At 65.6% G+C, this 56,406-nt stretch carries 52 protein-coding genes (1 of these 52 only partly in view); 35 read left to right on the plus strand and 17 right to left on the minus strand.

The genetic code is table 11. The features are described 5' to 3' along the window. Positions 1–154 precede the first annotated feature (154 nt). From LI953_RS07750 to LI953_RS07760, 3 genes are all read right to left on the minus strand, one after another. Complete coding sequence (locus LI953_RS07750; protein WP_227075472.1) at positions 155–568, minus strand: biopolymer transporter ExbD; 414 nt, start codon at positions 566–568, stop codon at positions 155–157. 7 nt (positions 569–575) lie between these two features. After that, a complete protein-coding gene (locus tag LI953_RS07755; RefSeq protein ID WP_227075473.1) occupies positions 576–1,250 on the minus strand; it encodes a MotA/TolQ/ExbB proton channel family protein in 675 nt (224 codons plus the stop codon). Positions 1,251–1,343: 93 nt separating this feature from the next. Then, the gene (locus tag LI953_RS07760) at positions 1,344–3,659 is read right to left on the minus strand and encodes a TonB-dependent receptor (RefSeq protein WP_227075474.1); all 2,316 of its coding nucleotides are present in this window, start codon (positions 3,657–3,659) and stop codon (positions 1,344–1,346) included. 290 nt (positions 3,660–3,949) lie between these two features. Between LI953_RS07760 and LI953_RS07765 the strand changes: the two genes are divergently transcribed. The 3 genes from LI953_RS07765 to LI953_RS07775 all read left to right on the plus strand — a co-directional run bounded on the left by LI953_RS07765 (position 3,950) and on the right by LI953_RS07775 (position 6,293). Beyond that, positions 3,950–4,888, plus strand: a complete 939-nt coding sequence (locus LI953_RS07765; RefSeq protein ID WP_227075475.1) for a MurR/RpiR family transcriptional regulator — start codon at positions 3,950–3,952, stop codon at positions 4,886–4,888. A 135-nt stretch (positions 4,889–5,023) separates the two neighbouring features. Continuing rightward, positions 5,024–5,725, plus strand: a complete 702-nt coding sequence (locus tag LI953_RS07770) for a VIT family protein (RefSeq protein WP_227075476.1) — start codon at positions 5,024–5,026, stop codon at positions 5,723–5,725. Positions 5,726–5,729: 4 nt separating this feature from the next. Further along, the gene (locus tag LI953_RS07775) at positions 5,730–6,293 is read left to right on the plus strand and encodes a cytochrome b (protein WP_227075477.1); all 564 of its coding nucleotides are present in this window, start codon (positions 5,730–5,732) and stop codon (positions 6,291–6,293) included. Between the two features lie 79 nt (positions 6,294–6,372). Here LI953_RS07775 and LI953_RS07780 read toward each other — a convergent pair whose 3' ends face one another. Next, complete coding sequence (locus tag LI953_RS07780) at positions 6,373–7,257, minus strand: LysR substrate-binding domain-containing protein (protein ID WP_227075478.1); 885 nt, start codon at positions 7,255–7,257, stop codon at positions 6,373–6,375. A 492-nt stretch (positions 7,258–7,749) separates the two neighbouring features. Between LI953_RS07780 and LI953_RS07785 the strand changes: the two genes are divergently transcribed. From LI953_RS07785 to LI953_RS07840, 12 genes are all read left to right on the plus strand, one after another. Then, the gene (locus LI953_RS07785; protein ID WP_227075479.1) at positions 7,750–8,520 is read left to right on the plus strand and encodes a creatininase; all 771 of its coding nucleotides are present in this window, start codon (positions 7,750–7,752) and stop codon (positions 8,518–8,520) included. 35 nt (positions 8,521–8,555) lie between these two features. Next, the gene (locus LI953_RS07790) at positions 8,556–9,977 is read left to right on the plus strand and encodes a cytosine permease (RefSeq protein WP_227075480.1); all 1,422 of its coding nucleotides are present in this window, start codon (positions 8,556–8,558) and stop codon (positions 9,975–9,977) included. Positions 9,978–10,461: 484 nt separating this feature from the next. Next, on the plus strand, positions 10,462–11,670 hold the full coding sequence (locus LI953_RS07795; protein WP_227075481.1) for an aminopeptidase P family protein: 1,209 nt from the start codon (positions 10,462–10,464) through the stop codon (positions 11,668–11,670). Positions 11,671–11,754: 84 nt separating this feature from the next. After that, positions 11,755–13,077 carry a serine hydroxymethyltransferase gene (glyA, locus tag LI953_RS07800; RefSeq protein ID WP_227075482.1) on the plus strand — a complete coding sequence of 441 codons (1,323 nt, stop codon included), beginning with the start codon at positions 11,755–11,757 and terminating at the stop codon, positions 13,075–13,077. Between the two features lie 70 nt (positions 13,078–13,147). Continuing rightward, on the plus strand, positions 13,148–14,401 hold the full coding sequence (locus LI953_RS07805) for a sarcosine oxidase subunit beta family protein (RefSeq protein ID WP_227075483.1): 1,254 nt from the start codon (positions 13,148–13,150) through the stop codon (positions 14,399–14,401). Between the two features lie 13 nt (positions 14,402–14,414). Next, positions 14,415–14,684 (plus strand): sarcosine oxidase subunit delta, encoded by a 270-nt coding sequence (locus LI953_RS07810; RefSeq protein ID WP_227075484.1) that lies wholly within the window; start codon positions 14,415–14,417, stop codon positions 14,682–14,684. Continuing rightward, positions 14,681–17,659: a sarcosine oxidase subunit alpha family protein gene (locus LI953_RS07815; protein WP_227075485.1), complete on the plus strand. Its 2,979-nt coding sequence runs from the start codon at positions 14,681–14,683 to the stop codon at positions 17,657–17,659. Before LI953_RS07810 ends, LI953_RS07815 begins: the two co-directional genes overlap by 4 nt. Then, positions 17,652–18,218 (plus strand): sarcosine oxidase subunit gamma, encoded by a 567-nt coding sequence (locus tag LI953_RS07820; RefSeq protein WP_227075486.1) that lies wholly within the window; start codon positions 17,652–17,654, stop codon positions 18,216–18,218. The genes LI953_RS07815 and LI953_RS07820 overlap by 8 nt, the downstream gene beginning before the upstream one ends. A gap of 3 nt (positions 18,219–18,221) precedes the next feature. Then, on the plus strand, positions 18,222–19,589 hold the full coding sequence (locus LI953_RS07825; RefSeq protein ID WP_227075487.1) for an L-serine ammonia-lyase: 1,368 nt from the start codon (positions 18,222–18,224) through the stop codon (positions 19,587–19,589). Between the two features lie 41 nt (positions 19,590–19,630). Continuing rightward, positions 19,631–20,518 carry a methylenetetrahydrofolate reductase gene (locus LI953_RS07830; protein ID WP_227075574.1) on the plus strand — a complete coding sequence of 296 codons (888 nt, stop codon included), beginning with the start codon at positions 19,631–19,633 and terminating at the stop codon, positions 20,516–20,518. Beyond that, on the plus strand, positions 20,515–21,366 hold the full coding sequence (gene purU, locus LI953_RS07835; protein WP_227075488.1) for a formyltetrahydrofolate deformylase: 852 nt from the start codon (positions 20,515–20,517) through the stop codon (positions 21,364–21,366). The genes LI953_RS07830 and purU overlap by 4 nt, the downstream gene beginning before the upstream one ends. Positions 21,367–21,398: 32 nt before the next feature. Then, positions 21,399–22,595, plus strand: coding sequence for a YbfB/YjiJ family MFS transporter (locus LI953_RS07840; RefSeq protein WP_227075489.1), 1,197 nt, complete (start codon positions 21,399–21,401; stop codon positions 22,593–22,595). Here LI953_RS07840 and LI953_RS07845 read toward each other — a convergent pair. Continuing rightward, positions 22,561–22,977: a DUF488 domain-containing protein gene (locus tag LI953_RS07845; protein ID WP_227075490.1), complete on the minus strand. Its 417-nt coding sequence runs from the start codon at positions 22,975–22,977 to the stop codon at positions 22,561–22,563. The genes LI953_RS07840 and LI953_RS07845 overlap by 35 nt on opposite strands. A gap of 190 nt (positions 22,978–23,167) precedes the next feature. Here LI953_RS07845 and LI953_RS07855 point away from each other — a divergent pair, with 190 nt between their 5' ends. Next, positions 23,168–24,013, plus strand: coding sequence for a LysR family transcriptional regulator (locus LI953_RS07855; RefSeq protein WP_255643107.1), 846 nt, complete (start codon positions 23,168–23,170; stop codon positions 24,011–24,013). Here LI953_RS07855 and LI953_RS07860 read toward each other — a convergent pair. From LI953_RS07860 to LI953_RS07875, 4 genes are read right to left on the minus strand one after another with little or no spacing between them, the layout of a single operon-like run. Further along, positions 24,000–25,421 carry an efflux transporter outer membrane subunit gene (locus tag LI953_RS07860; RefSeq protein WP_227075491.1) on the minus strand — a complete coding sequence of 474 codons (1,422 nt, stop codon included), beginning with the start codon at positions 25,419–25,421 and terminating at the stop codon, positions 24,000–24,002. The genes LI953_RS07855 and LI953_RS07860 overlap by 14 nt on opposite strands. Continuing rightward, positions 25,415–26,314, minus strand: a complete 900-nt coding sequence (locus LI953_RS07865; RefSeq protein ID WP_227075492.1) for an HlyD family secretion protein — start codon at positions 26,312–26,314, stop codon at positions 25,415–25,417. Before LI953_RS07865 ends, LI953_RS07860 begins: the two co-directional genes overlap by 7 nt. Continuing rightward, on the minus strand, positions 26,311–26,535 hold the full coding sequence (locus LI953_RS07870) for a DUF1656 domain-containing protein (RefSeq protein ID WP_227075493.1): 225 nt from the start codon (positions 26,533–26,535) through the stop codon (positions 26,311–26,313). The genes LI953_RS07865 and LI953_RS07870 overlap by 4 nt, the downstream gene beginning before the upstream one ends. After that, positions 26,532–28,604, minus strand: a complete 2,073-nt coding sequence (locus tag LI953_RS07875) for an FUSC family protein (protein WP_227075494.1) — start codon at positions 28,602–28,604, stop codon at positions 26,532–26,534. The genes LI953_RS07870 and LI953_RS07875 overlap by 4 nt, the downstream gene beginning before the upstream one ends. 416 nt (positions 28,605–29,020) lie before the next feature. Between LI953_RS07875 and LI953_RS07880 the strand changes: the two genes are divergently transcribed. Beyond that, positions 29,021–29,434 (plus strand): group III truncated hemoglobin, encoded by a 414-nt coding sequence (locus LI953_RS07880; protein ID WP_227075495.1) that lies wholly within the window; start codon positions 29,021–29,023, stop codon positions 29,432–29,434. Between the two features lie 88 nt (positions 29,435–29,522). Continuing rightward, positions 29,523–30,701, plus strand: a complete 1,179-nt coding sequence (gene hmpA / locus LI953_RS07885) for an NO-inducible flavohemoprotein (RefSeq protein WP_227075496.1) — start codon at positions 29,523–29,525, stop codon at positions 30,699–30,701. A gap of 129 nt (positions 30,702–30,830) precedes the next feature. On the opposite strand, the gene LI953_RS07890 is transcribed toward hmpA, so the two are convergent. The 4 genes from LI953_RS07890 to LI953_RS07905 all read right to left on the minus strand — a co-directional run bounded on the left by LI953_RS07890 (position 30,831) and on the right by LI953_RS07905 (position 32,999). Next, positions 30,831–31,478, minus strand: a complete 648-nt coding sequence (locus LI953_RS07890; RefSeq protein ID WP_227075497.1) for an NrsF family protein — start codon at positions 31,476–31,478, stop codon at positions 30,831–30,833. After that, a complete protein-coding gene (locus LI953_RS07895; protein WP_227075498.1) occupies positions 31,468–32,037 on the minus strand; it encodes an RNA polymerase sigma factor in 570 nt (189 codons plus the stop codon). The genes LI953_RS07890 and LI953_RS07895 overlap by 11 nt, the downstream gene beginning before the upstream one ends. A 61-nt stretch (positions 32,038–32,098) precedes the next feature. Continuing rightward, complete coding sequence (locus LI953_RS07900; protein ID WP_227075499.1) at positions 32,099–32,740, minus strand: DUF6969 family protein; 642 nt, start codon at positions 32,738–32,740, stop codon at positions 32,099–32,101. Positions 32,741–32,798: 58 nt separating this feature from the next. Next, positions 32,799–32,999 (minus strand): hypothetical protein, encoded by a 201-nt coding sequence (locus LI953_RS07905; protein WP_227075500.1) that lies wholly within the window; start codon positions 32,997–32,999, stop codon positions 32,799–32,801. 126 nt (positions 33,000–33,125) lie between these two features. Between LI953_RS07905 and LI953_RS07910 the strand changes: the two genes are divergently transcribed. The 13 genes from LI953_RS07910 (at position 33,126) to LI953_RS07970 (ending at position 44,373) form a co-directional block, all read left to right on the plus strand. Further along, positions 33,126–33,941: a sterol desaturase family protein gene (locus LI953_RS07910; protein ID WP_227075501.1), complete on the plus strand. Its 816-nt coding sequence runs from the start codon at positions 33,126–33,128 to the stop codon at positions 33,939–33,941. A gap of 93 nt (positions 33,942–34,034) precedes the next feature. After that, positions 34,035–34,370, plus strand: a complete 336-nt coding sequence (locus LI953_RS07915) for a hypothetical protein (protein WP_227075502.1) — start codon at positions 34,035–34,037, stop codon at positions 34,368–34,370. 163 nt (positions 34,371–34,533) lie between these two features. Then, a complete protein-coding gene (locus LI953_RS07920; protein ID WP_227075503.1) occupies positions 34,534–34,809 on the plus strand; it encodes a DUF2282 domain-containing protein in 276 nt (91 codons plus the stop codon). 9 nt (positions 34,810–34,818) lie between these two features. Continuing rightward, positions 34,819–35,658, plus strand: coding sequence for a DUF692 domain-containing protein (locus tag LI953_RS07925; protein WP_227075504.1), 840 nt, complete (start codon positions 34,819–34,821; stop codon positions 35,656–35,658). Continuing rightward, entirely contained in the window at positions 35,642–36,385 is a 744-nt protein-coding gene (locus LI953_RS07930; RefSeq protein WP_227075505.1) for a DNA-binding domain-containing protein, read from the plus strand. The genes LI953_RS07925 and LI953_RS07930 overlap by 17 nt, the downstream gene beginning before the upstream one ends. Beyond that, complete coding sequence (locus LI953_RS07935) at positions 36,376–36,846, plus strand: DoxX family protein (RefSeq protein WP_227075506.1); 471 nt, start codon at positions 36,376–36,378, stop codon at positions 36,844–36,846. The genes LI953_RS07930 and LI953_RS07935 overlap by 10 nt, the downstream gene beginning before the upstream one ends. 21 nt (positions 36,847–36,867) lie before the next feature. Further along, entirely contained in the window at positions 36,868–38,241 is a 1,374-nt protein-coding gene (locus LI953_RS07940) for an MFS transporter (protein WP_227075507.1), read from the plus strand. Continuing rightward, positions 38,234–39,931: a radical SAM protein gene (locus LI953_RS07945; protein ID WP_227075508.1), complete on the plus strand. Its 1,698-nt coding sequence runs from the start codon at positions 38,234–38,236 to the stop codon at positions 39,929–39,931. The genes LI953_RS07940 and LI953_RS07945 overlap by 8 nt, the downstream gene beginning before the upstream one ends. Beyond that, positions 39,928–41,976, plus strand: coding sequence for an FAD-dependent oxidoreductase (locus LI953_RS07950; RefSeq protein ID WP_227075509.1), 2,049 nt, complete (start codon positions 39,928–39,930; stop codon positions 41,974–41,976). The genes LI953_RS07945 and LI953_RS07950 overlap by 4 nt, the downstream gene beginning before the upstream one ends. Beyond that, positions 41,973–42,635 (plus strand): glycosyltransferase, encoded by a 663-nt coding sequence (locus LI953_RS07955; protein ID WP_227075510.1) that lies wholly within the window; start codon positions 41,973–41,975, stop codon positions 42,633–42,635. The genes LI953_RS07950 and LI953_RS07955 overlap by 4 nt, the downstream gene beginning before the upstream one ends. Further along, complete coding sequence (locus tag LI953_RS07960; protein WP_227075511.1) at positions 42,632–43,225, plus strand: DUF2064 domain-containing protein; 594 nt, start codon at positions 42,632–42,634, stop codon at positions 43,223–43,225. Before LI953_RS07955 ends, LI953_RS07960 begins: the two co-directional genes overlap by 4 nt. Before the next feature lie 58 nt (positions 43,226–43,283). Next, entirely contained in the window at positions 43,284–43,901 is a 618-nt protein-coding gene (locus LI953_RS07965; protein WP_227075512.1) for a TetR/AcrR family transcriptional regulator, read from the plus strand. A gap of 19 nt (positions 43,902–43,920) precedes the next feature. Further along, a complete protein-coding gene (locus LI953_RS07970) occupies positions 43,921–44,373 on the plus strand; it encodes a MaoC family dehydratase (protein ID WP_227075513.1) in 453 nt (150 codons plus the stop codon). 2 nt (positions 44,374–44,375) lie between these two features. Here LI953_RS07970 and paaG read toward each other — a convergent pair whose 3' ends face one another. Then, positions 44,376–45,194, minus strand: coding sequence for a 2-(1,2-epoxy-1,2-dihydrophenyl)acetyl-CoA isomerase PaaG (gene paaG, locus LI953_RS07975; protein ID WP_227075514.1), 819 nt, complete (start codon positions 45,192–45,194; stop codon positions 44,376–44,378). A 150-nt stretch (positions 45,195–45,344) separates the two neighbouring features. On the opposite strand from paaG, the gene LI953_RS07980 reads away from it, so the two are divergent. The 4 genes from LI953_RS07980 to LI953_RS07995 all read left to right on the plus strand — a co-directional run bounded on the left by LI953_RS07980 (position 45,345) and on the right by LI953_RS07995 (position 52,453). Then, the gene (locus tag LI953_RS07980; protein ID WP_227075515.1) at positions 45,345–46,409 is read left to right on the plus strand and encodes a sensor domain-containing diguanylate cyclase; all 1,065 of its coding nucleotides are present in this window, start codon (positions 45,345–45,347) and stop codon (positions 46,407–46,409) included. Between the two features lie 107 nt (positions 46,410–46,516). Then, positions 46,517–48,028, plus strand: a complete 1,512-nt coding sequence (locus LI953_RS07985; RefSeq protein ID WP_227075516.1) for a class I adenylate-forming enzyme family protein — start codon at positions 46,517–46,519, stop codon at positions 48,026–48,028. A 102-nt stretch (positions 48,029–48,130) separates the two neighbouring features. Further along, entirely contained in the window at positions 48,131–48,730 is a 600-nt protein-coding gene (locus LI953_RS07990; protein ID WP_227075517.1) for a DNA-3-methyladenine glycosylase I, read from the plus strand. A gap of 219 nt (positions 48,731–48,949) precedes the next feature. Beyond that, a complete protein-coding gene (locus tag LI953_RS07995) occupies positions 48,950–52,453 on the plus strand; it encodes an indolepyruvate ferredoxin oxidoreductase family protein (RefSeq protein WP_227075518.1) in 3,504 nt (1,167 codons plus the stop codon). Between the two features lie 62 nt (positions 52,454–52,515). Here LI953_RS07995 and hutU read toward each other — a convergent pair whose 3' ends face one another. The 3 genes in view from hutU to hutH are tightly spaced (each overlapping or abutting the next) and all read right to left on the minus strand, a layout consistent with a single transcriptional unit that may run on beyond the window. Continuing rightward, a complete protein-coding gene (gene hutU, locus LI953_RS08000; protein WP_227075519.1) occupies positions 52,516–54,177 on the minus strand; it encodes a urocanate hydratase in 1,662 nt (553 codons plus the stop codon). Then, positions 54,174–54,956 carry an N-formylglutamate deformylase gene (hutG, locus tag LI953_RS08005; protein WP_227075520.1) on the minus strand — a complete coding sequence of 261 codons (783 nt, stop codon included), beginning with the start codon at positions 54,954–54,956 and terminating at the stop codon, positions 54,174–54,176. Before hutG ends, hutU begins: the two co-directional genes overlap by 4 nt. After that, on the minus strand, positions 54,953–56,406 hold the 3' portion of the coding sequence (gene hutH / locus LI953_RS08010; protein WP_227075521.1) for a histidine ammonia-lyase. Its footprint extends 55 nt past the window's final position; only the last 1,454 of its 1,509 coding nucleotides appear in the window; its start codon lies beyond the right edge, outside the window — the gene reads right to left on this strand; its stop codon occupies positions 54,953–54,955. The genes hutG and hutH overlap by 4 nt, the downstream gene beginning before the upstream one ends.

Below are 56,406 nucleotides of genomic sequence, written 5' to 3' on the forward strand. Positions count from 1 at the left end.
ACCACCGCAGGCTGGCGCGCGGGAGGCTCTTGCTTGGCCAGCGCTGGCAGCAGCACGCCTAGCGCCGCGGCCTCCAGCAGCAGCCCCACGCCCAGGGCCGCCATGAAGCGGCGGCCATCGCCTTCCGGTTTCAGCCAGATTCCGTCATCCGACGTCATGGCTGACCATCCGGCACAGGCTGCGCGGCGATCCCGATATCGGTGACGTTGGCTTTGCGCGCGGCGTCGATCACGCTCATGAAGTTCTGAAACGCCGTTGTCTTGTCAGCGGCGATCGTCACTTCTGTCTGCGCCGGGTTGCCGTCGGCGGCGAACATGGCGGTAAGCTGAGCGGGCGTTACCACCTGGTCCTTCACCTTCATCGTACCGTCAGGCAGCACGTTGACGATGAATTTCGGATGCGGCAGCTGGTCGGTCTGGCTCGCCGTGGGCAGTTGCAGGCTGACCCCGGCATTCGGGATCATCTGCAACGTGACGATGATGAAGAACACCAGCAGGAACAGCATCACGTCGATCATCGGGATGATCTCGATGCGCGCCTTGCGGCGCTCGAAATAGCGCATATTCATGGCGGGTTCAGACCGTGGCGTAAGCGGGCGCGCTGTGCGGCGCGGCGGCATGGCTGACGGCGGCTACCGGTGTGGTGCCGAGGCGGTTGACGATCATCGTCTTCAGCGAGTCCAGCTGATGCACGATCAGCCGCACCTGGTTGGAGAGCGCGTTGAAGCCGGTGAGGCCGAGCATGGCGATGAACAGGCCGAAGGCGGTGGCGACCAGCGCGTCGGCGACGCCGCCCGTGACCTCGGCCGGAGCGTGGCCGGGCTGGGCAAGCACGTTGAAGGCATGGAACATGCCGATGATGGTGCCGAACAGGCCGAGCAGCGGCGCGAGGGTGACGACGGTGTCGAGCACCCAGAGGCGGCGGTCGAGTGAGGGGGCGATGAGCATGATCGCCTCATCGAGATGCCCGGCGATGGTCGCGGCATCGGCGCCGAGATGGCGGGCGGCGGTGTCGAGCAGCGCGGCCTCGGGGAGCTTGCCGGCGGTGTCGCGCAGCGCCGCAAGTTCGCCCTGGCGTAGCGTGGAAAGCTCAGCCGTGGCGCGGATCACCGATTGGCCGAACACGATCGTGCGGCGCAGGGACCAGAAGCGGTCGAGGATTACGGCCAGCGCCACCAGCAGCAGCGCGGCGAGAATATACAAAACCCCGTCCGAATAATTCGCGAGGTAAACGATATAAGAAAGCGTCATATCCGGTCTCCTGTCGCCGGGCGGGGATTTGCCCCGCCTGCGAAAAATAAATGGCGGAGCCTGGCGGTCGCCAGACTCCGCGGGGTGGGACGTTTAGAAGTTGATGGGCACAGAGAGGCTGACGAAGGCCGACACGCCGGGCAGCGTGTAGTACCAGAGCTGGCCCGCGGCATCGGTGCCGTTGTCGAAGATCACCCTCTGATTGTTGGTGATATTGTCGACGTTCACTTTCAGCTTCACCTGGTTCAGGTTGGGGCTGAGGTGGTTGAACGTGTACCCGGCGGCGAGGTTAACGACGTTGTACGGATCATACCACCCGCCCGGAGACTTGCCGCCGGCAGGGCTGCTGGCATAGGCGCCGATCCCGGTGTTGCCGGAGTACTCGCCACCCGTCCACTGGTCGATGACGGAGGCGTAGATGCCGTCGCGGTCGTAGATCAGGCCGAAATTGGCCGTGCCCTGCGGGGCTTGGGTGATTTGGATGTTGGTGGAGGTGCGGAAGGCTTGGTTATAGCCGGCATTGGCGAAAGCGGTCAGGCCGAAATCAAAGGTGTAAGCCGCTTCACCCTCGATGCCACGATAGATCGTGCCACCGACGTTCGTGTAATATTTGTTGGCCCCAGATCCGACCTTCTCCAAGAAGTTTTCGAAGTGGATGGTGTAGATGTCGCCTGACAGCGCAAGGTGCTGATCCTGGTAAGCCATCCCCCCCTGGAAGTTGATCGTGGTCTCAGGCTTGAAGGTGGTGGAACTCAGGTTCTCAATGTAAAGCGTGTTCAGATTAGGCGCGAGGAAGCCCTCCGCCCCTTGCACATAAGCCGAGAGGTTCGGATTGAAGCTGTACTTCAATTCCACCGACGGCAGTGCCTTACCCCAGGTATGGTCGAAGCCCTGGGCCAAGCCGGTCCCCTGGTTCACGGGGGCGTTCAGCGCGCGGCGGAACATCGCGTATTTCACGCCCGCCGTCACCGTCAGCCCGTCGATCGGCTTCCAGTCAAACTGGCCGTAAGGCTGGAAGGTGTAGAGCTGATTATGCTGCAGACGGTCGATCGGGTTGGTGCCATTGGAATAGTTGGGCACGTTGCCCGCATTCAGGATCACTTCCTGCTGGAAGCGGGTGTTCACCTGATGGTCGAACCAGAACCCGGCCATCAGGTCGCCCCAGGCGAAATCCTTTTCCAGACGCTGGATGGTGCCGACCGAGCGGTAGTCCATCATCATTTGCTGCCCGGGAACGCCGGTCACCAAGGCGCCGCCCGGCGTGTAGGCAACCAGATTGGGAACAGCGCCAGCGGGCAGCGGCTGGCCGGGCAGGCCCTGGCCGTTGGCATCGGCGCCGTTCAGGCCGTGATGGTAATAGCCGTAGGTGTAGATCTTGCCGTCATACAGAAAGCCATTTCCGAAATTCGACTGGACGTCGATATATTCCATATCATTGGTGATATGGTCGGTGTTGTACCTGTAATAGGCTTGGCTGGTGGGGTCGGTGTTGTTGCCGTAATCCGGGCCGAACAGCGCGATCTGGTCTGAGGTTGCGCCGGTATCGAAGCTCTGGAACAGCCGGTTGTAATCGGCCAGCAGCGTTACCGTGGTGCTGGTACCCACGGGGATCACGACCTTGCCGAAGAAGTTGGTGCGCTCCTGCGGCGTGTTGGTCTTGCCGCCATTGCTGGCGATGTGCTCGGCATCGACCACGGCGGAGGCGCCATTGGCGCTCTGGATGGCGCCAGTGTTCAGCGTGGCGCCGCCGATGTTGGTGCCCCAGCTGCCCCATTCGCCATAGGGCGTGATGCTGCGCTGCGCGGTGGGGTCGATGGTGCGGATCGACATGGTGCCGCCAAAGGTGGCGTCACCCACGGTCGAAGCCGTGCCGGGCCCGCGGTCCACGATCACCTGGCCGATCTGCTGATTGGTGAAGAACGAGGTGGAGTGATGCGTGAAGTCGTTGGAGTCGCCAACGGGAATGCCGTCGAACGTAACGTTGTACTGGCCATCTTGGAAGCCGCGCATGACCGGGCCGTTGGCCTCCTGCAGGCCGGGGCCGTTGGGGCTGATGGCGGAGACCGACGGGGTGAGCGTGGCGATGGTCACGTAGCTCTCAGTGCCGGTGGTCATGTTGGAGATGGTGTTCTTGGTCACCTGCGATGTCGGCTGCGAGGCGTTCAGCGGCGCTTTCGACGGCGCCTCATAAGGCGCGGTGCCGGGGGTGTTGACGAGATCGGCGGCGCTGCCCGTGCCCACGGAGAGAACGGAGCCGAGGTCGAGATTGACCGGCGCGTTGCTGGCGGTCTGCGCCATGGCGGGTGCGGCGGCGATGCCGATGGCGCCGCCAAGCCCCAAATACAGACAGCGCAGCGAGCAGACGCTGCGCAGAGCGGCGCGGCGCCGGGTTCCCCAGAGACCAGACATGTTTATCTTCCTTCCTGTTGTGCGTAAGCGTAGCGGCTGCTACCAAACTTTCTGCCGTGTGAAATTTACGACTTGGTGATTCTTTTGTTGCGGCCGTGTGACACAGTAGCGAAGGTCTTGGATTAGGTCGGGCGGCGGCGCGGTCTTTCGCGCTGGAACCGGCGGGGATATTGACGTAGTATGTGCTACAGAAATCCGCGGTGCCGGCTTGGCATGGGGAAAAATGCCAGCCGCCCCGACGGTCGTGGCAGAGAGGGATGGATCATGCGCATGTCCAGGACACGAAAATAATGACGCAAAAGGCCAAGCCAGCCCTGCCGGTTCCGTCCACGTCCGGTGGGGACGAGCAGCCACCCGACCGTCTTGCCGCGCAGCTGGGCGCGCTGGAGGCCGGCATGCCGCCCGCCATGTTGCGCGTGGCGCATTTTCTCAACCGCAACCGGGTTGCCGTTCTCGCTCATTCGGCAGCGGAACTGGCGGGCATGATCGGCACATCCGATGCGTCGGTCGTGCGCGCCGTGCAGGCCCTGGGATTTCGCGGCTTGGCCGAACTGCGCCAGTCCATTGCGGCGTCCATCGCCAGCCATTCGGCGCCGGTGAGCCAAATGCGCCAGACCTTGGCGGAGGTGGATGGCGAGACGGGCGGCGAGGAGGTGGCTGATCTCGTCATCGACACGCACGCGGAATCGTTGGCGAAGTTGCGGACAAAGCAGGCGCGCGCGCAGATTCATGCCGCCATCCGCGTGCTGCACCCGGCCGAGCGGATCGTCATCTATGCCGCGGGGCCATCGCGCCCGCTGGCTGAATATTTGCGGATCCTGTTGGGCCGGCACGGGCGGGCAGCCAAGGTGATCGGCCAGGGGGGGCTCGCTCTGGCCGATGAGTTGCTCGACCTCTCGGCGCGCGACGGCCTGCTGATTTTGTCGTATGGCGAGCCATACCGGGAGGTGCTGCGGGTGGTGACCGAGGCGCAGCAAGCCCTGATCCCTATCGTTTTGGTTACGGATACGCCAGATTCGAAAATTGCCACCGCGGCACAGGCCGTTATCGCCGCCCGGCGTGGCCGCGCCGAGCGTGTGGCCCTGCACGGCGCGACACTGGTGGCGCTGGAGGCGCTGGTGATGGGGCTGGCGGCGGCGAGCCGCGAGCGCACCATGCGCACGCTCGCGCGGCTCGGCACCTTGCGCGCGGCGCTCGGCCGTCCGGGCTCGCGGGGGGGCGCGGACTGAACGCCGCCGCCGGGGGCAATAAGGCGCAACATTTCGTATCTCGCTGTTGCCTCTCCATTGTGGCTATGGCGTGGCGCGACATGGTTCATTGTGCTTATAACGATGCCGCCGGCAGGCCGGCTTCCAGGAGTGACGATGAGACGCACGCATATCGAGACCCATCTGATGGAACGCACTGGCTGGTTGCGCGCCGCCGTGCTCGGCGCCAATGATGGCATCATTTCCACCTCCAGCCTAATTCTCGGCGTCGTCTCGGCTGGCGGCGTTCGGCATGATGCGCTGGTGGCCGGTGTGGCGGGGTTGGTGGCGGGGGCGATGGCCATGGCGGCGGGGGAATATGTCTCCGTCAGCTCACAGGCCGATACCGAAGGCGCGGCCCTGGCCAAGGAGCGGCACGAACTGGCCACGGAGCATGCCTTAGAGGTCGCGGAGCTGGCGCATATCTATGAACAGCGCGGCGTTGAGCCCGGGATGGCGCGGGAGGTCGCGCTGCAGTTGATGGCGCATGATGCGCTGGCCGCCCATGCGCGCGATGAGCTCGGCATTTCCGAATTGACGACAGCGAATCCGATTCAGGCGGCGATGGCATCGGCGGCCACCTTCTCCATCGGGGCGGCCGCGCCGCTGATTCTCGTGGTGGTGTTGTCCATGCCCTGGCTAATGCCGGGCATTGGCTTCGGCGCGCTACTGTTTCTGGCGCTGCTGGGGGCGGTGGGTGCCAGGGCGGGCGGCGCGCCCATGGCCAAGCCGGCTCTTCGCGTCGCCTTCTGGGGCGCGCTGGCGATGGCCGCAACCACAGGGATCGGCCATTTGTTTGGTGTGGCAACACAAGGTTGAGAACATGACGATGATGAAGATAACACCGAGTGCCGCCAGCTTGTCCGCCACGCGCCATGACGGCCTCACCATCGCTCTGCATTGGCTTACCGCGGCGTTGGTGGTGCTACAGTTTTTGCTCGCGGAAACCTGGGATTTCTTCCCCAAACCGGCCCGGCACTTGATGATCGTGGGGCATATTTCCTTTGGGTTGGTGCTGGCGGCGGTGTTTGGAGCGCGTCTGCTGTGGCGCGCCACGCCAGGGCGGCGGCATTTCAACGATGGGCCGGATCTCGCCAGCCGCGCGGCACGCTTGATGCACCGCTTGCTTTACCTCCTGCTGGGGGCTGAAATCATCCTGGGGGTGTTCACGCGCTGGACCGACAATCATCCGCTAACCCTGTTCGGGCTGCTGATTCCATCGCCCTTTGGCACTTTCTCGAAGGTTACCGGCGAATGGGTTGATCAGATCCATGACATCACGGCGTGGAGCATCATCATCCTCGCAGGCGCACATGCCGCCATGGCGCTGGTGCATCATTATCTGATGCGTGATGACGTGCTGCGGCGGATGATGCCGGGACGCTAACCTGGCGCGATGGAGGGGAGACATGAATGCCCGGCTCGGCGTACGCGGCGACAGCCGCGCGGGGCCGTGAGATCGGGCATTATGCCGATCCTGTCGCGCCACTTAACCACTCGAAGAAAATACTGACAGGGCCGATATCGAGTGACTCCCGGCAGACCGCAAAATAATTATACTCATTGTTGATCGTACGATCGGATAATTTAACGAGGCGGCCGGTCTCCAGATCGTCCTGGATGATGGCTGTGGGGCAAAGCGCAATCCCTTGGCCCGCAAGCACAGCGGCCCGCAGCAGGTTGAAATCCTCGAAGATGATGTCTGCGGCCGCGCCGGTCTTCACCGGGTAGGCATCGCCAAGCCAGGCGCGCCAGCCTCCCGTATCTGTATCATGTAGCAGATTGCAGCGGGCAACATCGCCGGCGTCGTTCAATCTTGGGTGGCTGTCGACAAAACTTTGGCTGCAAACTGGCGCGCTCGCGCCGGACAGGATTTGTATCGCATGCATCTTCGGCACAACGGGCATGTCTCTCGCATAAATAATCGCGATATCAACGTCCTCAAAGTTAATCTCATGGCCAAAAATGGCGTAAATAATCTTCAGGTCGATTTTTGGCTCAAGCTCGCGAAAGAGCGGGAGCCTGGGGATCAGCCAGCAAATCGCAACCGAGGGAATAACCGCAACCGTTAGTTGCTGGTTTTTGTTTTTTCGGCGCACCTCCTGGCAAGCGCGGTCAATGTCGGAAAACGCGAGGCGCAGCGCGCTGGCCAACGAAACCGCGTGAGCGTCAAACTTAAGCTGCTTTCCACGCCGCTCGAACAGACTTATCCCGAGCCATTCTTCAAGATGTCGCATCTGATGACTGATCGCTGATGGCGTGACGCTCAACTCTTCGGCAGCGCCGTAGAACGTTCCATGCCGGAACACCGCGTCAAATACCTTTAGAGCGTTTAACGGCGCATACCCCACCCTCGGCCCCTTTTTCTTGAGATTTTCTCACTATACGGTGAGATTTTCTCCTTTGACAAGCGGTTTATATTGAATAAAACTAAATATAGCAGCTCCTGAACGCCTTGGGAATATCCGCAGCGCCAACGCTAACGACGGTTTTCCGATGTCTCCGGTGGATGTTGCGGCCGGGGGGGGGCCGGATTTTCCGGTGCAAGAGTTAAGCAAGCAAGGATTAAACGGGAAATGGAAAAGTCTACAAACAAAAGAAAATATCTATTGCTAACAAGTGGTCGTGAGCCAGCTCCCGCTCTCCCAGAGCAAGCCTGAACGAATCGCTTCAGCCTTATCGTTGTGTGCTGGGGGCGGGGTTTTCAGGCGTGACAACGTTTTGCGTCTTTTATGGCAACGCGTAGCAGAAAGCCGGGCCAATAACCGGTCAATTAAGATAAAACGCGCGACACGGCGGATTGCCGTTTTCAATACGAGGAACATGTTCTTATGGTTAACGTGATGATCGATGAATTGGCGTGGACCGAATACCGCCGCCGCGTGGTTGACGAGCGCCAGCCCGTGTTGATTCCGTTGGGGGCGTTAGAGCAACACGGGCCGCATATGTCGATGAACCCGGATGTGGTCATCCCCTCTGCCATTTCTGGCGCCGTGGCAAGGAATATTGGCGCTCTCGTCGCGCCGGCCTTCGCATATGGCGCCAAGTCACAGCAGAAGAGTGGTGGTGGCAATCATATGTGTGGCACCACCAGTCTGGACGGGCACACGCTGAGCCTCGCGCTGAAGGATGTCCTGAAGGAGTTTGGCCGCCATGGCGTGCGCCGGATTGCTGTGATCAACGGTCATTACGAAAATCTTCCCTTCGCTACCGAGGGGGTTGAGCTCGCAATTCAGGAACTCAAATGGAGCGGCATAGATGATTTTCGGGTGATCATCATCTCCTACTGGGACTTCGTGACGCAGGAGACGATCAAGAAGGTTTTTCCTGACGATTTCACGGGATGGGATGTCGAGCATGGCGGCATACTCGAAACATCGCTGATGCTGCATCTGAAGCCGGAAATGGTCGATATGTCGCTGGCGCCCATTCAGGCACCGGCAAAATTCCCGCCCTATACCGTGTTCCCGCCAATTCCGGAGTGGACCCCAGAATCGGGTTGCCTTTCTTCGCCCGCGGCGGCGACCGCGGAAAAAGGTCAGATCCTTTTCGACGTGACGGTGGCGGGGATATCGGAGGCTCTCAAGCACGAGCCGTGGTGGCAGCCGTCATAAAGCGACAAAACACAAAAAAATCGGAGGAAAACGTAATGAGTTATACGATAAAGTCAGACAAGGTTGGCGCGATAGAGCAGCACGGCATCGACCCGATACCGACCACGGATCGTCACGGATCACCGTTTGAACTTTTTAAATTATGGGTCGGCGCCAACGTCAACTACGTCGTCATCGTCACAGGCGCGTTCGCATTGTCGGTGGGGGTGACATTCGTTCAAGCCGTGACCGCGATCTTGCTTGGCAATCTGATTGGCTGCCTGATGGTTGGTCTCACCTCGATCCAAGGCCCGAGAACGGGCACCTCGGGGATGATGACATCGCGGGTCAGCTTCGGGCAGTTGGGCTCTATGCTGCCAAAGATCGTCAACGTCGTATCAGCTCTGAGTTGGTTCTCAATCAACTCCATTGTCGCGACGCAAGCGCTTAATGAGCTATTTAATATCGCCGGATATACCGGGCATAGCGCCGTGTGGGTCGCACTTGGTATCGTTCTCGCGGCAGAGATCATTGTTGCCGTCTACGGTCACGCCACGATTATCGCGGCTGAGGGTCTCATTGCCGTGGTCCTGGCGGTGCTGTTCCTGGGCCTGGCATACTTCGTTGTGCCGCACGTGCCGATGCAGCAGATGCTGACGTTCAACTCTCATCAAGGCACGTTCAGCGCATGGCTTGTGGCGCTGGGGATCATCGTATCCTACCCGATTGGCTGGACGAATTTTGCCTCCGATTACAGCCGGTATTTCCCGCCCACAATGAGCTGGCAGAAGATTGCCCTCTCCGCTGGTCTCGGCCAGTTTGTTTCCCTTACGCTGTGTGAGATCATTGGCGTGGTGTTTGCGATTGCCGTCGGTGGTAACCTTGGCAATGATCCTGTCAGCCAGCTTGGACATTTTCTGCCGACCTGGTTCATGGTGCCGTTGCTGATCGCCGTGATATTTGGCGGTGTCGCGGCCAATGTTCCCAACGGTTACACTGCCAGCCTTGGGCTGCTTGCTCTGCGCCTGCCCATGACGCGTGTTGTCTCTCTGGCCGTCATTGCCTTGTTTACCGTGTGTGTTCGTGTCGCGGTTGTGTATTATGGCGAGTTTTTCGATGTCTATCAGAACTTCTTAAATTACATGGTGTTCTGGACCGGCCCCTGGGCGGCAATTGTGATTGTCGACTACTTCATGCGTGACGGAAATTACAGTTCGGTCGATATGATGAAATGGGGTAGCGGGCGTTATTGGTATCGCAATGGCATATTCTGGCCCGGTGTTACCGCTTTCGCGGCGGGCATCATCATGTCGCTCGTTTTTTCTAATTCAGAAACATACGCAAGCCCGCTGATGACGAATGTGTTGGGGTGGGGAGATCTGAGCTTCGAAGCCGGTATACTTTCCGCTGCCCTGGTTTATTGGGCGTTGGCGAAATCTAAATATAAGGCTGGAGCGTTTGCGGAGGTTCGTGGATGATGCATGGAAACACCGAGTTGGTTTAGTCGACTGTTTTTGGTGGAGATGGATAGATCTGCGAATGATCGTTCGTCTTCCACGACAGAGATCGGCTGACTATAGACGATAATCAATCGTGCCCTGACACGGGATATGAAAAAGCGATCGAGCAGTCGAGTCGTCGATATCAGTTTGATTTTTTGCAGCCGGACACGACGTGTCCGGCTGCTCTTTATTTGATCGCGGTAAAATGATCCGAAGATTAAACGCGAAAATTGCATGAGTTTGATCGCCTGGCGATGTAAAAACAAATCGAAATATTCTGAATTTCATTGGTATTTACTTGTGATTTCAGTGTTGAGCGTCGCAGCGATTGATGTGTTCTCAAAAGAGAAAAACTCATCTTGTCGATGAAAACTTATCATTTGACGTTTTCCAGAATACTTAACAATTTAAGCCCAGGCGGATGCGCCGGCGATGAAAAAATCTAACGGAGAAAATGGTTATGGAACGGGAGCGTTTACAGGATTTCACGAATAATGGCGTGAAGGTACAGCCGACCTTCTCGGCGGGTGAGATGACCCGGCGTCTGACCTCGATTCGCAACCATATGGCGGCGAATAAGATTGATGCGGCTTTGTTCACGTCGTATCACAATATCTGCTATTATTCCGATTTCACGTATTGTTATTTTGGCCGCCGTTATGGCTTGCTCGTCGATCACAACAACTCGACCAGCATCTCGGCAGGCATTGATGGTGGCCAGCCCTGGCGCCGCACCTTTGGCGGTAATGTCACCTATACGGACTGGCAGAAGGATAATTATTTCCACGCCGTCCGCCAGTTGGTTGGTGGTGTCAAGCGTCTGGGCATTGAATTCGACCACGTCAACATTGACCTGCTCAACCTGCTCAAGGCCGAGTTCCCGACCATCGAATTTGTTGACATTGCCTATCCTGCACAGCGTCTGCGTATGATCAAGTCGGCTGAGGAAATCGAGCACATCACCAAGATGGCGAAGATTGCCGATATCGGCGGTGCGGCTTGCGTTGAGGCGACCAAGGTTGGTGTGCCGGAGCATGAGGTGGCGCTGCACTCGACCGCGACGATGGTGCGTGAAATCGCGAATACCTGGCCGCATGCGGAATTGATGGACACCTGGACTTGGTTCCAGTCCGGCATCAACACCGACGGCGCGCATAATCCGGTCACGAGCCGTAAGATCGAGCGCGGCGACATCCTCAGCCTGAACTGTTTCCCGATGGTGGCTGGCTACTACGTAGCTCTGGAGCGCACGCTGTTCGCGGAGACCGCGACCGACGAGCATATCCGTCTGTGGGACTTCAATTGCCGTGTGCATGATCGCGGCAAAGACCTGCTGGTGCCGGGCAATAAATGCTCCGACGTGGCGAAGGAACTGAATGAGATGTACGCCACCGAGGGGCTGCTGCAATACCGCTCCTTCGGCTATGGCCACTCCTTCGGCGTGCTTTGCCACTACTACGGCCGCGAGGGCGCGCTCGAGCTGCGCGAAGATTGCGACACCGTGCTGGAGCCGGGTATGGTCGTATCGATGGAGCCGATGATCACCATCCCCGAGGACAAGCCGGGTGCCGGTGGTTATCGCGAGCACGACATTCTCGTGATCACCGAGGGCGGCAACCGTAACATCACCGGTTTCCCCTACGGTCCTGAGCACCTGATCGTGAAGTAATGTCCCGCGGCGTGGCGGGTTCAAGGCTCCGCCACGCCGCAATGCTTTAAATTTTGAAAACGACGGATGGGGAGGGGCAAGCTCATGGATGTTATTGCAAACATCAAGACCGAGCAGGTTGTCGCATCACAGGATGTGCGCGAATTTTTTGACCTTGATTTGGCGCGTAGCGATGCAGCGATCGCGGATGCCCTTCGGCACGAGCTTGGCCGCCAGCGCCACGGGCTTGAGCTGATCGCCAGCGAAAACATCGTCTCGCGTGCGGTTTTGCAAGCGCAAGGCAGCATTCTGACGAACAAATACGCCGAGGGTTATCCGGGCAAGCGCTATTATGGTGGCTGCGAGCATGTCGATGTCATCGAGCAGCTCGCGATTGACCGTGCCAAGCAACTGTTCGGTTGTGAGTTCGCCAACGTGCAGCCGCATTCGGGGGCGCAGGCCAATGGCGCGGTGCTGTTCGCGCTGTTGCAGCCGGGCGACACCATCATGGGCATGAGCCTGGCCCATGGCGGGCATTTGACGCATGGCGCCGCCCCGACGCTTTCCGGCAAATGGCTGCATGCCGTGCAGTACGGGGTCAGCGCCGAGACGCAGACCATCGACTACGACCAGGTGGCGGCGCTGGCGCGTGAGCACCGCCCGAAGCTGATCATTGCCGGTGGCTCGGCCATTCCCCGCGTCATCGATTTCGCCCGCTTCCGGGCGATTGCCGATGAGGTGGGCGCGTATCTGATGGTCGATATCGCCCATATCGCCGGCCTGGTGGCGGCGGGTGTGCATCCCAGCCCGTTCCCGCACGCGCATGTGGCCACCAGCACCACGCATAAAACATTGCGCGGCCCCCGTGGCGGCCTCATCCTCACCAACGACGAGGCGCTGGCCAAGAAGTTCAACTCGGCGGTGTTCCCTGGCCTGCAGGGCGGCCCGTTGGAGCACGTGATCGCGGCCAAGGCGGTGGCCTTTGGCGAGGCGCTGAGCCCCAAATTCAAGACCTACGCGCAGGCGGTGGTCGCCAACGCTGCCGTGCTGGCCGAGCGTCTGGCCGGCAATGGCTGCGGCATCGTCTCCGGCGGCACCGACACGCATCTCGTGCTGGTGGATTTGCGGCCCAAGGGGCTGACCGGCAAGGCGGTTGAACAGGCGCTCGACCGCGCTGGCATCACCTGCAACAAGAACGGCATCCCGTTCGATCCGGAGAAGCCGATGATCACCTCCGGCATCCGCCTGGGCACGCCGGCCTGCACCACGCGCGGCTTCGGCACCGCCGAGTTCGTGCAGGTGGCGGACCTGATCGTGGAAATGCTCGACGTCATCGGCAAGCCTGCCGAGGAGGCCGTAACCGCGGCGGTGCGGCAGAAGGTCAACACGCTGTGTGAAGCCTTCCCGCTTTATCCGTCGCTCAGCTGAGAGATCCCCGCGGCAGCGGGATTTCCAAAACCAACACAAACCAACCCGAAGCTTAAGGCGTCACCATCTCATGCAACGCTACTCCGCTCTCGCGCTGATCAAGCAGTCGCTGAACGGCCACAAAGGCTGGAAGCCTCAATGGCGCGATCCCGAACCCAAATCGTCTTACGACGTGATCATCATCGGTGGTGGTGGTCACGGCCTCGGCGCCGCCTATTACCTGGCCAAGAAGCATGGCATCCGCAATGTCGCGGTGCTGGAGAAGGGCTGGATCGGCGGCGGCAATACCGGCCGCAACACCACCATCATCCGCTCGAATTACCTGTTCGATGAGAGCGCCGCGCTCTACGATCACGCGCTGCAGATGTGGGAGGGCCTGTCGCAGGACCTCAACTACAACGTCATGTTCTCGCAGCGCGGCGTGCTGATGGTGGCGCATAACGTACACGACGAGCAGAGCTTCAAGCGCCACGTTTATGCCAACCGCCTGAACGGCGTTGACAATGAGTGGCTGACGCCGGAACAGGCGAAGGCCTTCTGCCCGCCGTTGAACATCGCGCCAGGCATGCGCCATGCCGTCACCGGCGCGGCGCTGCAGCGCCGGGCGGGCACGGCCCGCCACGATGCCGTGGCCTGGGGTTACGCCCGCGGCGCCGACGCGCTGGGGGTCGATATCATCCAGAATTGCGAGGTCACCGGCATTGAGCGCGACGCCACCGGCCGCGTGACGGGTGTGCAAACCACGCGCGGGCGCATCGGCGCGCGCAAGATCGGCGTCAGCGCCGCGGGCAGCACCTCGCTGGTGATGGAGATGGCCGGGCTGCGCATGCCGCTGGAGAGTTATCCGCTGCAGGCGCTGGTGTCGGAGCCGGTGAAGCCGATCTTCCCCTGCGTGGTGATGTCCAACACCATCCACGCCTATATCAGTCAGTCCGACAAGGGCGAGCTGGTGATCGGCGCGGGCACGGATTCCTATGTCTCCTACAGCCAGCGCGGCGCGCTGCATATTCCGATGCACACGCTGGAGGCGATCTGCGAGCTGTTCCCGATCTTCCGCCGTATGCGGATGATGCGCAACTGGGGCGGCATTGTCGATGTCACGCCGGACCGCTCGCCGATTTTGGGCAAGACCCCGGTGCCTGGTTTGTACGTGAATTGCGGCTGGGGCACGGGCGGCTTCAAAGCCACCCCAGGCTCGGCGGATCTGCTCGCCTACACCATCGCCAAGGACGAGCCGCACCCGATCAACGCCCCATTCAACCTCGAGCGCTTTGGCGCCGGCCGGCTGATCGACGAAGCCGCCGCCGCCGCGGTCGCCCATTGAAGGACGCCAAGCAATGCTCCTAATTCCCTGCCCCTATTGCGGCAACCGGCCCGAGATCGAGTTCGCCTATGGCGGCGAGGCGCACGTCGTGCGCGCCGCCGATCCTCGCAAGGAGGACGACGCGGCCTGGACCGAGTTCCTCTATTTCCGGAAGAACCCGCGCGGCGACCATGCCGAGCGCTGGCGCCACGCGTTTGGCTGTGGCCGGTTCTTCAACGTCAAGCGCAACACCTACACTGACCATATCGAGGCGAGTTATCGCATCGGGGAGACGCTCCCATGACGCAGCCCTATCGGCTTTCCGCAGGCGGCCGGATCGACCGCGCCCGCACGCTCACCTTCAGCTTCGACGGCAAGCGCTACACCGGCCATCCCGGTGACACGCTCGCCTCGGCCCTGCTCGCCAATGGCGTGCATCTCGTTGGCCGTTCGTTCAAATATCACCGCCCCCGCGGCATCCTCACCGCTGGCGGCGAGGAACCCAACGCGCTGGTCGGCGTCGGGCGCGATGATGCGCATTTCACGCCCAATCTGCGCGCCACCCAGGTCGAGCTCTATGATGGCCTGACCTCCGAGAGCCAGAACCGCGCGCCCTCGCTGGAGCGTGATTACGGCGCGATCAACGATGTATTCTGGCGCTTCTTCCCGGCCGGGTTCTACTACAAGACCTTCATGTGGCCGCGGAAGGCGTGGACGAAGTTCTTCGAGCCGCGCATCCGCGAGATGGCCGGCCTCGGCCGCTCGCCCCAAACCCCGGATGCCGCCCGCTACGCCCAGCGCTTCGCGCATTGCGACGTGCTGGTGGTCGGCGCGGGCCCGGCGGGCCTCGCCGCCGCCCTGGCCGCCGCCAAGACCGGCGCGCGGGTGATCCTGTGCGATGAGCAATCCGAGGCAGGCGGATCGCTGCTGGCCGAGCCCGACGCGCAGATCGACGGCCTGCCCGCCGCCGAATGGCTGAAGACCGCGCTGGCCCAGCTCGCCGCCTATCCGCAGGTGAAGCTGCTCACCCGCACCACCGCCTTCGGCTACTTTCCGCACAACATGATCGGCCTCGCCCAGGCGCTGACCGACCACGAGGGCGAGCGCAGCGACGCGCAGCCGCGCGGCCGGCTGTGGCAGGTGCGCGCCAAGCGCGTGGTCATCGCCGCGGGCGCCATCGAGCGGCCGCTGGTGTTCCCGGATAATGACCGGCCCGGCATCATGCTGGCCGAGGCCGCGCGGATCTATCTCGAGCGCTACGGCGTGCTGCCCGGCCGCCGGGCGCTGATCTTCACCGCGCATGATGGCGCCTACCGCACAGCGCTGGCGCTGCACCGCGCCGGCTGCGCGATCGCCGGCATCGTCGATCTGCGGCCGAATGCGGGCGGGCCCTGGGTGGCCGCCGCGCAAAAGGCGGGGCTGGCCATATACCCGGCCTCGACCATCGCCACCACGGATGGGCGCCTGCGCATCACCGGCGCCACCATCAAGCCGATCGCCGGCGGCAGCGGGCAGCGCGTGAGCTGCGACACGCTGCTGATGTCGGGCGGCTTCACGCCGAGCGTGCATCTGTTCTCGCAAAGCCGCGGCAAGCTGGTGTTCGATGCCACGCTGGACGCCTTCCTCCCCGGCGCGCCGGCCGAGGCATGTAGCGTCGCCGGCAGCGCCGCGGGTGTGCCGTCTCTGGCCGAGGTTCTGGCCTCGGGCGCCGAGGCGGGCGCCGCCGCCGCGGGGGGCAGCGCTGTCAGCTATCAGGTGACCAACGCGCCGGTGGCGCAAGGCGGCTTCATCGGCGCCGTGCCCTATCATGGCGATCCCGGTTCGGTCCGCGCCTTCCTCGACTACCAGAACGACGTCACCGCCAAGGACATCGCGCTGGCGATGCGCGAGGGCATGAAGTCGGTCGAGCATGTCAAGCGCTTCACCACCAACGGCATGGCCACCGATCAGGGCAAGCTGTCGAACATGAACGCGCTCGGGATCATGTCGCCCGTGCTGGGCAAGCCGGTCCCCGCGATCGGCACCACCACCTTCCGCATGCCCTATACGCCGGTGCCGTTCGGCTATTTCGCGGGCTATGCGCGCGGGGAACTCTTCGAGCCCGAGCGCCGCACCGCGATCCATAGCTGGGCCGAGGCCCAGGGCGCGGTGTTCGAGGATGTCAGCCTGTGGAAGCGCGCCCGATACTTCCCGCGCGGCTCCGAGGACATGCACAAGGCGGTGGCGCGCGAATGCCGCGCCGTGCGCAACGGGGTTGGCATTTTCGATGCCTCCACCCTGGGCAAGATCGAGGTCGTCGGCCCCGATGCCGCCGAGTTCCTCAACCGCATGTACATCAACGCCTGGACCAAGCTGCAGCCCGGCAAGCTGCGCTACGGCATCCTGCTGCGCGAGGACGGCTTCGTCATCGATGACGGCGTGATCGGCCGCATCACCGATACGCGGTTCCATGTCACCACCACCACCGGCGGCGCGGCCCGCGTGCTGACGATGATGGAGGATTACCTGCAGACCGAGTTCCCCGAACTCAATGTCTGGCTGACCTCGACCACCGAGCAATACGCGGTGATCGCGGTGCAGGGGCCGATGGCGCGCAAGGTCGTGGCGCCGCTGATCACGGGGGCGGATATCTCCGCCGAGGCGCTGCCGCATATGAGCATGGTGGAATGCAAGATCGCCGGTGTCCCGGCCCGCCTGTTCCGCGTCAGCTTCACCGGCGAGCTCGGCTTCGAGATCAACGTGCCCGCCGATTACGGCCGCGCCGTGTGGGAGGCGCTGATGGCCAGCGGCAAGCCGTATGACATCACGCCCTATGGCACCGAGACCATGCACGTGCTGCGCGCCGAGAAGGGCTACATCATCGTCGGCCAGGAGACCGACGGCACGGTGACCCCGGATGATGTCGGCTATGCCGGCATGATCGGCAAGGCCAAGCCGGATTTCGTCGGCAAACGCGCTCTGGCCCGCAAGGCCTTTGCCGAGCAGACCAACCGCAAGCAGCTCGTTGGCCTGCTCACCGACGACCCCACGCTCGTGCTCGACGAGGGCGCGCATATCGTCGCCGATCCCGCGCAACCCAAGCCGATGACCATGCTCGGCCACATCACCTCCTCGTATTGGAGCGAGACGCTTGGCCGCTCCGTCGCCCTGGCGCTGCTGCGCGATGGCCGGGCGCGTACCGGCGAGCAGCTCTACGTGCCGCTCGCCACCGGCAATGCCCGCGTCAGCGTCGTCGCGCCCGTCTTCTATGATCCGGAAGGAACCAGGCTCAATGGATAATCTTGCAGAGACGACCTCGCTGTCGCGGCTCTTTGCGCTCAGCGGCCAGGCCGGCGACCGGCGTTGCCGCCCCGTCACCGGCGGCGCCCGCTTCTCGCTGCGCGTGAAGCAGGCATCGCTCGGCGCGGCGGGCGAGGCCCTGGGCCTCGACCTCACCGGGCCGATCAACCGCGCGGTCAGTTCGGGCCAGCGCACCGCGCTGCGCCTCGGCCCCGATGAGTGGCTGCTGCTGCTCGCGGAGGCCGACGCCGCCAGCGTCGCCGCCAGCTTGGCGCAACGGCTGACCGATGGGCTCTATTCGCTCGCTGATATCAGCCACCGGCAGACGGGCATCGCGCTCGAGGGCGCGGCGGTCACCGATCTCCTCAACGGCGGCTGCCCGCTTGATTTCGACCTCGCCGCCTTTCCGGTCGGCATGGCCACGCGCACCATCTTCTTCAAGGCCGAGATCGTGCTGTGGCGCCAGGATACGGCGCGCTTCCACATGGAAGTCTGGCGCTCCTTCGCGCCCTATGTGTGGTCGCTGCTGGCCAATGTCGGCCGTGAATACGCGGATTAACCGATGATCAGCGCCTTTGATCTGTTCAAGATCGGCATCGGCCCCTCCTCGTCGCATACCGTTGGGCCGATGCGCGCCGCCCATCTCTTCACGGGCGGGCTGAAGGAGGCGGGGCGCTTGTCCCGCGTCACGCGGCTGCGGGTGACGTTGTATGGCTCCCTGGCCTGGACAGGCAAAGGCCACGCCACCGATAAAGCCGTGGTCCTCGGCTTGGCGGGTGAGTTGCCGGAGACGGTCGATCCCGACCATGCCGATGCGCTCGTCGCCGAGATCGCCGCGCGCGGCGTGCTCAAGCTGGAGGGCAGGGACATCGCCTTCGCCCCGGCCGAAGACATCGTGTTCGACCGCGAGACGGCGCCGCCGCGCCATCCCAACACCCTGGCCTTCGAGGCATTCGATGCCGCCGGCGCCCTGGTCGCCGCCGAGCGCTGGTGCTCCGTCGGCGGCGGTTTCGTCACCCGCGAGGATGAACCCGCCGATCTCGGCGCGATTACCACGCAGGTGCCCTATCCGTTCGCCAACGCGGTCGATCTGCTGCGCATCGGCCAGGAGACCGGGCTGACCATCGCCGAGATCGTGCGCGCGAACGAGGTGGCGCTGCGCCCGGCGCCCGAGGTGCTGGCGCATGTCGACCGCGTGATCGCCACCATGATGGCGGCGATCGATCGCGGCCTGCAGGGCGAAGGCGTGCTCCCTGGTGCGCTCAAAGTCCCCCGCCGCGCCCGCGCCCTGCGCAAGCGGCTGGAGGCCGATACCAGCCGCAACGATCTCGCCCCGCATGAGAAGATGGACTGGGTCAGCCTGTTCGCCATGGCGGTGAACGAGGAGAACGCCGCCGGCGGGCGCGTCGTCACCGCGCCCACCAACGGCGCGGCCGGCGTCATTCCCGCGGTGCTGCGCTATTACAGCGACATGTGCCCCGGCGCCTCGCATGAGGGCATGCGCAATTTCATCTTCACAGCCACCGCCATTGGCGGCCTGTTCAAAACCAATGCCTCGATTTCCGGCGCCGAAGTCGGCTGCCAGGGCGAGGTCGGCGTCGCCTCCTCGATGGCGGCGGCGGGGCTGGCGGCGGCGCGCGGCTGCACCAATGCGCAGGTCGAAAACGCCGCCGAAATCGCCATGGAACACCATCTCGGCATGACCTGCGACCCCGTCGGCGGGCTGGTGCAGATCCCCTGCATCGAGCGCAACGCCTTTGGCGCGATCAAGGCGATCAGCGCCGCCTCGCTCGCCCGCCGTGGCGATGGCTCGCACATCGTCTCGCTCGACCAGGTGATCGCCACCATGCGCCAGACCGGCGCCGATATGAACACCAAATACAAGGAGACCTCGCTCGGCGGCCTCGCCGCCAATTTCATCGAGTGCTGAGCACTCCGGCCCGCCCGCAACCGCAAACGGATTTGAACGAGATGCACGAGGAGATGACGGCGGCGATGCAATGGAACTGTCTGGACGGGTTGTCGATGGAGGCCACTGCCCGCGACCTCCCGAACCTCGCGGCGATGGCGTCCCGCTTCGCGCCAGGCACCATCGTCGCCATTCCCTATCTGGCCAGTGAGTCCGACACCGACCGGCTCGACGCCGCGGCCGCCATCCGCGAACTGGGCTTCACGCCCATGCCCCACATCGCCGCGCGCCGCCTAACCAGCCGCGACGCGTTAGAGCGCCTGCTGGAAGGCTGGGCGGCACGGGCCAAGGTCGAGCGGATGCTGGTGCTGGCGGGCGATTGCGCGCGCCCGGCGGGCCCGTTCGAGGACGCGCTGGCGCTGCTGCAAACCGGCCTGCTCCCGCGTCATGGGGTGCATACCGCCGTGATCTCCGGCTACCCGGAAGGCCACCCCAAAATCCCCGACCCGCGCCTCGCGCGCGCCATGCGCGACAAACTTGCCGCCATCGCCGATCAGGGGCTCGCCGCCGAAATCGCCACGCAATTCTGCTTTTCCGCCGAGCGGCTGCTGGACTGGCTGGAGGAGCTGCGTGCCGGGGGCGTGCTGGCGCCGGTCCGCTTGGGCATTCCAGGCCCCGCCAATTTGCGGACCCTGCTGCGCTACGCCGCCCTGTGCGGCGTCAGCGCCTCCGCCGCTGTGCTCGCCCGCTATGGCTTCTCCCTGACCAAGCTGCGCAGCCATGCTGGCCCCGACCAGCTCGTGCACGCGCTGGCCAGCGGCCTCGCGCCAGGGCGTCACGGCCAGGTCTTCGCGCATTTCTATCCATTCGGCGGCATGTCGAGCCTCGGCGCTTGGCTTGACCGCCAGCGCTTCGTGCATGCGCCTCTCGTCAAGGTGGGAATTTCATGACCGTCTCCTACACGCTCAGCTTCTCCTGTCCCGACCGCGCGGGCATCATCGCCCAGGTCAGCGGCGCCATCTTCGAGCATCACGGCAATATCCGCGTGCTCAACCAGTTCAACGACCCCGATACCGGCCTGTTCTTCATGCGCATGGCGTTCGTCACCGATTGCGTGCGGGACGAACTGGAGCGCACCCTGGGCGCTCTCGCCCAGAGCCTACAGATGAAATGGGAGCTGCGCTCGAAAGACGAGCGCCAGCGCGTGCTGCTGCTGGTCTCCAAATTCGACCATTGCCTCGCCGATCTGCTCTACCGCACCCGCATCGGCGAGCTGGACATGGAGATCTGCGGCATCGTCTCCAACCATCCCAAGACCGCGCTCAAGGTCACCGAGCTCGGCGCCATTCCGTTCCACCATTTGCCGGTGGGGGCGGAGAACAGAGCGGCGCAGGAAGCGCAAATCCTAGGCCTGGTCAAAGACCTCAACATCGATCTCGTGATCCTCGCCCGCTACATGCAGATCTTGTCGGATTCCTTCGCGGCGGCGCTCAGCGGGCGCTGCATCAACATTCATCACAGCTTCCTGCCCAGCTTCAAGGGCGCCAAACCCTATCACCAGGCCTATGCGAATGGCGTGAAGATGATCGGCGCCACCGCTCATTACGTCACCGCCGATCTCGATGAAGGCCCGATCATCTACCAGGATGTCGAAGCCGTCAGCCACGCCGACATGCCCGATGACCTGGTGCGCAAGGGCCGCAATATCGAACAGCGCGTGCTCTCCCGCGCCGTCTCTTGGCACCTCGCCCAGCGTGTGCTGATGAATGGCAATAAAACCGTCGTATTCTGGAGTTAAGGGGATGATCCTGGCATGAGGGCCGGAGCGCCATGGGCGCGACCATGACGCCAAGCCGCGTCGTGGCGCACAGGATGCCGGGGTTTCCGGTCATCCGCACGGCTCTCAGCGGCTTACTGGCCATGTTCGTGGGCATTGGCGTGGCGCGTTTCAGCTTCGCCCCCTTGGTGCCGGCGCTGGTCAAGGCGCAATGGTATAGCGCATCTAGCGCCTTCTGGTTCGCAACGGTCAATCTCGCGGGTTATTTCATCGGCGTCGCCGCCATCCGCGCGTGGCGCGGCGCTTATCCGGCCAAACCGGCGATGGTGCTGGCCATGGGTCTCACCGCCGCCGCCACCTTGTGCTGCGCGCTGAACTGGGGGCCAGCCTGGTTCGGGTTCTGGCGGCTGGTGTCGGGGCTCACCGGCGGGGTGCTGATGGTCCTCATGGCCTCCGCCGTCGTCGGGCGCGCGCCGCCCGCTTCCCGCGGACGGGTCAGCGGGTTTGCCTTTTCAGGAATGGGCGCGGGCATGACCTTCAGCTCCTTGGCGATCCCGCATCTGCTGCTCCACGGGCTGGTGTTCACCTGGGCGGCGCTCGGCGCGCTCTGCGCGGGCGCCACGCTGATTGTGGCGCTGATCATGCCGCCCGCGCGCATCGAGCCGCCGCAACGGCATGCGGCCAAGGGCTCGCCGCCGCTCGTGGTGGTGTTGCTGATTTCAGCCTATGCGTTTTCGGCCCTTGGTTTCATGCCGCATATGTTGTTCTGGTCGAGCTTCATCGCGATCGGGCTGGGGCGCGGCGTCGCCGCTGGCGCGGTGATGGCTGCCTGGATCGGGCTGGCCGCCACGCTAGGGCCGCCATTATTGGGCCGCGCAGCCGATCGCTTCGGCTTTCTGCCAACGCTGGCGGCGGGGTTTTTGATCATGGGCGGGGCTGTCGCCATCCCCCTGTTCACCGATGCCGCCCCGGCCCTGGTCGTTTCGGCCCTTTGCGTCGGGGCGGTGGCGTTGGGCACAGTCATGCTGGTCGCCGGCGCCATTGCCGGGATGGTGCCGCCCGCGCGTCTCTCCACGGATTGGGGCTTGGCGGCGATGACTTACGCGATCACGCAGATCACCGCCGCCGCCTTGCTCTCGCATTTATTCCGGCTGACGGGGAGTTACGGCATTCTGTTCCGGGTCGGCGTCGGCGCGCAGGCGCTGGGCTTGCTGTTCATCGCACTGGCCGCGTGGATGGCGCGGCGCTGAGGGCCGTGCCGCGCCGATGCTGCGCATCCGCGATAAATGAGGCCAGAACCAGCGCGTGATTATGCGCTGTGTCACGGGCGCCATAGAGCAATGTCACGCGGCCGTGCCGGAGCAGCGCCGCCAGCGCGGCCAATGGCTCATCCTTGGCTTTGAGTTCCTGGCGGTAAAGCCGCTGGAATTCCGCCCAGCGCGCCGGATCATGGCCAAACCACTGGCGCAGCGCCGCGCTGGGCGCGATCTCCTTCAGCCAGAGTGTCAGCGCCGCATTCTCCTTGCGCAAACCGCGCGGCCATAGCCGGTCCACCAGCACGCGCGCGCCGTCGCTGGTTGCGGGCGGGTCATAGACCCGTTTGACGTGCAGATCAGGGTTCGCGGTTGTCATTCTCACGCCGCCTCATGTGGCTGAAATCATGGACCATATGGAGATAGGCGACCATGTCAGGATTGCGAGCCCGGTGCCCGCCGGAGATCTGGCATGTAAAAGGAAAAATTGATTAAATATGCGTTTCATATGAAGATTTTTTAGCTCAAAGCCAAGGCGGCCGCGTGTCGGCCCGCGCAAGGGGGATGGTTTGGATATCAACGCGGCGCGGACATTTCTGGAAATCGTGAAGACCGGCAGCTTTGTTAGCGCGGCGGCCAATCTCAACCTCACCCAGACCGCGGTAAGCGCGCGGGTGCGCGTGCTGGAGCAGCAGCTCAACTGCGCGCTGTTCGTGCGCGCCAAGACGGGTGCGCAGCTCACACGCGAGGGGCGGGAGTTCCAGCGTTACGCCGCGACACTGGTGCAGGTGTGGGAGCGCGCCTGCCAATCTGTGGCGCTGCCGCCGGGGCGTGAGTTGGCTGTCACCCTGGGCGCGGAGTACAGCGTGTGGAATCCGCTGATCCGCGACTGGCTGGTGTGGATGCATGATGAATGCCCGGAGATCGCGGCCAATATCCGCATCGATGCGGCCGCCCGGTTGCTGGAGCAGGTGCAGAGCGGCGCGCTCGATATCGCCGTGGTGTATGACGCCCAGCGCCGCCAGGGGGTGATCAACGATCTGCTGATCGACGACAAGCTGGTCTTTGTGCGCAAGGCGGGCGAGCAGGGAGAGGTGGCGCCCGAGGCGCATGTGCGGGTGGATTGGGGCGAGGCCTTCGCCGCCGCGCATGAGGCGGCGTTTCCCGAACTGGCCCACGCCGGCATCGCCATCAGCCACGGTCCGTTGGCGCTCGATTACATCCTGGCCGTGGGCGGCAGCGGCTATTTCCGCTTGAGCGTGGCGCGCCCGCTGCTGGCGAGCGGGGCGCTGGCGCTGGTGCCGCACAGCCCGGTCTTCTCGTATTCAGTGTACATGGTGCATTCGTCCAAGGCGGATGAGGACACGCTGGCCCGCATCCGCGCCGGGCTGCGTGCGGCGGCTACGGTCCGGTAGTTTTCCAGCCGCCGCCCAGGGCGAGAAATACGGCGATCTGGCTCTGCGTGACATCGGTTTGCGCCGTGGCCACGGTGAGTTGCGCCGCCGCCAGTGTCTGCTGCGCGGTTAGCGCCGTGAGCGCGTCTACCCGCCCGCCAGCGCGAAGCGCGGCCTGATCCGCCGCGACTTTGGCGGCGTCGTCACGCGTGGCGCTGAGATCGCCCAGCCGGTTGAGCTGCGCGCCGTAGGATTGCAGGGCGGTCTGGGTTTCCAGCAGGGCCTTGAGCACCGTGCCGTCGAACGCGGCGAGGCTGGCGCGGGTGGCCGCCTTGGCAGCGGCGATGCGCGCGCGGGTGGCGCCTTGGTTGAGATCCCAGCTGATCATCGGCCCCAGGGCGAAACGGTTGGTTAGCGGCGAGAAGGCGTTGGCGGCCACGCCGGTCGAGCCGATCGAGGCGCCGAGGCGGATATCGGGGTAGAGATCAGCTGTCTCCACGCCGATGCGCGCGGTGGCGGCGGCCAGATCGCGCTCCGCCTCCCGCACATCGGGCCGCCGGCGCAGCAGCGCGCGCCCATCGCCGACCGGGATCGGCTGGCGCAGGCGCAAGGGGCGGGTGCAGGCGAGCCAGGCGGGATCATACGCCGCGGGCGGCTGGCCCAGCAGCGTGCTGAGCCGGTAGGCGGCGTTGAGCCGCTGGGCCTGCAACACGGGCAACTCGGCTTGCAGCGTGCCCACATCCTCTTGCTGCTGGTCCACGTCGAAATCCACGGCGCGGCCATCGGTGCGCAACAAGGCGACGAGGCTGGCGCGCTGCTGCTGCAAGGCGATGACATTTTGCAGCGCCGCGATCTCGTTGCCGTCGTCGCAGATTTCGGCATAGGCGCGGGTGGTTTCCGCCGCCACGTTCACGCGTACGAGGTCGCGGGCGTCGGCGGCGGCCTCGCTGGTGGCGGTGGCGGCTTCCACGCCGCGGCGGATGGCGCCGAACAGGTCGAGATCATAGCCGACGGAAATGCCGGTATTGTATTCCTCCATGCGCGGAGGCTGTACGTTTTGCAGCACCGCCTGCGCGGAATCCTGCGCGTAAATGGCGGTGGCGGCGGCGGAGGCGCTGAAGCTGCGGCTGTCGCGCGTTTCGGTGATGAGGGCGTAGGTGCGTTCCAGATTTGCCTGCGCCTCGCGGATATTGGTGTTTTTGGCAAGTGCTTCCGGCACCAGCCGGTCCAATACCGGGTCGCTGTAGAGCTGCCACCAATCATCCGGCGGCGCGGCGGGCTGGGTGCCGCCTCTGGCGGGAAAGGCAAGCTGAGATGCAGGCGTGTTGACCAGCGCGTTGCCGGGCAGCTTGTAATCGGGGCCGACGGTGCAGCCACCGAGCAGCAGGCCCAGCGCCAGCGCGGCGCGGCGCGGCACGCGGCTCACCATGGCCAACTCCGGCGTTCCACCGGCGCGCCGGGGCGGGGTTCGATATCCACCGTCGCGGTGGTGCCGACGATCAGGCGCACATGGTCGGGCACATGGTCGATGGCGACGCGCACCGGAATGCGCTGCGCCAGCCGGACCCAGGTGAAGGAGGGGTTGATGTTGTCGAGCGTGTTCGGCTGATCGTCGCGTTCGCGGTCCACCACCCCGGCGGCGATGCTCTCGACATGCCCCTCAAGTGGTTCCGCTACGCCCATCAGCCGCACTGTCACCTTGTCGCCCACCTGCACGGCGGGCAGTTTGGTCTCCTCAAAATAGCCTTCCACGCGCAGCGTATCGGTATCCACCATGGCCATCACGCCTTGCCCGGCGGTCAGGTAATCGCCGGGCTGCAAGGTCATGTTGGAGACCACGCCGTTGACCGGCGCGCGCAGCACCGTGCGGTCGAGATTGAGCTGCGCCACGGCGAGCGCGGTTTTCGCCTGGGCCACGGCCATCTTCAGCAGATCCACCTTCTCCTGGCCGAGTTCCGTGGTTTCGGTATCGACCTCGGAGGACAGCGCATGGTTGCGGTTATCGATGCGGATCGCCTCGGCCAGCGCAATCTGCTGGCTTTGCAGTTTCTCCGCGGCGTCGTCGCGGGCGAGCAGATAGCGCGACTGGTCGATGATGATGAGTGGCTGGCCCTGTTTCACCACCTGGTTGTCCTGCACCAACACGCTGGTCACCCAGCCGCCCACATCCGGCGCGACGCGCACGATATCGGCCTGCACCTTGCCGTCGCGCGTGGTCGGCTCGACTTCATAGCGGAGCCAGAGGCCGAACAGCGCGAGCAGAGCGATGCCGAGCAGGAGCAGGCTGAAAACGGTTTTGCGGAATGTGTCTGAGGATATCATCGTATCGTCACAAGGGGCAGGAGCAGATCGGCGAGGGCGGAAACGCCCCACCAGAGCAGGAGAAACAAGGCGATATCGAGCAGCCCGGTCTGCCAGAGCTGGCGCTCCAGCGGCAGGCGTTGCAGCGCGAGCCGGACGGTGAAGGCGAGAATCCCCCCGATGATCGCCCAAACCAGCGCGGCGGGCATGTACACGCCGAAGATATCAAGCTCGTCGATCATGCGCGGCTGTCCGGCTGGTAGTCGGGCGCGGCGGGGAACAGGTTGCAGCGCATCCCCACCAGAGCCAGCACGGCCTGGTGGCGCAGGCGCGCGTCGCTTATGCCGCCCGCCTCGTCCAGCGCGGTGTCGATGGCGTGCAGGAACGAGGCGGGCGGAGGCAGCGCTGCTCGCCGCTTATGGCGCGCGGTGAACAGGGCGGCGATTTCCTCCAGCACGTGCGCCATGGCGCGGCGCGCGCTTGGCTTCGCGGCGCCCGTCGCCCGGCGCAGATGCAGCAGGTTGCGCCCTAGGCGCAGCTCGGCCAGCCCGTTAAACCCGCGCAACGGATCACTCGGCCCAGTCAGCGTCATGCGCGCGGCGATCTGCCCCAGCCGGTCCACGGCGCGGGCGGTCCAGGCGCCGGTTTCCAGGCGCTGTTGGCTACCGGCCAGGGTGGCGATGTCGCGCCAGCTGGCATGGATCATCCGCCGCGCCACCCAGCTCACCCCCACCGCCCGGAACAGCCGCGCGACGATGACAGCGATGGCGATGCCGACGATTTGGGCGCTGGCGGTGTTCATGAACACGCTGAAATCGCCCTGATAACGGGCGAGCAGGTCGAGCTCGATGATCAGCCCGGCGAGCATCGGCAGGGCGATGGCGGCGGTGGCTGGCCGGGCCTGCAGATAGCCGAGCCACAAAAAGGGCGGGGCGAGAAACGCAATCAGCAGCGTGTACCCCTCGATCACGGGCAAGATGACGAAATCGTAAAACGCGGCGAGCGGGTAGGTGATCAGCGTGGCCAGAAGATAGCGCAGGATCTGGGGCGAGGGGTCCTCCTGCACCGCGAAGGACAGGGTGATCATGGCGGCGAAGGCGGCGGTGGTGGAGCCGGAGGGCCAGTTCAGCATGATCCAGAGCGTGCAATACAGGATCAGCGCCGCCGCGGTGGCGAGGCCGGAGAGAATGGCCAGCGTGTGGTCACGCTCGATATGCAGGTGCCGCGGCGCGGCGTCGATCAGCCCGAGATGCTGGGCTGTCTCCGCTGTGGTGCCGCTGAGGGCGCGGAACAGCAGCCGCGCCTCGCGCAGGCTGTCGATGCATTCGGCCATGCGCTCGCACAGGCTGGCGGTGAGCAGGGCGTGCCAACCGCCGGCATGATCATATTGGCGCGAGAGGGCGCGGAATTTCGCGGCCAGGATAACGGCCTCCTCCAGCGGTACGCCGGCCGGCGCGCCCAGCCATTGCGTGGCGGTGTCGATGAGGGCGGCGACATCCGCGCGGAGCGCACCGCTCCGGCGCAGCAGAGCCAGCCGGTCGGCGGCCGCCGAGGCGAGCGAGAGCAGCCGCGCCAGGCGCTCGCGCACTGCCCAGACGAGACGGCGGCTGAGCAGGGCGCCGCTGCTGTCATAGGGCAGATGCAGGGCGATCATGCCGAGCTCGGTGATGTCGGTGGCCAGGCGCTTGAGATGCGCGGCCTCCAGCGGGCCGTGCTCGGTGCCGATCACATCCGCCGTCCACACGCAGGCATCGAGCACGAAGACCCGCATCCGCGCCTGCACGATGCGCGCGGCGGGCCAAGGCTTGAACACCGCATGCGCCAGGGTCACGGCGACGATGGCGACGCTCATCTCCTCCACCCGCGCGATGGTGCTGAAGAAAATATCGCCCGGCGTGTCGAGATACGGAAAGGTGAGAATGGCCGAGCTGAACCCAGCCATCTGGAACAGGAAGGCGCGGGGCGTGCGGTCCAGCACCGCGAAATACAGGCACAGCCCAACCCAGGAGGATAGCACCAGGATCAGCAAGACCGGCGCGTTCTGCAAATTGGGCACGGTGAGAATCGCCGTAACCCCGCCCACGGCGAGGCCCGCCAGCCGGTACAGCACCTTGGGGCGCATGGCGCCCGACATCGGCTGCGCGGTGACGTAGATGGTCAGAAGCGCCCACCAGGGGCGGTCCAGGCTGGAGGCGAAACAGACGCCAAGCGTGAGCGCCGCCGCGGCATAGCTGCCCAGGCTGAACAGGAGATTCTGCGGATCAAACGGCCATGGCGGCAGTACCGCGCGTTTGGCAAGGCTGGAACTCATGCTCTGTCAGACGAGGCGGATGGGGTTGCGTGATGTGGCGAAGAGGCGGCGGGGCGCGCGGGTGGCGAGGTGGCCGCGCGGACAAAGCATCATCAACATTCCATATCATCAACCAGTCATGATCGCGGCGCAGGCTGACGCCCCACCGCCGCCGGGGTTGTCTGGCAGGCGGCCGCAACGAAAACAAATTCATATTTTTTTTGGTTAACAGCAAAAAAATTCGTGTTTGTGCGGGAGCGGGGACAAAGCTGTGGTACGCCCCCGGCGGCGTGCAAAAACGCTCCAAAGACCAGGCGATCCTCAGCAATTATTTATTTTTGTTGGCAGCAATGCGGAAATCGAAACGCGCGCCGGGTTGCGGAATTCTGGGGGTGGTATAAAGAATCATTTTATATGAACCTTTAAGGTCGAATGTCATGCATGTTGCCGAGGGTCTCGATGATGCCAGCCTCGCCCGGCTGGTGGACCGCTTTTACGCCCGGGTGCGTGAGGATGACCTGATCGGCCCGCTCTTCAACCGGGCGATCGCCGATTGGTCCGCGCATCTCGACAAGCTGGCGGCCTTCTGGTCGTCGGTGATGCTCACCTCGGGGCGCTACAAGGGCCAGCCCTTGCCCGCCCATCTGCGCCATCAGGCCGAGATCACGCCCGAGATGTTCGGGCGGTGGCTGGCCTTGTGGGAAGATTGCGCGGTGGACTCCCTGCCGCCCGCCGCCGCCGCGGCGGTCATCGCCAAGGCGCACCGCATCGCGGCCAGCTTGCAGATGGCGCTGTTCGAGCTGCTGCCCCCCGTGCCGCCCCGGCCTGCGGGCGTGGGCGCCAGCCGCTAAGCCGCGCCTCCCATTTTTCACCTGCCGCACCGGCTGCCGCATGGCGCCCGGCCGGCCTCTTTACGGCCTCAACCAAGGAGTGTTCCCCATGCTTACCCCCGCGCAAACCGCCATCGTTAAGGCGACCGTTCCGCTACTGGAGACCGGCGGCGAGGCGCTGACCACGCATTTCTACAAGGTCATGCTCGGTGAGTATGCCGAGGTCCGCCCGCTGTTCAACCAGGCGCACCAGGCCAGCGGCGCGCAGCCGCGCGCGCTCGCCAACAGCGTGCTGCAATACGCCAAGCACATCGATAATCTCGGCGCGCTCGGCAATCTCCCGGCCCAGATCATCCAGAAGCATGTCGCCCTGCAGATCCAGCCCGAGCATTACCCCATCGTCGGCACCTGCCTGCTGCGCGCGATCCGCGAAGTGCTGGGGCCGGGCATCGCCACTGATGAGGTGATCGAGGCCTGGGGCGCGGCGTATTGGGACCTTGCCAATCTGCTGATCGGCGCGGAGAAAGCCGAGTATGACCGGCTCGCCCTGGCGCCGGGCGGCTGGCGTGGCGCGCGGGCCTTCCGCGTCGCCCGCAAGGTGGCCGAAAGCGCCGAGATCGTGTCGCTGTACCTGGAGCCGGTGGATGGCCAGCCGGTGGTCGATTTCACGCCGGGCCAGTATCTCGGTCTGCGCCTGGTGATCGACGGCCAGGAGGTGCGCCGCAACTACTCGCTCTCCGCCGCGCCAAATGGCCGCTCCTACCGCATCAGCGTGAAGCGTGAGCAGGGCGGTGTCGTCTCCAACTACCTGCACGACCAGGTGGCCGAGGGCGCGGTGCTGGAGGTATTCCCGCCGGCGGGCGAGTTCGTGCTGCGCGATGGCGCGGCGCCGCTGGTGCTGATCAGCGGTGGTGTCGGCATCACCCCGACTCTGGCGATGGCCGAGGCCGCGCTGGCCAAGGGCGACCGCGAGGTGATCTTCCTGCACTACGCCCGCAACAAGGAGGTTCACGCCTTCGGCAAGACGCTGAAGGATTGGGCGGCGCGCTATCCGAAGTTCCGCAATTTCATCGTGTATGAGCACGGCGAGGCGGACAAGGTGGACGCGCTGGGCCGCCCCACGCCCGAGCAGTTGCAGCGCTGGCTGCCCGCCGGGCTCGATTGCGACGTGTATTTCCTCGGCCCCAAGCCGTTCATGGCGGCGATCAAGCGCTTCCTCGCCGCGCTCGGGCTGCCCGATGAGCGCCGCCGCTATGAGTTCTTCGGCCCGGCTGAGGCGCTGAACTGAGCCAGCCTGCAGCCGAGGCATCATCGCGCAGGGTCCCGCAAGGGGCCCTGTTCGCGTTTTATGTTGGGGGAATTTTAACTTTCCGCGTCTAGCGTCGTCATGTTGAGGCGGTTTTGGGAGCGTGGGATCTCACGCGTGCAGAGCGGTGAGCCCCAGCCGCGCGGCCAGGGCGCCGAGCATGGTGAACAGCGCCACGCTGCCCATCTGCCAGACCAGAACCATCATCATCGTATCCGCCGCGTGGAACAGCGGCAGCGCCAGCTCGGCGGCGGCGGCGGCGGCCATGGCCCCGCACAGGCAGGCATGTGTGGTGCGGAATTTGGCCGAGCGGCGCAACAGCCAGACCATCGCCACGGCCGGCATCAGCGCGGTGATGGCGATGGCGGGCACGCAAATCCAGTCCGCGTGCAGTTCCAGCGCGGCGCCGTTCGTTTGCACGGCGAGCACGAAGCATTGCCGGCCCAGTTCGGCCAGCCAGAGCAGGAAGGCGGCGACCGGCATCAGCAGCTTCCAACCCGGCTCGTCCGGCCGGCCGGCGCAGAAGGCGGCATAGGCCGAGATCACCGTGGTGGCGGCGGCCAGGATTTCGGCAGTGGCGAAACGCGGCTGCATGAGCAAGGCGAGCAGATGCGGGCGCGGCCCCATCACCAAAACCATCACGGCCAGCACCGGCAGCGTGACCAGCAGCCAACGTGCGGTGAGCGCGCCCGGCGGCAGGGCCCGGCGCACGGGTTTGGCGTTCTGCGCCAATTGGGCGATCAGATCTTCAGTTTTCATCACTGCCCCCTTTCAGGGCCTGTTTCAGCCTTTGCATGGCTCTGAAGGATGCCACTTTCAAGGCGGAGATCGACAGGCCGGTCTCGGCTTCCGCCTCCTTCAATGAGAGTTCTCGCAGTTTGAGCATCTCCAGCACTTGCCGGTCGCGCGCACCCAGCCCCGCCAGCGCGTCCATGACGCGATGCTGGTCGGCGTCTTGCTCCTGGGTGTCGCGCGTCATCAGCGCCCCCGCATCGGGGGAGATATCGTCGATCGCCGTTTCGCGCCCGCTATGGCGCTGGCGGTGGCGGCGCACATCCGCGCCGCGCAGCTTCATGATGCCGAACAGGAAGGGCTGCGCGGGGCGGTCCGGGTCGTAGAGATGGCGGTTTTGGTGCAGGGCGAGCAATGTTTCCTGCACGATGTCCTCGATGTCGGCGGCGCTGGAGCCGGGCCAGCGTGCCCGCGCGCGCCGTCGCAGCCAGGGCAAGGCGGCAGCCAGCAGCCTGGCATAAGCGCGCGCGTCGCCATCTTGCGCCGCGGCCAGCCAGACGCGCCAATTTGGATCCTCGTCCGACATTCTTCCTCCCGAGCGGTGCGACGCTACCGCCTGCATGGGGGGTTGCCAATCCGCAATGGCGCTACTCATCGCTCAACGCCAATTTATCGCGCAGGCGGGCCAGCTTGGCGGGCAGGTCAATGCGCGCGGTGCTGAGGATATCGAGGCGCTCATCGGCCAGAGGATCGGCCGGGGCGATTTGCGCGCCGTGGCGGGTCAGGCGCGCATCGCGCCGGCGCAGCAACGCGACGATTTCGGGGCGGTAGAGGACAAACAGCGCGCCGAGCGCGCGGTTCACGGGCTCCGGCCCAGGGGCGTCGTGCCAGCGCATCTGGGGCAGCCGCGGGATCAACGCCTCGGCGGGGTGAAACTCATCCGCGGTGACCCAAAGATTGGTGGTGAAGACGCGGGCAGGGCGGCCGGTTTGGTCCAGCCCGATGGCCGCGACATGGGTGAGGCGGCCCGTTTCCTTGCCACGCAGGAAGCAATGGATATGCCCGCTCTCCACACGCCCGCGATGGGCATGGAAATAGTATTGCGCGCCGGTGGCGGGATCGCTCACATCGTCGGGCGGGTAATGGGTCAGCGCCTCGAAGGCGGCGCCGTCGAGCAGCGTGGTGACAAGATTGCGCCCCGCGGTTTCGAGTTCGCCGAGCGCCGCCACCAGTTCGACAGCCGCTTGCACCTGGTCGTCCGGCGGCATCTTGGGTTGGCGGGGAATCATGGCGTGTCTCCAGGGGGTGAAAGCGGGCGCGGTACGAATGACCGCGCCCCGCCAGGCGTTAGTTGCTCTTGCCGGCGCAGGCGCCAGTCTTGCCCGCACACGCGCCAGTCTTACCGGCGCAGGCGCCAGTCTTGCCCGCACAGCTCGCGCTGGTCTGGCCGGCGCAGGCGGCATGCGCCAGCATCGGGGTGGTGGCGGCGACCAGACCACCGAGCGAGACAGCGGCACCGAGGGTCAGCATGGAGGCTTTGAATTTCATGGCAATAACCTTTTCTAGAGCGCGGTGACCGGACCATCCGGGTGCCGCTGATAAGGAGTTCGCCGCGAGGCGCGGTCTGGTTACAGGGGGGCGAAAATTTTTTTGGCCGCGCTATATTGGGCAATCATGCCGCCCCTGTCGCAAGAGGCCGCCGCGCTGCGGCCCGTCATCTCGTTTGGTTTGTTGTTCCTGCTGGCCGGGGCTGAGGCGCTATGGCCGCGGCGGCCGCGCGCGCTCTCGCGCTGGGGGCGCTGGCCGGGGAATCTCGGCATCGCGGCGCTGGGCGCGCTGGCGGTGAAGCTGGCGTTTCCGGTAGCGGCCCTCGGTGTCGCCGCGCTCGCCGCGCGGGCGTGCTGGGGCGTGCTGAATTTGGCGTCCATGCCGGAGGGTTTGAAGATCGTCACGGCGGTTCTGGCGCTGGATTTCGCCATTTATATCCAGCACCGCGTATTCCATGCCGTGCCGGTATTGTGGCGGCTGCACCGTATGCACCATGCCGATCTCGATCTCGATGTTACGTCCGGCGCGCGCTTTCACCCGCTGGAGATCATGCTCTCCATGCTCATTAAGATGGGCGTGGTGTTGCTCATCGGCGCACCGCCCCTCGCGGTGCTGCTGTTCGAAATCATCCTGAACGCGACAGCGATGTTCAACCACAGCAACCTCGCCCTGCCACCCGCGCTGGATGGCGTGCTGCGTCTCGTGCTGGTCACGCCGGACATGCACCGCGTGCATCATTCGGTGATTCGCGCCGAGACCGACAGCAATTTCGGCTTCAATGTGCCATGGTGGGACCGGCTGTTTGCCACCTATCGCGCGCAGCCGGCGCAGGGGCAGCTTGGCATGATGATTGGGTTGCCCGCCTTCCGCAAGCCCGGCGCTTCCCGCCTGGATGCGCTGCTGGTGCAGCCCTTCCTGACGCCGGATGACGGCGCAGCCTGAAAATACCTGGTATCTTCTGTAACCTGTGCAGGCGATGTGGCGAACATTGAGATGTAGCGACATTCCGCGCTGCATTTCGATCAGGAGACTACCATGAAACAGCAAAGCTTCGCCGTGATCATCCTCACCGTCGCCTTCGGCATCGGCGCCAGCCTTCCCGCGCAGGCGGCATCCTTCGCCACCCGGGTTCCCACCGTGAGCGTGAATGTGGCGGCCGTGGAATCGCAGGCCCAGTTGGCACAGACCCTCGCCGCGCAAGGCTATAGCCATATCACACTGAGTTCGGCCCGGCCCAGCCTTGAAAATCCGCATCCCGAGCTCAGCCCGTCCAACACCCAGCATTGCGCCTTGACGCCGGTGCATAATGGCTGGAACGGCGTGGCGCAAAAGAGCGGCGAGACCGTGCAGGTTTATGTGACCGGCCTATAGCGCCGAGCCCCGCATGACGTTGTCCGGCAAAAAGCCGGCCCGGCCCCAGCGCCCGGCCGGCTTTTTTGTGCGGTTTTTGGATTCCGCCTGTAACCTTTCGCCGGATCGGCGCGAATAGTCAGATGCAGCCGCACCTTGCGGCCTGAACCACAAGGAGATCAGTATGGAACGCCGCAATTTCGCCGCCAAAATTCTCGCCGCCGCCGCGGGCATCGCCGCCGTCGCCACCCCGATTGCCGCCAATGCGCAAACCTCCGGCGCCAAGCTGGAAAAATGTTACGGTATTAACGCCATCGGCCGCAATGACTGCGCCGCCGGCACCCATTCCTGTGCCGGCCAGGCGACCATGGCGCGCGATCCCGCCTCCTTCGTGCTACTGCCAACCGGTGACTGCTCGAAGATCGCTGGCGGCTCCCTGACCCCCGGTAAAGCCTCGTAGAGCCGCGCGATGGCACCGCCAGTTTCCGCTGGGATTGGGCTGCGCCTGCCGCACCACGCCACGTTTCTGGCGAGCAAGCCGGATACAGGGTGGGTGGAAGTGCATAGCGAGAACTATTTCAGCGCGCCGGCGCTGGCGGTGCTGACCCGCGTGCGGGAGGATTATCCGGTCTCGCTGCACGGCGTCGGGCTTTCACTTGGCAGTGCTGATGGGGTGGATGCGGCACATCTCGCCCGCCTGCGGGCGCTGGCGGAGCGCATCGAGCCCGTGCTGGTTTCGGAGCATCTCGCCTGGACCGGCGTCAACGGCGTGCATCTCGCTGATCTGCTGCCGCTGCCGCTGCACGAGGATAGTCTCACCCTTTTCTGCCGCAACGTCGAGCGCACGCAGGAGGCGTTGAAGCGCCGTATCCTTGTGGAAAACCCGTCGACCTATCTGCGTTTTCCGGAATCCACGATACCGGAGCCGGAATTTCTGACCGAGCTGACGCGCCGTACCGGCTGCGGGTTGATTTGCGATATCAACAACATCCATGTCGGCGCGCATAATCACGGATGGAACGCGCACACCTATTTGCGCGCCCTGCCTGCCGCAGCGGTGGCGGAATATCATCTGGCCGGGCACATGGCGGGCGACGGCGCAACCGCCGGGTTGCTGCTGGACACGCATGACCGCGAGATCGCCGAGCCTGTCTGGGCGTTGTTTGAAGATGCGCTCAGCATCATCGGCCCGCGCCCGGCGATGATCGAGCGCGACGCCCATCTCCCGCCCCTCGCAGACTTGCTGGCCGAAGCCTGGAAGGCGCAAACCATGCTCGAGAGGAGCGCCGCCAATGCTCTCGCTGCTTGAGCGTCAGCAGGCATTTCAGGCGATGCTGCTGGCCTCCAGCAGCGATGAGCGGCAAGCCGGCATCGCCGTGTACCGCAACAACATACGCGCCGCCCTAACCCTCGCCCTGCGCCTGAGCTTTCCCGCGATCCTGCGGCTTTTGGGCGAGGATTGTTTCCGCGCCCATGCGGCGCGGTTCATCTGCGCGCAGCCGCCACGCGAGGGCGATCTGCACCTTTATGGCGACGCCTTTGCCGCCGCGCTCGCGGGTTCGCCGCTCGCGGCGGCGCTGCCTTACCTCGCCGATGTGGCCCGGCTCGACTGGGCGGCGCATCGCGCCTTGCACGCCCCATTGGCCGCGCTGCTCACTCCGCAAGCCCTGCGCGCTGCGCAGGGGGATAGCGTCTTCGTCGCGCAGCCCTCGCTCTCGCGGCTCACCCTGCGCCGCGATGCCCGCGCGATCTGGACGGCGGTGCTTGAGCAGGACGACGCCGCGCTCGCCCGCATCGTACCGGACCCCGGCGAAATCCATGTCATGGTCATGCGCGGCCTGGGCGGATTGGAGATTTTCGAGGTCTCGCCAGAGATATTCGCCTTCGCCGGGGCGCTCGTTCAGGGCCTCACGCTGGAACAAGCCTGCGCCGGCATGGGCGATGCCGAGGCCGCCGAGGCGCTTGGCTTGTGTCTCACCCGCAACTTATTCACCGGTTTCACGCCAACAGGAAGGGAGGAACTTCCATGTCCATAGCCGCGACACTCGGCCAGCCTTCGCATCTTCTCGCGCGCCTGACCAAACTCGTTGGTCTGTTCAATCATTTTCCCTATGCGGTGGTGGCGCTCACGGCCCGCGTGGCGCTGGCGCAGGTGTTCTGGAGCTCGGCGCGGACGCACCTCGCCAGCTGGGACACGACGCTCTACATGTTCGCCAACTCCTACCAGGTGCCGCTGCTGCCGCCGATATTGGCGGCTTATCTGGCGGTGGCGCAGGAGGTGGCGATGCCGCCCTTGCTGCTGCTCGGGCTCGGCACCCGTTTCGCCGCGCTGGCGCTGCTCGGCATGACGGCGGTGATCGAAATTTTCGTCTATCCGCAGGCTTGGCCGACGCATATCCAGTGGGCCGCGATGATGCTCGTGCTGATCTCGCAAGGCGGCGGCAAATTCTCGCTCGACGCGCTGATTGCCCGGCTCGCCCGCTCGCGTCTATCGTAACATTAAATCGGGAGCCCGCTCATGGAAACGCCAAGCGCCGACGCCGCTGTGCTCGATACCCTCTCCGGCCTGCGCTGGAACCGCTTTCACACCGTGGCCGTGCTGCTTTTCGGCCTCGGCTGGGCGCTGGACGCGTTTGAGGTCACGCTGATCGGCAATGTCATGGGGGCGCTGCGGGCGCGGTTCCAGCTGGGGGCGGATGGCATGTCGCTGTTGCTGGCGGCCTGGTTCGTGGGGCTGATGTTCGGGGCCTCCGGCTTCGGCGTGCTGTCCGACAGGTTCGGGCGGCGGCGGGTGTTTCTGATCAGCTTGGTGGTGTACGGGCTGGCGACGCTCGCGACCGGCTTCGCGCCCAATCTCGGCAGCCTGCTCGCGTTGCGGCTGATCGCCGGCCTGGGCGTGGGCGCCGAATATTCCGCCATCAATGCCGCCATCACCGAGCTGGTGCCAAGCCGCTCGCGTGGCCGTGCCGCGGCGCTGGTGCTGAATTTCTGGCCGCTCGGCAGCTTCGCGGCGGCGCTGCTGGCATGGCTGGTGTTCGCCGCGCTGCCGTCCGATCTCGGCTGGCGCGTGGTGTTTGGGTTGGGCGGCGTGGTGGCGCTCTCGGCCGCCTGGTTCCGCCGGCACTTGCCCGAGAGCCCGCGCTGGCTGCTGCAAGTGGGGCGTGGAGACGATGCGCGCGCCATCGTGGCGGGGATCGAGGCCGGGCTGACCAACATTACCCCGCCCGCCGCCGCGCCGGTGATCAGGCGCGTGCGCCGTGAAGCCGGGCAGCTTTCGCGCCTGCTGCGCCAATATCCGGGGCGTCTGGCCCTGGGCGCGATTCTCGATTTTGCCGAGGCTTCAGGCTATTACGGCCTGTTCGCGTTCCTGCCCGTCGTGGTTCTGCCGGCGCTGCATCTGCCCCCGGCCTCGCTGCCGCTTTTCTATCTCGCGGGCAGTGTGGGCGCCGCCATTGGCGGGTTGGCGGCGGCCGGGCTGCTCGACCGTGTGGGCCGGAGCTGGACGGTGGGGGGCTTCTACCTAGCCACCGCGCTCGGGCTGGTCGGCTTTGCCGCTATCACCTCATGGGGGGCGGGCGCGATCATGCTCGGCTTCGCGCTGGTGAATCTGCTCGCCACCGGCAGCTGGATCGCCGCCTATCCGACATTCTCTGAATTATTCCCCACCGCCTTGCGCGCCACGGGCATCGGCGCCTCGGTCACGGTGGGGCGGGTGGGCGCCGCGCTGGCGCCGTTTGCCGTGGGCTATGTGGGCGCGCGCAGCATGGCGGCGGCGCTGTTGCTGCTGGCGGGCGCCTGGGCGCTGGGGGCGGTGGCGATTCTGGTCTGGCGGCTGCGTGGTGGCATTGAGGCGCGCGGGCTGGCCCTGGAGAGTCTGGCGCCCCATGGCTGAACTGATCCTCAACGCGCCGGTGTTGCTGTTTGGCGGGCCTTACAGCAACATCCAGGCCCTGGAAGCGCTGTTTACCGCCGCGCGGCGGCACGGCATCCGGCCCGATCACATGATCTGCACCGGCGATATCGTCGCCTATGGCGCTGATCCCGCCGCTTGCATCGGCATGATCCGCGCGGCGGGTGTGGCCGCCATCAGGGGCAATTGCGAGGAGCAGCTCGCCGCGGACGCCGCCGAGTGCGGCTGCGGCTTCACCCCTGGCTCCGCCTGTGACCGTTTGTCGGCGGCGTGGTTCACCCATGCCCGCCGCGCGGTGAGCGATGGCGACCGCGCCTGGATGGCGGCGCTGCCCCGGCGGCTGGATCTGCGCCTGGGCCGCCATCATCTGGCCGTGGTGCATGGCGCGCCCAGCCGCATCAACAGGTTTCTCTTCGCCTCCGACCCAGATGAAATGTTTCTCGACGAGATCGCCACCACCGGGGCGGACGGCGTGATCGCCGGGCATTGCGGTCTGCCCTTCACGCGGCATCTGCCGGGCGGCGCGGTGTGGCACAATGCCGGGGCCATCGGCATGCCGGCCAATGACGGCACGCCGCGCGGTTGGTACGCGATCATCGAGGAGCGGGGCGAAGACCTCGCCTTCAGCCTGCATCCGCTGGATTACGCCCATCACGAAGCCGCCGCCGCCATGCGCCACGCCGGGCTGCCCGAGGATTATGCGGCCGCGCTGGAAACCGGCATCTGGCCCAGCCTCGATATCCTGCCCCATGCCGAGCGCGCCGCCACGGCCACGCCGCTGCCCGCCGCCCCCAAGGCCGATGCACGCGTGGCGCTGGAGCGGCTGGAGACGCTGTGGTTCAACACCGGCACGCTTTGCAACCTGGCCTGCAAGGATTGTTATATCGAGAGCAGCCCGCGCAACGACGCGCTCTCTTGGCTGCGCCTGGCTTCGGTGCGGCGGCTGCTGGATGAAGCCGCCGCGCGCCACCCGGAATTGCGTGAAGCCGCCTTCACTGGCGGCGAACCGTTCATGAATCCCGAGATCATGCCCATGCTCACCCTGGCGCTTGAGCGCGGCCTGCGCGTGCTGGTGCTGACCAACGCGATGACGCCGCTGCGCCACCATCTGCCCGCGCTGCGTGCCCTGGCGGAGCGGGATTTGCATTTGCGCGTGTCGCTCGACCATTACACCGAAGCCGGACACGCCGCCTTGCGCGGCCCGCGCGCCTGGGCGGCGGCTTTGGAAGGGATATCCGCGCTGTTCGCCGCCGGGTTCGCGCCCTCCATCGCGGCGCGGTTTGACCGCGCCCGCGAGAATGAAGCCGCCACCCGCGCCGGTTTCGCCGCCTTGTTCGCCGCCCAGGGCTGGGAGATTGATGCTGCTGACGATCAGCATCTGGTTCTGTTTCCGGAGATGAGTGCGCCCCCCGCCGCACCCGGCGTGAGCGCCGCCGCCTGGGCGGCGCTGCATCCGCGCGGCGCGGACGCGATGTGCCGCACCGCCCGCATGGTGGTGCAGCGCAAGGGCGAGGCGGATATCGCCATCACCGCCTGCACGCTGCTGCCCTTCGCGCCGCGCTTCTCGCTTGGCCGCACTTTGGCCGAGGCGGCCCGCCCGGTCACGCTGGATCATCCGCATTGTGCGCGGTTCTGCGTGTTCGGGGCGTCGTCCTGCATGAGCGTCCGATGAACCGGCGCCACCGCCTGCTGGCGCTCGGCCTGCTGGTGCTGCTCGGCGTGGTGCTGACCATGCATTTGCGTGTGCCCGATCTGGCGGTGCTGCGGCAGGCTCTGGGGGCGCATCCGGTGCTCGGCCCAGCCGTGTTCTTCGCTGCCTATGTCGTCATCACCGCGCTGTCATTGCCCATCGCCACGCTCCTTTCGCTCGCGGCCGGGGCGCTGTTCGGGGTGGCCGAGGGTAGCGTGCTGGTCTCCTTCGCCGCCAGCCTCGGGGCCAGCCTCGCTTTTCTCGCTTCCCGGTTTCTGCTGCGCGATTTCGCTCTGGCGCGGTTTCCCGGCCTGTTCGCGCGCGTCAATGCGGGCATCGCCCGAGATGGCGCGTTCTACCTTGTTTCGCTGCGGCTGGTGCCGGCCATTCCCTTTTTCGCGCTCAATTTGCTGGCCGGGCTGACCAACCTGTCTCTGGGCCGCTTCTATCTCGCCAGTCAGATCGGCATGCTGCCCGCGACGGTGATTTTCGTGAATGCCGGGGCGGGCCTTGCCGGGCTGGCCGGGCACGGGCCAGTGCTGACCCCGCGTCTGGCCACCGGGCTCGTGCTGCTGGCGCTGCTGCCGGTGCTGGCGCCGCGGTTGCGCGACGCGCTGACCGCGAAGCATCTTTACGCGCGCTGGCGAAAACCGAAGCGCTTCGAGCGCGATATCGTCGTGATCGGCGGCGGCGCGGCTGGGCTGGTGGCGTCTTACGTGGCGAGCGCGCTGAAGGCCAAGGTCACGCTCATCGAGCGCGCCGAGATGGGCGGCGATTGCCTGAATACGGGCTGCGTGCCGTCCAAAGCTCTGCTGTACGCCGCTCGCGCGGGACAGGATTTCACCGCCGCCCGCGCAGCGGTGCGCGCGGCGGTGGCCGGCATCGCGCCGCATGATTCACGCGCGCGCTATACCGCGCTCGGCGTGGATGTGCGCGAGGGGCAGGCCTTCATCGAAACGCCCTGGCAGGTGCGGGCGGGCTGCGAACGCATCACCACCCGCGCCATCATCATCGCAGCAGGCGCGGCGCCGGTCGTGCCTCCGATTCCGGGGCTGGCCGATTGCGCCTACGCCACCTCGGAGACGCTGTGGGACATCGACGCCCTGCCGGCGCGGCTGGTGATTTTGGGCGGCGGGCCGATCGGCTGTGAAATGGCACAGGCCTTCGCCTTGCTGGGCAGCGCGGTGACGCTGGTGGAAGCCGCGCCCCGCCTGCTGGTGCGTGAGGATGAGGAGGTCTCCGCCCTGATCATGGCCTCGCTTCGGGCCGCGGGCGTTGAGGTGCGCACGGGCCATCGCGCCATCGCCGCCAGGCCCGGCTTCCTGCGGGTGGCGGGGGAGCAGGGAGAGGTGGACCTGCCCTTCGACCGGCTGTTGCTGGCCATAGGCCGAAAGCCACGGGTGAGCGGTTACGGGCTGGAGGAATTGGGCATTCCGCTGACCAAGCCCGGCACCATCGAGACCAATGACGGGCTGCAAACGCTCTATCCCAATATCTTCGCCTGCGGCGATGTCGCGGGGCCTTACCAGTTCACCCATATGGCGGGCTATCAAGCCGGATTCGCCGCGATCAACGCGCTGCTCGCGCCATTCTGGCGGCTGCGCCCACGCTACCATGCCGTGCCCGCCGTCACCTTCACCACCCCCGAGATTGCCCGCGTGGGCCTGAACGAGCAGGAGGCCAAGGCCCGCAATGTCGCTTACGAGGTGACGCGTTACGTGTTCACCGAACTCGACCGCGCAATCACCGAGGCCGACATCGCCGGCTTCGTGAAGGTGCTGACCAGGCCTGGCAGCGACAAGATATTGGGCGCGACGATCGTTGGCACCGATGCGGGGGAAATGCTTACCGGCTTCACCATTGCCATGCAGCACGGGCTGGGATTGAAGAAGCTGCTTGGCGTGATCTACCCCTATCCGACGCGGGGCGAGGCGATCCGCGCCGTGGCCGGGCAATGGCGGCAGGCGCACGCGCCGGGCGGCGCGCTGGTGTGGCTGGAGCGCCTGCACCGCTGGCGTCGGGGATGAGCGTCTCCGTCGTCATCCCCACGCTGAACGAGGCGGAGCATCTGCCCGCGCTGCTGTGCGATTTGCGCGCGGGCGGGGATCTGGTGGCGGCGGTCATCGTGGCTGATGGCGGCAGCACGGATGCCACGGTCGAGAGCGCGGCGGGGGCGATGGTGGTCGCCGGGCCGCCAGGGCGCGGCGGGCAGTTGCGCCGTGGCGCCGCAGCCGCGCCTACCCCCTGGGTCTGGCTGCTGCACGCCGATTCACGCTTGCCGGAAGGCTGGCCCGCGGCGGTGCGCGCCTGCCTGGAGCACCCCGAGCGCGCCTGGTATGCGCGCCTGCGCTTCGCCAGCGCCGATCCGCGCGCGCGGTTGCTGGAAGCCGGGGTGGCGCTGCGCTGCGCATTACTGCGCCTGCCTTATGGCGATCAGGGCTTGTTGATCCACCGTGCCCTGCTCGACGCCATCGGCGGCATCCCGGAAGTCCCGCTCATGGAGGATGTGGTCCTGGCCCGGCGGTTGCGGCGGCATCTGCGCCCGATGCGGCTGGCCATCACCACCGATGCCAGCGCCTATGTCCGCGATGGCTGGTTGCGCAGGGCGTTCGGCAATCTCTGGCGGCTGGGGTGTTTCTGGGGCGGGGCGAGCGCCACGGCGCTGGCGGCGCGGTATAAACGATGAGCCTGGCCGTGGCCGTGGTGTTCGCGCGCATTCCGCGCCTTGGTGTCGGCAAGCGCCGGCTGGCGCGCGAGGCGGGTGACCGCGCGGCGCTGAATTTCGCCCGGCATAATCTGCTGCGGCTGCTGCGGCGGCTGCGCGGCTTGCGCGGGGTGGAACTGGTCCTCGCCGCCGCGCCCGACCTTCATGCCCGCTTCGCCGCCCCCGGTTTCCGGCGCATCGGCCAGGGCCGGGGCGATCTCGGCGTGCGGATGCAGCGCATCTTCAATCGCTTTCCACGCCGGCGCGTGGTGCTGGTGGGGAGCGATATTCCCGGCATCCAAGCCGCGGATATCCGTGCGGCGCTGCGCCGGCTGCGCGGCGCGGCGGCGGTGTTTGGCCCCGCCGCCGATGGCGGTTACTGGCTAGTCGGGTTGTCAGGCCGCCGGGTGGCCGCGCCCTTCGCCCGCGTGCGCTGGTCCTCGCCCTACGCTCTGGCCGACACGCTGTGCAATTTGCCCCGGCGCGAGGCGGCTTTCCTGCGCCGCCTCAGCGATGTCGACGATGCGGCGAGCCTGCGCGCCGCCATGCTTGCCTCGCCGCTGCAAAGATGACTAAAGCTTTGCCCTGAGAGGGAGGCAGGGCCCATCCGCGGCCCGTAAGGTAAGTTGGATGGCTCGCCCGCGCGCGCAGGATTACGAGGTTAAACGCTCGGCGATTTTGCATCGCGCCGCCGAACTCTTCGCGCGGTTCGGCTATGCCGGCACCTCCATCAACATGATCGCCGAGGCCTGCGGCGTCTCCAAGGCGTTGCTCTACCATTATTACCCGGACAAGGCGACGGTGCTGGTCGATATTCTGTCGAGCCATCTGCGGCAGCTTGTCGAGACGGTGGAGCGCGCGGCGGCCGCCGCGCCGCCGGATGAGCGTGTCTACGCCATCGCCCTCGCGCTGCTCGATTGCTACCGTGCCGCCGATGCCGAGCATCAGGTGCAGATCGCCGCGCTCAAGCTGCTGCCGGTGGTGCAGCAGGAAGAGCTGCGCGCGATCGAGCGGCGTCTGGTGACGCTGATGGCCGATGCCATCGCCGCTTCGGTGCCCGAGATCGGCCACGGCCCGCTGCTCAAGCCCGTCACCATGTCGGCCTTCGGCATGCTCAACTGGCACTACCTGTGGTTCCGCGAGGGGCGGGGGCTGAGCCGCGCGCAATATGCGCGGCTGGTCACGCATATGATCCTCTCCGGCGCTGCCCCGGCCGCCGCCGCCATCCAGGCCGACCAGATTACTTAATGATGGGAATGAAACAAGCATGAGCCCCGCTGCCACCGGACTTGCCCCCTGCGCCTATGCGGTGGGCGAGGAATTCTCCCGCATCTTGCAGTTCACGCCAGAGCTGGTGCGCGAATTCGCGCTGCTCGGCGGCGACACCAACCCGCTGCATCACGACGAAGCCCGCGCCCGTGCCAGCCGCTTTGGCGGGCTCATCGCCAGCGGCGGCCATTGCACGGCGGTGATGATGGGGCCGGTGGCGGATTTCATGACCAGCCGCGGCAATGCACTGGGGCTGGAGTTCAGCTTCCGTTTTCTCAAGGCGGTGCCCGCCACGGCGGCGTTGACGCTGTCCTGGCGCATCATCGAGATCACGCCCAAGCTGAGCCTGAGCGGCTATCTCATCAGCTTCGAGGGCGCCCTTCGCGGCGCTGACGGCACCGTGTTCGTCTCCTCGCGCTGCACGGGGTTGTCGATGACCGGGCCCGTGTGAGCTTATCGCGCCCGCCCCGTGAACCGCGCCGGGCGCTTCTCGGTGAAGGCCCGCACGCCCTCTTGATGATCCGGTGTGTACCCGGCCTCGCGCTGCAAATCGCGCTCAAGGTCGAGCTGCGCGTCGAGCGCGTTGCCGCTCGAGGCATTCAGCGCCGCCTTGGTCATCGCCAGCCCCTGGGTGGGCTGCGTGGCCAGATGCGCGGTCAGCGCCCGCGCCTCGTCGAGCAGCGCGGTGTCGTCCACCGCTTTCCAGATCATCCCCCATGCCGCCGCCTGCTCGGCGCTCACCGGCTCGGCCAGCAGCATTAGCGCGCGGGCGCGGGCCTCGCCGATCAGCCGGGGCAGGAAGAAGGTGCCGCCGGCATCCGGCACCAGCCCGATCTTGGCGAAGGCCTGGATGAATTTCGCCGAGCGCGCGGCGAGCACGATGTCGCAGGCCAGGGCGACATTGGCGCCCGCCCCGGCGGCGACCCCGTTAACGGCGCAGACCACCGGCTTGCGCAGCGCGCGGATACGCCGCACCAGCGGGTTGTAGAGCGTGTCGAGCGCGGCGCCGAGATCGGGCGGGGCGGCGCTTTCGGCGCTGTCGCCCAGATCATGCCCGGCGCAAAACCCGCGCCCGGCCCCGGTGAGCAGCACGGCGCGGCAGTCATCGCTGGCGGCGGCGTCAAGCGCCGCGGCCAAGGCGTGGTGCAGCTCCTCGTTGAAGGCATTCAGCCGCTCGGGCCGGTTGAGGGTCAACTCGGTCCAACCCTCATGCTGGGATACTAGCACCGTTGCGTTCACCTGTTCCTCCGATTTCGGGCGGTCCAGCCCCATTTAATTAACCGATCATTCGATTAAAAAGTTAATCCAATGGCCGGTCCTGTCAACATTGGCCATCGCCCGGCGATGTTTCCCTGGCGTTAATCGTTTTGACGTTATGTCCAAAGCCGTAAATGCAAAAGCGGGCTTGGGATCATTCGTCGCATGGCACATGAGGACACGGCAATCGTTGATGCTCCCGCGCCTGCCTGGCACGACAGGGCGGTGCTGGACATCATCGCCGGCCTGCTGAAGATTCATGGCTTTCCGGAATTTTTCGATGCGGCGGCGGCGGCGCTGGCGCGGCTGGTCGGGGCCGATGGCGCGGCCCTGGTGGTGCCCGACGGGGCGGACCGGTTGCGCTACCGGCTGTTTCATGGGCTGGAGACGCTCGGCCAGGCGCCGATCACCAAATTCAGTTTCCCCGCGCAGCGCGGTACGGTGGGGCAGGTGCTGGCCACGGGCGAATATCGCTTCACCGCCGATTATGCCGCGAGCGAGGCGGCGATGCCCGAATTCATCGCCGCTGGGCTGTTCGCCAATCTGGTGCTGCCGCTGGGCGGGCCGAGCGGGCCGCTCGGCGCCCTCGCGGTGGCGTGGCTATATCGCAAGCCGCCACCGTTAACCGCTGACGCCCTCGCCTATGCCGAGTTCTTCGCGGCCCTGATTGGCAATGCGCTGTACCGCGAGGGGCTGGAGCGCCAACTCGAACACCGCTCGCTCACCGACCCGCTCACCGGCCTGCCGAATCGCCGCATGTTCATGCTGCGCCTGCGCGAAGGGCAGCGCCGCGCGATCCGCAACCAGTCGCTGATGGTGCTCGCGGTTCTCGACCTTGATGGTTTCAAGGCGATCAACGATGTTTACGGCCACGCCATGGGCGATCAGCGGCTCTGCCAAGCCGCCGAGGCGATGCGTCGCAGCATCCGCGAGGTGGACATGGTCGCGCGCCTCGGCGGGGATGAATTCGTTATCATCCTCGAAGATATCTGTTCGGTGCGGGAGGTGCGGGCCATTCTCCGGCGCATCGTGGCGGCGGTGGCCAATAACGAGGGCAACCGGGACTCGCCGCAGAAACTGACCGCCAGCCTCGGGGCCAGCGTTTATCCGCTGGATTTCGTGGCGCCGGATACCCTGCTCAAACACGCCGATCAGGCCATGTACCGCGCTAAGCGCGACGGCGGTAATCAATACGCGCTCTACGACGAGCATCTCGGCGGCAGCCTTTAGCGGCGCCCGGAGGGATGCGCGATTGCCCCACCCGCAGCGCTGTGGCAGGAGGTTGCGCATAATCGACAACAGGGCGGAGCGCCGGGTGCGGCGACAGACGAGGGCCGATGAATTTACCCAGCTTCGAGAATGTCAGCGACATCGTCTTTTATCACGCCGAGCGCCAGCCAGAGGCGCCAGCCCTGATCATGGGGCGCGAGACGCTCTCTTATGCCCAATATGCCCGGCTGGTCGCCCAGGCCACGGTTTATCTGGGCGAGCGCGGGCTTAAACAGGGCGACCGCGTGGGGCTCAGCATGGTCAACAGCCTGGAGCATAGCATTCTGCTGCTGGCGCTGCTGCGCATCGGGGCGACACCCATCGAGCTTTCCATCGACCTCGACCGCGCCGGCTTCGCCGCCCTGGTTACCCGTTACCAGATGGCCGCGACTTTCACTGATATTGGCGGCCCGTCCTCCAACGCGCCGCTGGCGCTGCAAATCGGCCTGGGCTGGCGCGCGGAACTGGCCACCCTGCAGGGTGACCGGCGCTGTGCCGCGAGCGGGGATGAGATCTTCATGATTTCGCTGAGTTCGGGCAGCACCGGGATTCAGAAAGGCGTTGTCGTGAGCCATGCGCAGCGGCTGCGGCGGATGCAGGTCTATGCCGAAACCGAACCCTATTGGCGGCCCGAGGCGCCCTTGCCTGTGATATTGGCGGCGGCGCCGAATAATGGGCTGATCACCCATTTCTTCCCGGTGCAATTGATGATGGGCGGGGTCTGCATCCTGCTGCCACTGTATCGCCGGCTGATCGATCTGGCCCGTGAATGCGCAAGCTGGGGGGAGGTGATCTGCCCGATGCCGCCCGGCTTGGCGCTGGAGATGCTCGCTTTCGCCACCCCCGGCGAAAAGCTGTTTCCCGAGATGGCGGCGCTCGTCATGGCCGGGCAGCCATTGGCCGCGCACCATAAGCTGGCGCTGCTCGAGCAGCTCACCCCGCGGGTTTACGATGTTTACGGCTCGTCGGGCTATGGGCTGGTGTCGATGATCGGCGCCTCCGAGCAGGCTGAACATGCCGAGAGTGTCGGGCGGATCATCATGCATCCCGGCGTCGAGGTGGAGTTCCTGGGCCCCGATGGGCAGCCCGTGCCCGCCAGCACCGGCGGGCAGATGCGCATGCGCGGCCCGACCATGGCGCAGGGGTTCTTCCATGCCGAGGATAACAGCCGCGGCACCGAGCGGTTCCTCGACGGCTGGTATTATCCCGGCGATGTCGCGCGGGTGGATGAGCAGGGCTACCTGGTGCTGCTCGGGCGGCTGGCCGATGCCATCAGGCTGGGCAACCGGACGATTTATCCGGGCGAGGTGGAAAGCGTCATCACCCGCCACCCCGATGTGCTCGACGCGGCCGTAGTGAGTCGGCCGGTGCCGGGCGGGAGCGCCGAGCTTTGCGGCTTCATCGTCGCGCGCCCGGGCGCCAACAGGCACGCCATCGCCACCCATTGCCGCAAGCAATTGCCAGCGGAGAAACAGCCTAAATACCTCATCTATCTTGACCGCATGCCGGTTAGCCCCGGCGGCAAGCTCGACCGTCCGGCGCTGCGCGCGATGCCCGTGAGTCTGCCCGCCCCGCTATGAGGTGGGCGGCGTCTTGCCTCTGGCGGCGCGGGCCATGCGCGGCGCCGATCCGGCGATGATGGCGCATTGGGGGCGGACCGCGTTCGATCTGTGGAGGCAGGCATGAGCGAGACCACACCCGGCCCGGATGGCCGCCCACGCTGCGCATGGTGCATGGCGACGCCGGATTATCTGCGATACCACGATACCGAATGGGGCTTCCCCGTGGCGGATGATACCCGCCTGTTCGAGAAGCTGTGCCTGGAGGGCTTCCAGTCCGGCCTGAGCTGGCGCACCATTCTCGCCAAGCGGGAGAATTTCCGTAGCGTGTTTAAGGGCTTCGAGATCGAGGCGGTGGCGCGTTTCGGGCCCGCTGATGTCGCCCGGCTGCTGGCCGACCCCGGCATCGTGCGCCACCGGGGCAAGATCGAAGCCGCCATCAACAACGCCAAACGAGCGCGGGAGCTGGTGGCCGAGGCTGGGTCGCTGGCCGCCTTCATCTGGCGCTTCGCGCCGCCCGCGCCGGCCGGGCTGCGCCATATCGCCACCTCGCCAGAGTCCATCGCCCTCTCCAAGGCTCTGAAGGCGCGCGGCTGGGCCTTTGTCGGCCCCACGACCATTTACGCCTTCATGCAAGCCATGGGGCTGGTCAATGACCATGCCGAGGGCTGCGCCATCCGCCCCGAAGCCGAGCGCGCCCGTAAAGCCTTCCCCCGGCCCTGACTCTCATCGAAACCGGTATTTTAAAAAATATCGAAAATTTTTTGGTTTCGAGGGGGTGTAGCCCTGGATTCGCCCTTTTTCCGGCGGTACAACAATTCTGGGCTGAAGCGTGAGCCAGATCGGTCAACGTAAAAGACGGGCGAGGCTCTTACGAACATTGTTTCGGCGAGAGGTTTGTCTGCTTGCGCCGCGCGGGCGCTCACAAACAGGGGATTACGCATGTCGTCCAAGCAGGACATCACGAATATTTTCACGCAGGAAGAAGGCGTTATCAGCATTGGCGGCATCGACGCCCTGGTTCGTCTGACGCTTGACCAGATCCGCATGGATGCCCGCCGTGGCCTCAAGACCGGCATGTTCGTTTCGGGCTATCGCGGCTCGCCGGTCGGCATGCTCGACGCCGCCTTGCTGCGCCAGCAAAAATTGCTGATCAAGAACAATATCCATTTCGTTGATGGCCTGAACGAGGACCTCGCCGCCACCGCTGTGTGGGGTACGCAGATGCTGCACGCCGTGGGCCAGCAAAAGCTCGATGGCGTGACCGGCATGTGGTATGGCAAGGCGCCGGGCGTGGACCGGTCGGGCGATGCGCTGAAGCACGCCAATTATACCGGCATCGACAAGAATGGCGGCGTGCTCGCCATCGCGGGTGACGACCCGAGCTGCAAATCCTCCTCGCTGTGCAGCCAGTCCGAGCCGATGCTCTATCATGTCGGCATCCCCTCGCTATATCCGGCCGACCAGCAGGAAATTCTCGATTTCGGCCTGCATGGCTACAACATGTCCCGCCTCGCGGGCTTGTGGATGGGCATGAAGATCGTCACCAACATCGCCGATGGCGCGGGCGAGGCCGAGGTTTCGCTCGACCGCCTGAACTTCGTGACGCCCGACCTCACCTTCGACGGCGTGCCCTTCCTGCCCAACATGAACCTGGGCATGAATGTGCGCTCCGAGGCGCTGGAGATGGAGCAGTCGCTCTACACCCGCCGCCACGAGATCATCAAACGCTACGCTGCCGCCAACAACCTCAACCGCGTGGTGCTGCGTAACGAAAACGCCTGGCTCGGCATCATCACCGCCGGCAAGACCTATCACGATGTCAAGCAGGCCTTCTTCGAGCTGGGTCTGAATGATGACGATCTGAAGCGCCTGGGCGTGCGCATCCTCAAGATGGGCATGCTGTTCCCGATGGAGCCATCGGTGGTGCGCGATTTCGCGCAGGGGCTGGAGGAGATCTTCGTCATCGAGGAGAAACGTCCGTTCCTCGAAATGTTCGCCAAGAACGTGCTCTACGGCACCGCCAACGCGCCGCGCGTGGTCGGCAAGTTCGACGAGCAGGAGCGCGAGCTGCTGCCGCATTACGGTGAGTTCGAGTCCGACGTGATCGCCCGCGCCCTGGTCCAGCGTTTGTCGCGCAAGGGGCGCATCGAGTCCGCCGAGGCGTGGCTGAACCGGCTGGACGAGATCAAGGTCCGCGACAAGGTGGCGACGATGACGCGCACCGCCTGGTATTGCTCGGGTTGCCCGCACAACTCCTCCACCGTGGCGCCCGAGGGCGCGGTGGTGTCGGCCGGCATTGGCTGCCACACCATGGCGATGTGGATGGGCCGCAACACGGTGATGGGCACGCATATGGGCGCCGAGGGCGCGCAATGGATCGGCATGCAGCCTTTCACCGATCTCAAGCACATCTTCCAGAACATGGGCGACGGCACCTATGCCCATTCGGGCAGCCTCGCCATCCGCTATTGCGCCTCGACCAACGCCAACATCACCTTCAAGCTGCTCTACAACGCCCATACCTCGATGACCGGCGGGCAGGAGATCATGGGCGCGCATAAGGTGGCCGAGGTGGTGGCCGAGCTGCTCGCCAATGGCGTCAAGAAGGTGATCGTCACCGCCGATGACCCCAACCGCTACAAGGGCCTGACCCTGGCCGGCGGCACCGAAATCTGGCACCGCGACCGGCTGGACGAGGCGCAGCGCGCCCTGGCTGCCGTCGAGGGCACCACGGTGCTGATCCACGACCAGGAATGCGCCGCCGAACTGCGCCGCGCCCGCTCGCGCGGCAAGGCCGAGGAACCCGCGCAGCAGATGATCATCAATGAACGCGTCTGCGAAGGCTGCGGCGATTGCGGCGAGGTCTCCAACTGCATGAGCGTGGAGCCGGTGGACACCGAGTTCGGCCGCAAGACGCGCATCCACCAATCCTCGTGCAACAAGGATTATTCCTGCGTGAAGGGCTTCTGCCCGTCCTTCCTCACCGTCACCCCGAACCCCGAGCCGGTGGAGGGCGATAAGCCGAAGAAGAAAAAGAAGGGCCGCATTCCGGCACTCACCCGCGAGCTGTCGCAGCCCGCGTTCAAGGTGGATACCTCGGTCGGCTTCAATGTGCATCTGATGGGCATTGGCGGCACCGGCTCCGTCACCGTGGCGGCGACCATCGCCAACGCGGCGCGGCTGGAGGGGCTGCATGTCATCAGCCTGGACCAGACGGGCCTGGCGCAGAAGGGCGGCGCGGTGATCTCCGACGTGAAGGTGAGCCACAAGCCGTTCGATGGCTCCAACAAGATCACCGACGGGCGCACCGATCTGTATCTCGGCTTTGACATCCTCAACGCCACCGATCCCAAGAACCTCGATAAATGCCTGTCCGGGCGCACCATCGCGGTGGTCTCCACCACCAAGACGCCGACCGGCCACAATGTCACCAACCGCCACAAGCCGTTCCCGGTGGTGGAGCCGCTGGTGGCGGCGATCAACAACGTCACCCGCCGCGAGGACAACGTGTTCCTCGACGGCCAGGCGCTGGCTGATGGGCTGTTCGCGGACTCCATGGCCACCAATTTGTTCATGGTCGGCGTCGCCTATCAGGCGGGCGGCATCCCGCTGAAGGCGGAATCGCTGGAGCAGGCCATCCGCATGGCGGGCGTGGGCGTCGAGCAAGGCATCGCCGCCTTCCGCTGGGGCCGCATGTCGCTGGCGGACCGCGACTTCGTGCTGGCCGAGATCGCCAAATACGCCCCGGCCGTGACCGTGCCGGAACTTTCGGCCGCGGCGCAGCGGATCGTCGGGAGCATCGGCGCCGAGGGCGAAGTGCGGCGTCTGGCCGAGGCCCGCGTGCCGGAGCTGATCGCCTATCAGAATGAGGCTTATGCCCAGCGCTATGCCGACGCCCTGCGCGCCGTGGTGGCGGCCGAGGCCAAGGCCAAGCCGGGCAGCACCGCGCTTGCCGAAGCGGCGGCGCGCAACTTGTACAAACTGATGGCCTATAAGGACGAGTACGAGGTGGCGCGCCTGCACAGCCTGCCGGAGTTCCAGGCCGAACTGAAGGCGATGTTCCCCAACGGCTACAGCGTGAAGTACAACCTCGCCCCGCCGATGATGGCCAAGCGCGACCCCGCCACCGGCCATCTGCGCAAGCAGGAATACGGCCCCTGGATGGGCAAGGCGTTCAACGTGCTGGCGAGGTTCAAGGGCCTGCGCGGCACCGCGCTAGATGTGTTTGGCAAGACCGAGGAACGCCGCACGGAGCGCCAACTGATGGCCGACTACCTGCAAACCCTGGGCAATATCTCCGCCCGCCTCACCGCCGCGAATTACGACACGGCGGTGGCGCTGGCCAATATCCCGGATGAGATCCGGGGCTATGGCCATGTGAAGGAGAAGGCGATCGCCGAAGCCGCCATCCGCAAGGCGGAATTGCAGGCGGCCTTCAACTAAGGCCCCCCGACAAGACTGACGCAATGCCCGTGCCGGGGATGACCCGGCACGGGTGTTTTATTTTACAGGCTCGGCAGATCCAGCCCGAATTCGCGGGCGCAATCCTTGGCGATATCGTAGCCCGCATCGGCATGGCGCATCACGCCGGTGGCCGGGTCGTTCCACAGCACCCGCTCCAGCCGCTTCGCCGCTTCCGGCGTGCCATCAGCGCAGATCACCATGCCCGCATGCTGCGAGAAGCCCATGCCTACGCCGCCGCCATGGTGCAGCGACACCCAGGTCGCCCCCGAGGCGCAGTTGAGCAGCGCGTTCAGCAGCGGCCAATCGGAGACAGCGTCGGAGCCGTCCAGCATGGCTTCGGTCTCGCGGTTGGGCGAGGCGACGGAGCCGGAATCCAGATGGTCGCGCCCGATCACCACCGGGGCGGAAAGCTCGCCCTTGGCTACCATCTCGTTGAAAGCCAGCCCCAGCCGGTGGCGGTCGCCCAGCCCCACCCAGCAGATGCGCGCGGGCAGGCCCTGGAAGGCGATGCGCTCCCTGGCCATGTCCAGCCAGTTGTGCAGGTGCTTGTCGTGCGGCAGCAGCTCCTTCACCTTGGCGTCGGTCTTGTAGATATCCTCCGGGTCGCCCGAGAGCGCGGCCCAGCGGAACGGCCCGATGCCCCGGCAGAAGAGCGGGCGGATATAGGCGGGCACGAAGCCGGGGAAGTCGAAGGCATGGTCCACGCCATGCTCTTTCGCGCGCTGGCGGATGTTGTTGCCGTAATCGAAGGTGGGCACGCCCATCTTCATGAATTCCAGCATCGCCCGCACATGCACCGCCATCGAGGCGCAGGCGGCTTCCTCCACCGCTTTCGGGTCGGTCTCGCGCTTGGCTTCCCATTCCGCCACGGTCCACCCGGCGGGCAGATAGCCGTTTACCGGGTCGTGCGCCGAGGTCTGGTCGGTCAGCATGTCCGGCTTCACGCCCCGGCGCAGCAACTCGGGCAGCACCTCGGCGGCGTTGCCGAGCAGGGCGACGGAGACGGCCTTTTTCTCGGCGCAGGCGCGCTCAATGATCGCCAGCGCTTGGTCCAGCGTGTCGGCGCGCACATCCACATAGCGGGTCTTCAGGCGCATATCGATGCGGCTGGCCTGGCATTCGATGGCCAGGCAGGAGGCGCCGGCCATGGTCGCGGCCAGAGGCTGCGCGCCGCCCATGCCGCCCAGCCCGGCGGTGAGCACCCATTTGCCCGCGAGATCGCCATTGTAATGGCGCCGCCCGGCTTCCACGAAGGTCTCGTAAGTGCCCTGCACAATGCCCTGGGAGCCGATATAGATCCACGAGCCAGCGGTCATCTGGCCGTACATCATCAGCCCCTTGCGGTCCAACTCGTTGAAGTGATCCCAATTCGCCCAGTGCGGCACGAGGTTGGAGTTGGCGATCAGCACGCGCGGCGCGTCGGGGTGGGTGCGGAAGATGCCGACCGGCTTGCCCGATTGCACCAGCAGGGTCTGGTCGGCCTCCAGCCGGCGCAGCGCGGCCACGATGCGGTCATAGCTCTCCCAATCGCGCGCGGCGCGGCCGATGCCGCCATACACCACCAGTTCCTCCGGGCGCTCGGCCACGATCGGGTCGAGATTATTCATCAGCATGCGCAGCGGCGCTTCGGTGAGCCAGGATTTGGCGGAGAGTTCCGGCCCGTGCGGGGCGCGGATGACGCGGGCATTGTCCAGGCGGGTCATGAGCAAAGTCCTTTCAGGATGGTTTCAAGAACCGGCTGGATCGGCGCCGGCGAGAGGATGGGTGTGGGCCAGTTTTCGGGGGCCGGGGCGGCGGGCTCATCCATGTAGCCGCGCATGGCGAGTTCCATCTGGATGGCATGCACGCCCCGCGCCGGGTCGGCGTAATGGCGGGTGATCCAGCCACCCTTGAAGCGGCCGTTCAGCACCCAGGAAAAGTGGCTTTCGGCGCAGGCCTCCACCACATGCGCTGCCCGCGCCGGGGCGCAGGAGCGGCCATCATTGGTGCCGATGTTGAATTGCGGCAGCTCGCCCTCGAACAGCCGGGGGATGCGGCTGCGGATGGAGTGGCAGTCATACAGCGTGATTTCGTCATGCAGCCCGCGCAGCCGGGCGATCTCCGCCGAGAGCGCGTGGTGATAGGGCCAGAAATAGCGTCCCAGCCGCCGTGTGGTTTCGGCCTCGTCCGGCGCCGCGCAGAGCGGTTCGCCATCGAAGGTCTCGGTTGGGCAGAGCCCGGTGGTGGCCTGGCCCGGATAGAGCGAGACGCCCGAGGGATCGCGGTTCAGGTCGATCACCGTGCGCGAGACAGTGGCGCGGATGATGGTGGCGTCCAACGCCTCGGCGAAGGCGTAGAGTGCTGGGATATGCCAGTCGGCATCCTTGCGCGCCAGCCAGTCGGAAGCAAACGCGCCGGCAAATTCCTCCGGGATTTCGGTGCCCGCATGCGGCATCGAGAGGATGAGCGGCGCCTTGCCCCGGCGCAGCGTGAACAGGCTCATGCCACCCCCGGCAGGCGCGGATCATCGAGCGCCCCGGCGGCGAGCAGGGCGATTGCGGCCTCGATATCCGGGGCGAAATGTCGGTCATCGTCCAGATGCGGTACCTGGGCGCGGAGTTTCGCGCGCGCCGCCTCCAGCGGGGCGGAGGATTTCATCGGCCAGAAATCGCAGCCCTGGGCAGCGGCCAGCCACTCGATGGCCAGCACCCCGCGCAGATTATCCGCCATCTCGCGCAGACGGCGCGCGCCATGCGCGGCCATGGAGACGTGATCCTCCTGATTGGCGCTGGTCGGAATCGAATCCACCGAGGCAGGGAAGGCGCGGGTCTTGTTCTCCGAGACCAGGGCGGCGGCGGTGACTTGCGGGATCATGAAGCCCGAGTTCAACCCCGGCTTGGGGGTGAGGAAGGCGGGCAGGCCCGACAGCGCCGGGTCCACCAGCATGGCCAGCCGCCGCTCGGCCAGCGAGCCGATCTCGCAGATCGCCATGGCGATGATATCCGCCGCGAAGGCCACCGGCTCGGCGTGGAAATTGCCGCCCGAGAGCGCCACCGCCGGGCCGGTGAAGATCAGCGGATTATCGGTCACGCCATTGGCCTCGGTCTCCAGCGTCGCGGCGGCCTGGCGCAGAATATCCAGCACCGCGCCCATCACTTGCGGCTGGCAGCGTAGGCAATACGGGTCCTGCACGCGCGGGTCGTCCACTCGGTGCGAGGCGCGGATCTCGCTGCCCGCCATCAATTCGCGCAGCGCGGCGGCCACCTCCGCCTGGCCCTTGTGGCGGCGCACGGCGTGAATGCGCGGGTCGAACGGCGCGTCAGTGCCCCTGGCGGCGTCGGTGGAGAGCGCGCCGGTGATTAGCGCGGCGCGGAACAGGCGCTCGGCCTCGAACAGCCCGGCGAGCGCGTTGGCGGTGGAGAATTGTGTGCCGTTGAGCAGCGCCAGCCCTTCCTTGGGTCCGAGCGTCAGCGGCGTGAGCCCGGCCTCGGCCAGCGCCTGCGGGGCGGGGACGCGCACGCCGCGCACGAAAAACGCGCCAACGCCGAGCATCGCGGCGGTCATATGCGCCAGTGGCGCGAGGTCGCCCGAGGCGCCCACCGAACCTTGGCACGGCACCACCGGGATCAGGTCTTTCTCGAGCAGCGCGGCGAGCATCCGCACCGTTTCCACACGCACGCCGGACGCCCCCTGGCCGAGCGAGCCGAGCTTGAGCGCCAGCATCAGCCGGGCCACGGGCACCGGCATCGGCGCGCCCACCCCGGCGGCGTGGCTGAGCACCAGATTGCGCTGCAAGGTGGCGAGATCCGCCGCCGCGATGCGCACCGAGGCGAGTTTTCCAAACCCGGTATTGATGCCGTAAACCGGCTCGTCACGAGCCAGGATTTCGTCCACCGCCGCCGCGCCCGCGGCGATCACCGGAATCGCGCCTTCGTCCAGGCTGAAAGCGGCGC

The organism is Acidocella sp. KAb 2-4 (genome assembly GCF_020567705.1).
GTDB lineage: Bacteria > Pseudomonadota > Alphaproteobacteria > Acetobacterales > Acetobacteraceae > Acidocella.

Coding starts and splice junctions, on each gene's coding strand:
- LI953_RS07960 (WP_227075511.1), top strand. CDS start 42,632: ATGAGCCTGGCCGTGGCCGTGGTGTTCGCGCGCATTCCGCGCCTTGGT.
- LI953_RS07815 (WP_227075485.1), top strand. CDS start 14,681: ATGACGCAGCCCTATCGGCTTTCCGCAGGCGGCCGGATCGACCGCGCC.
- LI953_RS07905 (WP_227075500.1), bottom strand. CDS start 32,999: ATGAAATTCAAAGCCTCCATGCTGACCCTCGGTGCCGCTGTCTCGCTC.
- LI953_RS07945 (WP_227075508.1), top strand. CDS start 38,234: ATGGCTGAACTGATCCTCAACGCGCCGGTGTTGCTGTTTGGCGGGCCT.
- LI953_RS07870 (WP_227075493.1), bottom strand. CDS start 26,535: ATGATCGACGAGCTTGATATCTTCGGCGTGTACATGCCCGCCGCGCTG.
- LI953_RS07795 (WP_227075481.1), top strand. CDS start 10,462: ATGGAACGGGAGCGTTTACAGGATTTCACGAATAATGGCGTGAAGGTA.
- LI953_RS07880 (WP_227075495.1), top strand. CDS start 29,021: ATGCATGTTGCCGAGGGTCTCGATGATGCCAGCCTCGCCCGGCTGGTG.
- LI953_RS07775 (WP_227075477.1), top strand. CDS start 5,730: ATGACGATGATGAAGATAACACCGAGTGCCGCCAGCTTGTCCGCCACG.
- LI953_RS07840 (WP_227075489.1), top strand. CDS start 21,399: ATGGGCGCGACCATGACGCCAAGCCGCGTCGTGGCGCACAGGATGCCG.
- LI953_RS07805 (WP_227075483.1), top strand. CDS start 13,148: ATGCAACGCTACTCCGCTCTCGCGCTGATCAAGCAGTCGCTGAACGGC.
- LI953_RS07965 (WP_227075512.1), top strand. CDS start 43,284: ATGGCTCGCCCGCGCGCGCAGGATTACGAGGTTAAACGCTCGGCGATT.
- hutG (WP_227075520.1), bottom strand. CDS start 54,956: ATGAGCCTGTTCACGCTGCGCCGGGGCAAGGCGCCGCTCATCCTCTCG.
- LI953_RS07930 (WP_227075505.1), top strand. CDS start 35,642: ATGCTCTCGCTGCTTGAGCGTCAGCAGGCATTTCAGGCGATGCTGCTG.
- LI953_RS07970 (WP_227075513.1), top strand. CDS start 43,921: ATGAGCCCCGCTGCCACCGGACTTGCCCCCTGCGCCTATGCGGTGGGC.
- LI953_RS07890 (WP_227075497.1), bottom strand. CDS start 31,478: ATGAAAACTGAAGATCTGATCGCCCAATTGGCGCAGAACGCCAAACCC.
- hmpA (WP_227075496.1), top strand. CDS start 29,523: ATGCTTACCCCCGCGCAAACCGCCATCGTTAAGGCGACCGTTCCGCTA.
- LI953_RS07950 (WP_227075509.1), top strand. CDS start 39,928: ATGAACCGGCGCCACCGCCTGCTGGCGCTCGGCCTGCTGGTGCTGCTC.
- LI953_RS07845 (WP_227075490.1), bottom strand. CDS start 22,977: ATGACAACCGCGAACCCTGATCTGCACGTCAAACGGGTCTATGACCCG.
- LI953_RS07980 (WP_227075515.1), top strand. CDS start 45,345: ATGGCACATGAGGACACGGCAATCGTTGATGCTCCCGCGCCTGCCTGG.
- LI953_RS07830 (WP_227075574.1), top strand. CDS start 19,631: ATGCACGAGGAGATGACGGCGGCGATGCAATGGAACTGTCTGGACGGG.
- LI953_RS07900 (WP_227075499.1), bottom strand. CDS start 32,740: ATGATTCCCCGCCAACCCAAGATGCCGCCGGACGACCAGGTGCAAGCG.
- LI953_RS07940 (WP_227075507.1), top strand. CDS start 36,868: ATGGAAACGCCAAGCGCCGACGCCGCTGTGCTCGATACCCTCTCCGGC.
- LI953_RS07750 (WP_227075472.1), bottom strand. CDS start 568: ATGAATATGCGCTATTTCGAGCGCCGCAAGGCGCGCATCGAGATCATC.
- LI953_RS07820 (WP_227075486.1), top strand. CDS start 17,652: ATGGATAATCTTGCAGAGACGACCTCGCTGTCGCGGCTCTTTGCGCTC.
- LI953_RS07790 (WP_227075480.1), top strand. CDS start 8,556: ATGAGTTATACGATAAAGTCAGACAAGGTTGGCGCGATAGAGCAGCAC.
- LI953_RS07915 (WP_227075502.1), top strand. CDS start 34,035: ATGAAACAGCAAAGCTTCGCCGTGATCATCCTCACCGTCGCCTTCGGC.
- LI953_RS07955 (WP_227075510.1), top strand. CDS start 41,973: ATGAGCGTCTCCGTCGTCATCCCCACGCTGAACGAGGCGGAGCATCTG.
- LI953_RS07995 (WP_227075518.1), top strand. CDS start 48,950: ATGTCGTCCAAGCAGGACATCACGAATATTTTCACGCAGGAAGAAGGC.
- LI953_RS07935 (WP_227075506.1), top strand. CDS start 36,376: ATGTCCATAGCCGCGACACTCGGCCAGCCTTCGCATCTTCTCGCGCGC.
- LI953_RS07770 (WP_227075476.1), top strand. CDS start 5,024: ATGAGACGCACGCATATCGAGACCCATCTGATGGAACGCACTGGCTGG.
- LI953_RS07895 (WP_227075498.1), bottom strand. CDS start 32,037: ATGTCGGACGAGGATCCAAATTGGCGCGTCTGGCTGGCCGCGGCGCAA.
- purU (WP_227075488.1), top strand. CDS start 20,515: ATGACCGTCTCCTACACGCTCAGCTTCTCCTGTCCCGACCGCGCGGGC.
- LI953_RS07910 (WP_227075501.1), top strand. CDS start 33,126: ATGCCGCCCCTGTCGCAAGAGGCCGCCGCGCTGCGGCCCGTCATCTCG.
- LI953_RS07925 (WP_227075504.1), top strand. CDS start 34,819: ATGGCACCGCCAGTTTCCGCTGGGATTGGGCTGCGCCTGCCGCACCAC.
- LI953_RS07990 (WP_227075517.1), top strand. CDS start 48,131: ATGAGCGAGACCACACCCGGCCCGGATGGCCGCCCACGCTGCGCATGG.
- LI953_RS07875 (WP_227075494.1), bottom strand. CDS start 28,604: ATGAGTTCCAGCCTTGCCAAACGCGCGGTACTGCCGCCATGGCCGTTT.
- LI953_RS07860 (WP_227075491.1), bottom strand. CDS start 25,421: ATGGTGAGCCGCGTGCCGCGCCGCGCCGCGCTGGCGCTGGGCCTGCTG.
- paaG (WP_227075514.1), bottom strand. CDS start 45,194: ATGGGGCTGGACCGCCCGAAATCGGAGGAACAGGTGAACGCAACGGTG.
- LI953_RS07765 (WP_227075475.1), top strand. CDS start 3,950: ATGACGCAAAAGGCCAAGCCAGCCCTGCCGGTTCCGTCCACGTCCGGT.
- hutU (WP_227075519.1), bottom strand. CDS start 54,177: ATGACCCGCCTGGACAATGCCCGCGTCATCCGCGCCCCGCACGGGCCG.
- LI953_RS07825 (WP_227075487.1), top strand. CDS start 18,222: ATGATCAGCGCCTTTGATCTGTTCAAGATCGGCATCGGCCCCTCCTCG.
- LI953_RS07760 (WP_227075474.1), bottom strand. CDS start 3,659: ATGTCTGGTCTCTGGGGAACCCGGCGCCGCGCCGCTCTGCGCAGCGTC.
- LI953_RS07920 (WP_227075503.1), top strand. CDS start 34,534: ATGGAACGCCGCAATTTCGCCGCCAAAATTCTCGCCGCCGCCGCGGGC.
- LI953_RS07865 (WP_227075492.1), bottom strand. CDS start 26,314: ATGATATCCTCAGACACATTCCGCAAAACCGTTTTCAGCCTGCTCCTG.
- LI953_RS07985 (WP_227075516.1), top strand. CDS start 46,517: ATGAATTTACCCAGCTTCGAGAATGTCAGCGACATCGTCTTTTATCAC.
- LI953_RS07810 (WP_227075484.1), top strand. CDS start 14,415: ATGCTCCTAATTCCCTGCCCCTATTGCGGCAACCGGCCCGAGATCGAG.
- LI953_RS07755 (WP_227075473.1), bottom strand. CDS start 1,250: ATGACGCTTTCTTATATCGTTTACCTCGCGAATTATTCGGACGGGGTT.
- glyA (WP_227075482.1), top strand. CDS start 11,755: ATGGATGTTATTGCAAACATCAAGACCGAGCAGGTTGTCGCATCACAG.
- LI953_RS07785 (WP_227075479.1), top strand. CDS start 7,750: ATGATCGATGAATTGGCGTGGACCGAATACCGCCGCCGCGTGGTTGAC.